Annotated in this window: 58 protein-coding genes and 1 pseudogene (2 of these 59 running past the window's edge); 25 read left to right on the top strand and 34 right to left on the bottom strand. The window is 71.1% G+C overall.

The window, feature by feature from the left end; genetic code table 11:
- Positions 1 to 56 carry the start of a B12-binding domain-containing protein gene (locus EAS64_RS09190; protein ID WP_145852524.1) on the bottom strand. 709 nt of this gene lie to the left of the window's left edge, so 56 of the gene's 765 nt are visible here — the first part of the coding sequence; it begins with the start codon at positions 54 to 56; its stop codon lies beyond the left edge, outside the window.
- Between the two features lie 77 nt (positions 57 to 133).
- Here EAS64_RS09190 and EAS64_RS09195 point away from each other — a divergent pair, with 77 nt between their 5' ends.
- The 8 genes from EAS64_RS09195 to EAS64_RS09230 all read left to right on the top strand — a co-directional run bounded on the left by EAS64_RS09195 (position 134) and on the right by EAS64_RS09230 (position 9421).
- Positions 134 to 1639 carry a TIGR01777 family oxidoreductase gene (locus EAS64_RS09195; protein WP_145852525.1) on the top strand — a complete coding sequence of 502 codons (1506 nt, stop codon included), beginning with the start codon at positions 134 to 136 and terminating at the stop codon, positions 1637 to 1639.
- Complete coding sequence (locus EAS64_RS09200; protein WP_145852526.1) at positions 1627 to 2913, top strand: NAD(P)/FAD-dependent oxidoreductase; 1287 nt, start codon at positions 1627 to 1629, stop codon at positions 2911 to 2913. Before EAS64_RS09195 ends, EAS64_RS09200 begins: the two co-directional genes overlap by 13 nt.
- Positions 2910 to 3713, top strand: a complete 804-nt coding sequence (locus EAS64_RS09205) for a DUF1365 domain-containing protein (protein ID WP_246115601.1) — start codon at positions 2910 to 2912, stop codon at positions 3711 to 3713. The genes EAS64_RS09200 and EAS64_RS09205 overlap by 4 nt, the downstream gene beginning before the upstream one ends.
- A complete protein-coding gene (locus EAS64_RS09210; protein WP_246115602.1) occupies positions 3710 to 4972 on the top strand; it encodes an SAM-dependent methyltransferase in 1263 nt (420 codons plus the stop codon). The genes EAS64_RS09205 and EAS64_RS09210 overlap by 4 nt, the downstream gene beginning before the upstream one ends.
- Complete coding sequence (locus EAS64_RS09215) at positions 4969 to 6243, top strand: SAM-dependent methyltransferase (RefSeq protein WP_145852527.1); 1275 nt, start codon at positions 4969 to 4971, stop codon at positions 6241 to 6243. Before EAS64_RS09210 ends, EAS64_RS09215 begins: the two co-directional genes overlap by 4 nt.
- Positions 6240 to 7046, top strand: a complete 807-nt coding sequence (locus EAS64_RS09220; protein WP_145852528.1) for a DUF1295 domain-containing protein — start codon at positions 6240 to 6242, stop codon at positions 7044 to 7046. The genes EAS64_RS09215 and EAS64_RS09220 overlap by 4 nt, the downstream gene beginning before the upstream one ends.
- Before the next feature lie 229 nt (positions 7047 to 7275).
- The gene (locus tag EAS64_RS09225) at positions 7276 to 8493 is read left to right on the top strand and encodes an SGNH/GDSL hydrolase family protein (RefSeq protein WP_145852529.1); all 1218 of its coding nucleotides are present in this window, start codon (positions 7276 to 7278) and stop codon (positions 8491 to 8493) included.
- Positions 8494 to 8545: 52 nt separating this feature from the next.
- Complete coding sequence (locus EAS64_RS09230) at positions 8546 to 9421, top strand: alpha/beta fold hydrolase (protein WP_145852530.1); 876 nt, start codon at positions 8546 to 8548, stop codon at positions 9419 to 9421.
- A 10-nt stretch (positions 9422 to 9431) separates the two neighbouring features.
- On the opposite strand, the gene EAS64_RS09235 is transcribed toward EAS64_RS09230, so the two are convergent.
- The 7 genes from EAS64_RS09235 to EAS64_RS45705 form a co-directional block, all read right to left on the bottom strand.
- The gene (locus tag EAS64_RS09235; RefSeq protein WP_145852531.1) at positions 9432 to 10625 is read right to left on the bottom strand and encodes a lactate 2-monooxygenase; all 1194 of its coding nucleotides are present in this window, start codon (positions 10623 to 10625) and stop codon (positions 9432 to 9434) included.
- A 32-nt stretch (positions 10626 to 10657) separates the two neighbouring features.
- The gene (locus tag EAS64_RS09240) at positions 10658 to 11125 is read right to left on the bottom strand and encodes a MarR family winged helix-turn-helix transcriptional regulator (protein ID WP_222849156.1); all 468 of its coding nucleotides are present in this window, start codon (positions 11123 to 11125) and stop codon (positions 10658 to 10660) included.
- On the bottom strand, positions 11103 to 12686 hold the full coding sequence (locus EAS64_RS09245) for an MFS transporter (RefSeq protein WP_145852532.1): 1584 nt from the start codon (positions 12684 to 12686) through the stop codon (positions 11103 to 11105). Before EAS64_RS09245 ends, EAS64_RS09240 begins: the two co-directional genes overlap by 23 nt.
- Positions 12687 to 12745: 59 nt before the next feature.
- The gene (locus EAS64_RS09250) at positions 12746 to 13327 is read right to left on the bottom strand and encodes a TMEM165/GDT1 family protein (protein ID WP_145852533.1); all 582 of its coding nucleotides are present in this window, start codon (positions 13325 to 13327) and stop codon (positions 12746 to 12748) included.
- A 210-nt stretch (positions 13328 to 13537) separates the two neighbouring features.
- Entirely contained in the window at positions 13538 to 14047 is a 510-nt protein-coding gene (locus EAS64_RS09255) for a nucleotidyltransferase domain-containing protein (protein WP_145852534.1), read from the bottom strand.
- Positions 14048 to 14111: 64 nt separating this feature from the next.
- Positions 14112 to 14948, bottom strand: coding sequence for an SAM-dependent methyltransferase (locus tag EAS64_RS44610; protein WP_246115603.1), 837 nt, complete (start codon positions 14946 to 14948; stop codon positions 14112 to 14114).
- A gap of 104 nt (positions 14949 to 15052) precedes the next feature.
- Positions 15053 to 15205 (bottom strand): hypothetical protein, encoded by a 153-nt coding sequence (locus EAS64_RS45705; protein ID WP_246115604.1) that lies wholly within the window; start codon positions 15203 to 15205, stop codon positions 15053 to 15055.
- Between the two features lie 253 nt (positions 15206 to 15458).
- Here EAS64_RS45705 and EAS64_RS09270 point away from each other — a divergent pair, with 253 nt between their 5' ends.
- Together EAS64_RS09270 and EAS64_RS09275 are read left to right on the top strand one after the other, a co-directional pair.
- Complete coding sequence (locus EAS64_RS09270; protein ID WP_145852535.1) at positions 15459 to 16262, top strand: alpha/beta fold hydrolase; 804 nt, start codon at positions 15459 to 15461, stop codon at positions 16260 to 16262.
- A gap of 297 nt (positions 16263 to 16559) precedes the next feature.
- On the top strand, positions 16560 to 17792 hold the full coding sequence (locus tag EAS64_RS09275) for an IS110 family RNA-guided transposase (protein ID WP_145850865.1): 1233 nt from the start codon (positions 16560 to 16562) through the stop codon (positions 17790 to 17792).
- On the opposite strand, the gene EAS64_RS09280 is transcribed toward EAS64_RS09275, so the two are convergent.
- A complete protein-coding gene (locus EAS64_RS09280) occupies positions 17683 to 18588 on the bottom strand; it encodes a thioesterase family protein (protein ID WP_145852536.1) in 906 nt (301 codons plus the stop codon). The two genes, EAS64_RS09275 and EAS64_RS09280, sit on opposite strands and share 110 nt — an antisense overlap.
- 73 nt (positions 18589 to 18661) lie before the next feature.
- Between EAS64_RS09280 and EAS64_RS09285 the strand changes: the two genes are divergently transcribed.
- Positions 18662 to 19624, top strand: a complete 963-nt coding sequence (locus tag EAS64_RS09285) for a proline iminopeptidase-family hydrolase (protein WP_222849157.1) — start codon at positions 18662 to 18664, stop codon at positions 19622 to 19624.
- Here the strand turns inward: EAS64_RS09285 and EAS64_RS09290 are convergent.
- Positions 19570 to 20301, bottom strand: coding sequence for a GNAT family N-acetyltransferase (locus EAS64_RS09290; protein ID WP_145852537.1), 732 nt, complete (start codon positions 20299 to 20301; stop codon positions 19570 to 19572). The two genes, EAS64_RS09285 and EAS64_RS09290, sit on opposite strands and share 55 nt — an antisense overlap.
- A 90-nt stretch (positions 20302 to 20391) precedes the next feature.
- Here EAS64_RS09290 and EAS64_RS09295 point away from each other — a divergent pair, with 90 nt between their 5' ends.
- Positions 20392 to 20835, top strand: a complete 444-nt coding sequence (locus EAS64_RS09295; protein WP_145852538.1) for a group II truncated hemoglobin — start codon at positions 20392 to 20394, stop codon at positions 20833 to 20835.
- A gap of 27 nt (positions 20836 to 20862) precedes the next feature.
- Here the strand turns inward: EAS64_RS09295 and EAS64_RS09300 are convergent, their stop codons facing one another.
- Together EAS64_RS09300 and EAS64_RS09305 are read right to left on the bottom strand one after the other, a co-directional pair.
- A complete protein-coding gene (locus EAS64_RS09300) occupies positions 20863 to 21627 on the bottom strand; it encodes a response regulator (RefSeq protein WP_145852539.1) in 765 nt (254 codons plus the stop codon).
- Positions 21624 to 23051, bottom strand: a complete 1428-nt coding sequence (locus tag EAS64_RS09305) for a sensor histidine kinase (RefSeq protein ID WP_145852540.1) — start codon at positions 23049 to 23051, stop codon at positions 21624 to 21626. The genes EAS64_RS09300 and EAS64_RS09305 overlap by 4 nt, the downstream gene beginning before the upstream one ends.
- Positions 23052 to 23213: 162 nt before the next feature.
- Between EAS64_RS09305 and EAS64_RS09310 the strand changes: the two genes are divergently transcribed.
- The 7 genes from EAS64_RS09310 to EAS64_RS09340 all read left to right on the top strand — a co-directional run bounded on the left by EAS64_RS09310 (position 23214) and on the right by EAS64_RS09340 (position 31330).
- On the top strand, positions 23214 to 23903 hold the full coding sequence (locus EAS64_RS09310; RefSeq protein ID WP_145852541.1) for an ABC transporter ATP-binding protein: 690 nt from the start codon (positions 23214 to 23216) through the stop codon (positions 23901 to 23903).
- Positions 23900 to 26365 carry an ABC transporter permease gene (locus tag EAS64_RS09315; protein ID WP_145852542.1) on the top strand — a complete coding sequence of 822 codons (2466 nt, stop codon included), beginning with the start codon at positions 23900 to 23902 and terminating at the stop codon, positions 26363 to 26365. Before EAS64_RS09310 ends, EAS64_RS09315 begins: the two co-directional genes overlap by 4 nt.
- 268 nt (positions 26366 to 26633) lie before the next feature.
- On the top strand, positions 26634 to 27359 hold the full coding sequence (locus tag EAS64_RS09320; RefSeq protein WP_145852543.1) for an SDR family NAD(P)-dependent oxidoreductase: 726 nt from the start codon (positions 26634 to 26636) through the stop codon (positions 27357 to 27359).
- Positions 27360 to 27416: 57 nt separating this feature from the next.
- Positions 27417 to 28220 (top strand): ArsR/SmtB family transcription factor, encoded by an 804-nt coding sequence (locus tag EAS64_RS09325; RefSeq protein ID WP_246115605.1) that lies wholly within the window; start codon positions 27417 to 27419, stop codon positions 28218 to 28220.
- Between the two features lie 11 nt (positions 28221 to 28231).
- Positions 28232 to 28756 (top strand): hypothetical protein, encoded by a 525-nt coding sequence (locus EAS64_RS09330; protein ID WP_222849158.1) that lies wholly within the window; start codon positions 28232 to 28234, stop codon positions 28754 to 28756.
- Between the two features lie 119 nt (positions 28757 to 28875).
- Complete coding sequence (locus EAS64_RS09335) at positions 28876 to 29811, top strand: SDR family NAD(P)-dependent oxidoreductase (protein ID WP_145852544.1); 936 nt, start codon at positions 28876 to 28878, stop codon at positions 29809 to 29811.
- Entirely contained in the window at positions 29804 to 31330 is a 1527-nt protein-coding gene (locus EAS64_RS09340) for a carboxylesterase/lipase family protein (RefSeq protein WP_246115606.1), read from the top strand. Before EAS64_RS09335 ends, EAS64_RS09340 begins: the two co-directional genes overlap by 8 nt.
- Positions 31331 to 31417: 87 nt before the next feature.
- On the opposite strand, the pseudogene EAS64_RS45710 reads toward EAS64_RS09340, so the two are convergent.
- Positions 31418 to 32362, bottom strand: a pseudogene (locus EAS64_RS45710) (FUSC family protein); the annotation flags it as partial.
- Between the two features lie 198 nt (positions 32363 to 32560).
- Here EAS64_RS45710 and EAS64_RS09350 point away from each other — a divergent pair.
- Positions 32561 to 33067, top strand: coding sequence for a MarR family winged helix-turn-helix transcriptional regulator (locus EAS64_RS09350; RefSeq protein ID WP_187365806.1), 507 nt, complete (start codon positions 32561 to 32563; stop codon positions 33065 to 33067).
- 51 nt (positions 33068 to 33118) lie between these two features.
- Here EAS64_RS09350 and EAS64_RS09355 read toward each other — a convergent pair whose 3' ends face one another.
- Both EAS64_RS09355 and EAS64_RS09360 read right to left on the bottom strand, forming a co-directional pair.
- Entirely contained in the window at positions 33119 to 33424 is a 306-nt protein-coding gene (locus tag EAS64_RS09355; RefSeq protein WP_145852547.1) for a Fe-S cluster assembly protein HesB, read from the bottom strand.
- Positions 33425 to 33481: 57 nt separating this feature from the next.
- Positions 33482 to 34021: an AAA family ATPase gene (locus EAS64_RS09360; protein WP_145852548.1), complete on the bottom strand. Its 540-nt coding sequence runs from the start codon at positions 34019 to 34021 to the stop codon at positions 33482 to 33484.
- A gap of 56 nt (positions 34022 to 34077) precedes the next feature.
- Between EAS64_RS09360 and EAS64_RS09365 the strand changes: the two genes are divergently transcribed.
- The 3 genes from EAS64_RS09365 (at position 34078) to EAS64_RS09375 (ending at position 38396) form a co-directional block, all read left to right on the top strand.
- The gene (locus tag EAS64_RS09365) at positions 34078 to 34596 is read left to right on the top strand and encodes a polyketide cyclase (RefSeq protein WP_145852549.1); all 519 of its coding nucleotides are present in this window, start codon (positions 34078 to 34080) and stop codon (positions 34594 to 34596) included.
- Between the two features lie 166 nt (positions 34597 to 34762).
- Positions 34763 to 36370, top strand: coding sequence for a methionine--tRNA ligase (gene metG, locus EAS64_RS09370; protein ID WP_145852550.1), 1608 nt, complete (start codon positions 34763 to 34765; stop codon positions 36368 to 36370).
- A 49-nt stretch (positions 36371 to 36419) separates the two neighbouring features.
- Positions 36420 to 38396 (top strand): 13E12 repeat family protein, encoded by a 1977-nt coding sequence (locus EAS64_RS09375; RefSeq protein ID WP_145852551.1) that lies wholly within the window; start codon positions 36420 to 36422, stop codon positions 38394 to 38396.
- Here EAS64_RS09375 and EAS64_RS09380 read toward each other — a convergent pair.
- The 3 genes from EAS64_RS09380 to EAS64_RS09390 form a co-directional block, all read right to left on the bottom strand.
- Positions 38393 to 38644: a hypothetical protein gene (locus tag EAS64_RS09380; protein WP_145852552.1), complete on the bottom strand. Its 252-nt coding sequence runs from the start codon at positions 38642 to 38644 to the stop codon at positions 38393 to 38395. The two genes, EAS64_RS09375 and EAS64_RS09380, sit on opposite strands and share 4 nt — an antisense overlap.
- 9 nt (positions 38645 to 38653) lie before the next feature.
- Complete coding sequence (locus EAS64_RS09385) at positions 38654 to 39403, bottom strand: hypothetical protein (protein WP_145852553.1); 750 nt, start codon at positions 39401 to 39403, stop codon at positions 38654 to 38656.
- A gap of 79 nt (positions 39404 to 39482) precedes the next feature.
- Positions 39483 to 39785: a hypothetical protein gene (locus EAS64_RS09390; RefSeq protein WP_187365807.1), complete on the bottom strand. Its 303-nt coding sequence runs from the start codon at positions 39783 to 39785 to the stop codon at positions 39483 to 39485.
- Positions 39786 to 39839: 54 nt separating this feature from the next.
- Between EAS64_RS09390 and EAS64_RS09395 the strand changes: the two genes are divergently transcribed.
- Positions 39840 to 40571 (top strand): MerR family transcriptional regulator, encoded by a 732-nt coding sequence (locus tag EAS64_RS09395; protein ID WP_145852554.1) that lies wholly within the window; start codon positions 39840 to 39842, stop codon positions 40569 to 40571.
- A 41-nt stretch (positions 40572 to 40612) separates the two neighbouring features.
- Here the strand turns inward: EAS64_RS09395 and EAS64_RS09400 are convergent, their stop codons facing one another.
- The 3 genes from EAS64_RS09400 to EAS64_RS09410 are packed head-to-tail and all read right to left on the bottom strand — an operon-like array spanning position 40613 to position 42014.
- A complete protein-coding gene (locus EAS64_RS09400) occupies positions 40613 to 41218 on the bottom strand; it encodes a response regulator transcription factor (RefSeq protein ID WP_145853470.1) in 606 nt (201 codons plus the stop codon).
- Positions 41215 to 41646, bottom strand: a complete 432-nt coding sequence (locus EAS64_RS09405; protein ID WP_145852555.1) for a sensor histidine kinase — start codon at positions 41644 to 41646, stop codon at positions 41215 to 41217. Before EAS64_RS09405 ends, EAS64_RS09400 begins: the two co-directional genes overlap by 4 nt.
- 47 nt (positions 41647 to 41693) lie before the next feature.
- Entirely contained in the window at positions 41694 to 42014 is a 321-nt protein-coding gene (locus tag EAS64_RS09410) for a DUF3759 domain-containing protein (protein WP_187365808.1), read from the bottom strand.
- Positions 42015 to 42260: 246 nt separating this feature from the next.
- Between EAS64_RS09410 and EAS64_RS09415 the strand changes: the two genes are divergently transcribed.
- Complete coding sequence (locus EAS64_RS09415; RefSeq protein ID WP_145852557.1) at positions 42261 to 43988, top strand: RelA/SpoT family protein; 1728 nt, start codon at positions 42261 to 42263, stop codon at positions 43986 to 43988.
- 50 nt (positions 43989 to 44038) lie between these two features.
- On the opposite strand, the gene EAS64_RS09420 is transcribed toward EAS64_RS09415, so the two are convergent.
- The 13 genes from EAS64_RS09420 to EAS64_RS09480 form a co-directional block, all read right to left on the bottom strand.
- The gene (locus tag EAS64_RS09420; RefSeq protein WP_145852558.1) at positions 44039 to 44779 is read right to left on the bottom strand and encodes a gamma-glutamyl-gamma-aminobutyrate hydrolase family protein; all 741 of its coding nucleotides are present in this window, start codon (positions 44777 to 44779) and stop codon (positions 44039 to 44041) included.
- A 13-nt stretch (positions 44780 to 44792) separates the two neighbouring features.
- Positions 44793 to 45500 (bottom strand): substrate-binding periplasmic protein, encoded by a 708-nt coding sequence (locus EAS64_RS09425; RefSeq protein WP_145852559.1) that lies wholly within the window; start codon positions 45498 to 45500, stop codon positions 44793 to 44795.
- A complete protein-coding gene (locus EAS64_RS09430) occupies positions 45497 to 46882 on the bottom strand; it encodes a glutamine synthetase family protein (RefSeq protein WP_145852560.1) in 1386 nt (461 codons plus the stop codon). The genes EAS64_RS09425 and EAS64_RS09430 overlap by 4 nt, the downstream gene beginning before the upstream one ends.
- On the bottom strand, positions 46879 to 47133 hold the full coding sequence (locus EAS64_RS09435) for an oxidoreductase C-terminal domain-containing protein (protein ID WP_145852561.1): 255 nt from the start codon (positions 47131 to 47133) through the stop codon (positions 46879 to 46881). Before EAS64_RS09435 ends, EAS64_RS09430 begins: the two co-directional genes overlap by 4 nt.
- A gap of 131 nt (positions 47134 to 47264) precedes the next feature.
- On the bottom strand, positions 47265 to 47453 hold the full coding sequence (locus EAS64_RS09440) for a ferredoxin (RefSeq protein ID WP_145852562.1): 189 nt from the start codon (positions 47451 to 47453) through the stop codon (positions 47265 to 47267).
- A 30-nt stretch (positions 47454 to 47483) separates the two neighbouring features.
- Positions 47484 to 48686: a cytochrome P450 gene (locus tag EAS64_RS09445; protein ID WP_246115607.1), complete on the bottom strand. Its 1203-nt coding sequence runs from the start codon at positions 48684 to 48686 to the stop codon at positions 47484 to 47486.
- Positions 48687 to 48772: 86 nt separating this feature from the next.
- A complete protein-coding gene (locus EAS64_RS09450; RefSeq protein WP_439333594.1) occupies positions 48773 to 49534 on the bottom strand; it encodes a PDC sensor domain-containing protein in 762 nt (253 codons plus the stop codon).
- Positions 49535 to 49536: 2 nt separating this feature from the next.
- Positions 49537 to 50325, bottom strand: a complete 789-nt coding sequence (locus EAS64_RS09455; RefSeq protein WP_145852565.1) for a FadR/GntR family transcriptional regulator — start codon at positions 50323 to 50325, stop codon at positions 49537 to 49539.
- Positions 50326 to 50334: 9 nt separating this feature from the next.
- Complete coding sequence (locus EAS64_RS09460; protein WP_187365809.1) at positions 50335 to 51402, bottom strand: COX15/CtaA family protein; 1068 nt, start codon at positions 51400 to 51402, stop codon at positions 50335 to 50337.
- 11 nt (positions 51403 to 51413) lie between these two features.
- Positions 51414 to 52481 (bottom strand): EamA family transporter, encoded by a 1068-nt coding sequence (locus EAS64_RS09465; protein ID WP_145852567.1) that lies wholly within the window; start codon positions 52479 to 52481, stop codon positions 51414 to 51416.
- On the bottom strand, positions 52472 to 53200 hold the full coding sequence (locus EAS64_RS09470; RefSeq protein WP_145853471.1) for an ABC transporter permease: 729 nt from the start codon (positions 53198 to 53200) through the stop codon (positions 52472 to 52474). Before EAS64_RS09470 ends, EAS64_RS09465 begins: the two co-directional genes overlap by 10 nt.
- An 89-nt stretch (positions 53201 to 53289) precedes the next feature.
- Positions 53290 to 54219 (bottom strand): ABC transporter ATP-binding protein, encoded by a 930-nt coding sequence (locus EAS64_RS09475; RefSeq protein ID WP_145852568.1) that lies wholly within the window; start codon positions 54217 to 54219, stop codon positions 53290 to 53292.
- A 72-nt stretch (positions 54220 to 54291) separates the two neighbouring features.
- Positions 54292 to 55118: the 3' portion of a metallophosphoesterase gene (locus tag EAS64_RS09480; protein ID WP_145852569.1), read on the bottom strand. It continues 517 nt past the right edge of the window; 827 of the gene's 1344 nt are visible here — the last part of the coding sequence; the start codon falls outside the window, past its right edge; the stop codon is at positions 54292 to 54294.

Below are 55118 nucleotides of genomic sequence, written 5' to 3' on the forward strand. Positions count from 1 at the left end.
CCGTAGGCGGTCTGGTAGTGCACGCCGAGCGTCTCGGCCGCATCACGTAGCTGCATGGCGTCCTTCCCAACTCCAGCTTTTAGTGTAGTTTAGTATTGATTAAATGTCGCGGACCGAAGGAGGCGGCACGGATATGGGACTCACGTACTCAAGTGTGGTGCTCGCGGAGCCCGCTGAGGTGTTCGCCTGGCACACCCGGCCGGGGGCCATCACGCGCCTGATGCCGCCATGGCAGCCGGCGCGCGTGGCGCGGGAGGCACCTTCGGTCCGCGATGGGCGGGCGGTGCTGATACTGCCAGGCGGCCTGCGCTGGGTGGCCGGCCACGACCCGGACGCCTACCAGGCCGGGCGCCAGTTCGCTGACGAGCTGCTGCCACCGCTCGGGACCGCGCTCCGCTGGCGGCACGCCCACCTGTTCGCGCCAGGAAGCGCCGGCGGCACCCTGATGACCGATGTCGTCTCCACGCCGGTTCCCGCGTGGGCGCTGCGGTCGATGTTCGGTTACCGGCACCGGCAGCTCGCGGCAGACCTGGCCGCGCACGCTCGGGCCGCCGCACTGTGCCCGCGGCCGCTGACGATCGCGCTGACCGGGTCGGGCGGTGTGGTCGGCACCGCGCTCGCCGCGCTGCTGACGACCGGAGGCCACCGGGTGATCCGGCTGGTCCGCCGGCCCGCCCGCGATGACGACGAGCGTGAGTGGCGGCCTGACGCTCCAAACCCGGGTCTGCTAGCCGGTGCGGACGCGGTAATCCACCTCGCGGGCGCCCCGATCGGCGGCCGCTTCACCCCGGAGCGCAAGAGCGAGATCTGGTCGAGCAGGATCGGCCCGACTCGTGCGCTCGCCGCGCTGGCGGCCAGGTCAACGGGAGGCATTGGCGCCTTCGTGACGGCGTCGGCGGCGGGGTTCTACGGCGCCGACCGCGGCGACGAGATCCTGACCGAGGACAGCGGCCGAGGCGAGGGGTTCCTGGCCGACGTAGCCGCCGCCTGGGAGGACGCGGCGACCCCCGCCGCGGCGGCGGGAATCAGATCCGTCCAGGTGCGCACCGGCATCGTGCAGACCCCGCGCGGCGGCATGCTGCGGCTGCTCCGCCCGCTGTTCGCCGCGGGGCTCGGCGGCCCGATCGGCGACGGCACAGGGTGGCTTCCCTGGATCGAGATCGACGACCTGCTGGACATCTACCTACGCGCGGTCACTGATCCCGCCATGGCCGGACCGGTGAACGCGGTGGCACCTGCGCAGGCACGGAACGCCGACTACGCGCGCACCCTGGGCCACGTGCTCGGCAGGCCGGCGCTGGTCCCGGTCCCCGCCACCGGGCCGCGGCTGATGCTCGGCGCCGAGGGAGCCAGGGAACTGGCGACGGCGAGCCAGCGCGTCCAGCCGGCGGTGCTGGCCGCTGCAGGCCACCCGTTCCGGTACCCGGGCCTTGAGGGTGCGCTGCGGCACGTCCTCGGCCGCGACCGCGACGGCGAGGTACCTCGCCGTCCGCCAGCCAGCGTGCCGGGCAACCGTCACGCCCGACTCAAGCAGCACCAATCTGAAGACCGGCGGCCATCGAATGAAGGCGCGTGGCTACCACGAGGAAGACGGGCGGGAGATCACATGACAGCTGGGGATGAGCGGTGGAAAGGGTGACCGGACGCAGGATCGCCGTCATCGGGGGCGGCATCAGCGGGCTCACGGCAGGCTACATCCTGTCGCGCACCGACGAGGTGACCCTTTTCGAGGCCGCCGTCCGGCTCGGCGGGCACGCCGACACGCATCTGGCCGCGCTGTCCGGCGGCCGGCGGGTACCCGTGGACACTGGGTTCATCGTTTACAACGAGCGGACGTACCCGCTGCTGACCCGGCTGTTCGCCGAGCTCGACGTGGCGACGCAGGCCGCGGAGATGAGCATGTCGGTCAGCTGCTCCGCCTGTGGCGTGCAGTACGCGGGCAAACGCGGCCTGGCCGGGGTCGGCGCGGGCCTGCCCGGGGGCGGCCAGCGGTACCTGCGGATGCTCGCCGACGTTCCGAGGTTCCACCGGGCTGGCCGCCGGCTGCTGGCGGCGGGTGCGGCTGGGCAAGTGCCGGCCGACGGCCCTTCGCTCGGCGATTTCCTGCGCGAAGGCGGCTTCTCTGCGTACTTCACGGAGCACTTCGCTGCGCCGCTCGTCGCGGCGGTGTGGTCGTGCCCGCAGGGCCTGGCCCTGGCATATCCGGCCGGGTACCTGTTCGCCTTCCTCGCCAACCACGGCATGCTGTCGGTCTCGGGGTCGCCGCAGTGGCGGACGGTGACCGGCGGGTCCCGGCGCTACGTCGAGCGGATCGCGGCCACGCTTGCGCGGGTGCGGCTGTCGTCCCCGGTGCTTTCGGTCCGCCGCCACCCCGACGGGGTCACGGTGCGGGACGCCTCAGGCGCCGAGCTCGACTTCGACGCGGTGGTCATCGCCACCCACCCCGATCAGGCGCTGCGGCTACTCGACCCGCCCACCGAGGCGGAACGGTCGGTGCTCGGCGCGTTCCGCTACACGCCCAACCAGGCGGTACTGCACACGGACGCCCGGCTGCTGCCGGCGCGTGCGGCGGTCCGCGCAGCCTGGAACTACACCCTCAGCTGCGATGACGGGCAAGCCTCGGTACCAGCCCGGGTCAGCTATTACCTGAATCGGCTGCAGGGCCTGCCGCCGGACCAGGACTATATCGTCACGCTTGGCGGCAGCCGGGACGTCGACCCGTCGCGCGTCATTGCCGTGATGGACTATGACCATCCGGCCTACACCGCCGAGTCGGTCGCCGCGCAGGCTCGGCTACCTGGCCTGAACACCTCGGTCACGGCGTTCGCTGGCGCCTACCACGGCTGGGGTTTCCACGAGGACGGCTGCCGGGCAGGCGCGGCCGCCGCGCTAGCCCTGGGCGGTGTCTGGTGACCAGCGCCGCCACTCCGTCCCTCGTCGGCCGTCGCCGCGGTGGCGGGCGCGCAGGCCGGGACCGGCCGCTTGCCGAGGGCGCGGTGCTCTACGAATGCCGGATCGTCCACGCCAGGCCCACGCCGCTGCGCAACGTGTTCAGCTACCGCACGTATGAGTGGCTCGTTGACATCGACAAGCTGCCGCGGCCCGGCGGCTGGCGGTCACTGCTCGCCGGATTCGGCGCTCCTGATCACCTCGGCGACCCGGGGCGCAGCATCCGGGAGAACGTCGACGAGTTCCTGCGCACCCGCGGCGTCGACCTGGATGGCGGCCAGGTGCTGATGCTCGCCCACGCCCGGGTGCTCGGCTACGTATTCAACCCGCTGTCCGTGTACTGGTGTCATCGGGCGGACGGCACGCTTGACTGCGTGATCGCGGAGGTGCACAACACCTACGGGCAGCTTCACGCCTACCTGCTGCACACCGACGGCCAGGGCCGCGCACGGGCCGGCAAGGAGCTCTACGTCTCCCCGTACCACCCGGTCGACGGCTGGTATCAGATGAGCCTGCCGCGGCCGGCGCAGCGGCTGGCGCTCAGCATCACCCTGCACCGGCCGAACGGGTACCTGTTCGCCGCCAGCGTGCGCGGCGCCGCCGTGCCGGCCACCCGGCTAGCACTGTTGCGAGCCACCGTGCGGCATCCCTGCTCCACCGTGATGGTGTCGGCGCGGATCAGGTGGCAGGGGATCAAGTTGTACGCGCGCGGGCTGCGGCCGGTGCCGCGACCTGCGCGCCATCCGCAAGAGGGAGTCCAGTGATAACCAGCATCAAGCAAGACGCCGACTGGGTCATCGACCCAGTCCGGTGGCCAGATGTCGCCGTGGCGCGCGGTTCCGCGATGCGCGGGCAGATCGCCCGCGCGCTGTTCTGCGCGGCGGCGGCCCGGCTTCCCATCCGCGTCCGGCTGTCCGGCAGCGGCCAGCTCGGCGCGGGGCCCGCCTCCGCGCCGCTCATGACGGTCCACGATCCCGGTGCCTTCTTCACTCGCCTCGGCGCGGGCGGCCTCATCGGATTCGGTGAGTCGTACCTGGCAGGCGAGTGGGACTGCGAGGACCTGACCGGCCTGCTGACCGTCTTCGCCTCGCACGTCGGCAATCTCGTGCCGTCACCGCTTGCGCGGCTGCGCCGCCTGGCGATGCGCGGGCAGCCGGCCGCGGACGAGCAGACCAGGAAGGGCGCGCGCCGCAACATCGGCCGCCACTACGACCTGTCTAACGAGTTCTTCGCCCTTTTCCTCGACGAGACGATGACGTATTCCTCGGCCCTGTTCGAGACCACTGCCGACGGGTCGCCAGTCGGCCGGATGCTCGGGCAGGCACAGCGCCGCAAGATCGGCCGGCTGCTCGACCAGGCGCGGGTGGTACCGGGCTGCCGGCTGCTTGAGATCGGCACCGGATGGGGCGGGCTGGCGATCCAGGCGGCACAGCGCGGTGCCGTGGTCCGCACGGTCACGATTTCCGAGCGGCAGCACGAGCACACGGCGCGGCTGGTGGCCGAGGCAGGGCTGTCCGGGCAGGTCAGCGTGGAGCTGCGCGATTACAGGGACGTGGAAGGCGAGTACGACGTCATCTGCTCGGTGGAGATGATCGAGGCGGTCGGCGAGCGTTACTGGGATACTTACTTCGCCCAGCTCGATCACCTGCTCGCACCGGGCGGCCGGGTCGCGCTGCAGGCGATCACGATGCCGCACGACGCGATGATGGCAAGCAGGGGCAGCTACACCTGGATTCAGAAGTACATCTTCCCAGGCGGCCTGATTCCCTCGGTCACTGCGATCGAGAACAGCCTGCGCCGCAGCACCCGGCTGCGGGTCGTACAGCGGCATGACTTCGGCGCCCACTACGCGCAGACGCTGCGGATCTGGCGGGATCGCTTCATCGCCCGCAGGGACGAGGTCGCCGCGCTCGACTTCGACGAGGTTTTCGCTCGCATGTGGCTGTTCTACCTGTGCTACGCCGAGGCCGGCTTCCGCGCCGGCTACCTGGACGTCAGCCAGCTCACCCTGGAGCGGCCATGAGCACGCGTGGCGCGACCAGGAAGCCCGGCGCCGCGACGACGATCGCCTGGGCGGCCGCCCAGGCCGGCGTGGACCTCCCGGTAAGGGTGCGTGCCTGGGACGAGAGCGAGGCCGGGCCGGCCGGCGCGCCCACCGTGGTGCTGCGCTCACCGCTCGCGTTGCGCCGCGCGCTATGGCGGCCAGGAGAGCTCGGGCTCGCGCGCGCCTACGTCAGCGGCGACCTCGATGTCGAAGGTGACCTCACTGACGGGCTCCGCCGAGCCTTGCGCGCGGCCGGGGCAGCGCGGTCCGGCCGTGCGGCCCGGGGAAGGTGGTCGGGCTGGAGCCCCGGCCGGTGGGCCGATGCCGCGGCGGCGGCGGCGCTCGCGGCAAGCCGACTCGGCGTACTCGGCCTCCCGCCCTCGCCGCCTGACTCCGAAATCAGACACTCGGGCCGCCCGCACAGCCAGGCAAGGGACCGGGCCGTGATCGCCGGTCATTACGACCTGCCCGTCTCGTTCTTCCAGCTGATTCTCGATCCCTCCATGGCCTACTCATCCGGGTACTGGACGAGCGACGACCCCAGCTACGGCCTCGCCGACGCCCAGCGCGACAAGCTAGACCTGATCTGCGGCAAGCTCAGGCTCGGCCCGGATGCCTCCCTGCTCGACATGGGCTGCGGCTGGGGGTCCCTCACCGTCCACGCCGCGTCGCGCCGGGCCCAGGTCACCGCGGTCACCCTCTCCGCCGAGCAGGGCGGGCATACCCGAGAGCGGCTGCTCGGGCTCGGCCTCGCCGACCGGGCCCGGGTGCTGATCCAGGACTACCGGGAAACCGCGGGCGGGCCGTACGACGCGATCGCGTCCGTTGAGATGGGCGAGCACGTGGGCGCCGACGGCTACCCCGCCTTCTGCGCGGCGCTGCACGGCCTGCTGCGCCCAGGCGGCCGGCTGCTCATCCAGCAGATGTCGCGAGGCAGGCGCGCCCCCGGCGGCGGCGCCTTCATCGAGTCGTACGTCGCCGCCGACATGCACATGCGGCCGGTTGGGGAGACGATCGGGCTGCTTGAGGATTCTGGGCTCGAGGTGCTCGGCGTCCAGGCGCTGCGGCCGCATTACGTGCGGACCATCAGGGCATGGCTTTACAACCTGGAACGGAATCTCCCCGCCGTCGAGGCCATCATCGGGCAGGAGCGCGCCCGGCTGTGGCGGCTCTACTTGGCGGGCGGTGCGCTGGCCTTCGAAGAGGGCCGGATGGGCGTCGACCAGATACTCGCGGCCAGGCGCGAATGACGGCGGGCTCGTTCGGCCTCACGGCCCTGATCACCGCCGGAGCGCTGCTCGTGCTGGTGGCGGTCACGTTCACTGTCGGCGCCAGGACCGGCAGGCACAGCGTGATGGACGTGTCCTGGGGCGCCGGTATCGCGGTGGCGGGCGCGGCCGGTTTCCTCGCCTCGGCCGGTCACGGTGATCCGGTCCGCCGCTTGCTGCTATTCGGCGCGGCGGTCATCTGGGGAATCCGGCTCGCGGTGCACGTGGCCGTGCGGGCGCGGGGCGCCGGGGAGGACCCACGATACCGAGAGCTGCTTGACCGCGCGCCAGGCAACCGGAACTCCTACGCGCTGCGCGTGGTCTACCTGCCGCAGCTGCTCAGCCTGTACCTGGCGTGCCTGCCGCTGCCCGCTGGCATGGTCCAGCGCGGCCCGGCCGGCGCGGTCACCGCGATCGGCAGCGTGCTCTGGCTCGTCGGGTTCTGTTTCGAGACGGTCGGCGACTGGCAGCTCGCGCGCTTCAGGGCGGATCCAGCCCACCGGGGGAAGATCATGGACCGCGGCCTGTGGCGGTACACCAGGCATCCGAACTACTTCGGCGACGCCTGCATGTGGTGGGGACTGTTCCTCATCAGCTACGCCGCCCCCATCCAGCTGCTGACCGTGATCTCACCGCTGCTGATGACCTTCGTGCTGACCCGGGGCACCGGCCAGCGGCTCACCGACAATCGGATGGCGCGATCCCGCCCGGACTACGCTGACTACGCCGCACGGACGAGCGGATTCATCCCGCTGCCCCGGCGCAGGTCGCGGGCATCACGCTGACAGCGACGCAGGCGCGGACCAGGCGCGGGCAGTGATGGAGACCGCGATCGTGCTCTTCACCCGCGACCTGGCGATCCGGCACCGCATGCCGACCTCGGCTGAACCTCGCTGGCCGTAAGACAACTATTTCTACCTGTTCTATAGGGTTCATCGGATCGTCGGCTGGGTATGCCTTTCCGCGCGGGGTGTCAGACAATCCGGGTAGACCGGCCGTGCCCATGGAGTGCGCATGACGACGCGACGGAGCTCGACTCAGGCCGCGCCGGCCGTGGCAAGCGGCGAGGGATGGCTTGGCACGTGGAGCTGCGCGCACGTGGTTCCAGCGCCGACCGGGCGGTCGCGGTCCGGGTTCCGCGACCAGACGATTAGGAACATCATCCATGCGGCCGTTGGCGGCAGCGCCGTCAGGATCCGGCTGTCGAATGTGTTCGGCGAGCGGCCGCTGCGGTTGGGCGGCGCGCATGTCGCGGTCCGCCTTGCCGGGGCGGCGACCGTCCCGGGCACGACGCGCGCCGTCACCTTCGGCGGCGACCAAGCCGTGACCATCCCCGTCGGCGAGCGCGTGTGGAGCGATCCGGTGACGCTGTCCGTTGACGACGGCGCCGACCTGGCGGTCTCCCTCTATTTCGCGGCCCCAACCGGCCCGGCGACCTGGCATCCCGCCGCGCTCAGCACCAGCTACCGTTCGGCCGCGGGCGACCACGGCGCCGACCAGGGCCGCGGGTCCTTCGGGCAGCAGAGCACGTCATGGTTTTTCCTCGACGGCGTCGACGTGCGCAACGCGACCGTGCGCGGCGCGGTGGTGGCATTCGGCCCGTCGACCACGGACGGCGTCGCCTCCACCCTGGACGCCAACGGGCGCTACCCGGACCTGCTCGCCCGCCGGCTGCGCCAGCTGCCGCCAGGCGAGCGCATGTCCGTGCTCAACGCGGGCATCGCCGGCAATAAGCTGCTCGCCGACGCGGGGACGTCGGGGCAGAGCGCGCTCGACCGGTTTCTCAGGGACGCAGCCGGGCAGTCGGGAGTACGCGCCGTCATCCTCTGGGAAGGCACGAACGACGTGGCCACCAGGCCTGACCTGCCGCTCGGCGAGGTCACCGGCGCCTACCAGCGGCTGATCGGCCTGGCGCACTCCCGCGGCCTGCGGATCGTCGGCGCGACCCTGCAGCCGCACGAGGGCGCCTGGTACTACAGCCACGCGGGCAACCGGCTGCGCGAGGCGGTCAACGACTGGATCAGGTGGAGCGGCGCGTTCGACGGCGTCGCCGACTTCGACCAGGTGCTGCGCGACCCCCGGCACCCGCGGCGGCTGCTGCCCGGCTACGACAGCGGCGACCACCTCCATCCCAACGACGACGGCTACCTCGCCATCGCCGCGTCGGTCGACCTCGCCGCGCTCACCGGGGCCGGGGGAGAAGAACGGGTGGCTTCAGGCCCCGCTGCGTAGGATGCGGCATAAGGCCGCGTGACCGGGCGCGGCGGTGCAGGGCGGAGGCGCGATGGAGCACGAGATCACCACGCCGGACGGGCGGACCCTCGCGGTCCAGGACCTCGGCGATCCGGCGGGCAAGCCGCTGCTGCTGCACATGGGAACGCCGAACTCGCGGCACCTGTACCCGCCGATCGTCGCCGACGCGGCCGCGCGGGGGCTGCGGCTGGTCTGCTGGGACCGGCCGGGCTACGGCGGCTCGACGCCGCAGCCAGAACGGACGATCGCCGACGTCGCGGCCGACGTGCGGACGATCTGCGCGGCGCTCGGTTTCGAGCGGATCGGGACCTGGGGCATCTCCGGCGGCGGCCCGCACGTGCTGGCGTGTGCGGCGCTGCTGCCTGACCTGGTCGCGGCCGCGGCATCGCTCGCCTCACCCGCGCCCTACCCGGCCGACGGCATCGGCGACTACTTCGCGGGGATGGGCGAGGACAACGTCGAGGACGTGCAGCTGATCATCTCCGACGAGGCGGCCGCCGTGGAAAAGCACAAGCGGGAGTGGGCGGAGATGCGGGAGGTGACCGGCAGCGACATCGCCGCGGCGATGGCGTCGCTGCTCACCCCGGTGGACGCCGCCGTGCTCACCGGGGACCTGGCCGAGTACCTCGCCTTCACGATGCGCGACGGCCTCGCGCCGGGTCCCGAGGGCTACTGGGCCGACAGCCTGGCGATGGTCAGGCCGTGGGGGTTCGAGCTGTCGGACATCGCCGTGCCCGTGCTGCTGCTGCACGGCCAGCACGACCAGTTCGTGCCGCAGTCGCACGGCGCCTGGCTCGCCGGGCAGATCCCCGGCGTGGACGCGCGGCTGCTTGACGATGACGGCCACCTGACCCTGCTGCAGAAGCACGTCGGCGACGTGCACGCCTGGCTGGCCGCGCACCTGTAGCGCGCGCCTCTCAGACTGCGGTGACCCTGCGCAGCGCGTCCTTGGTGAGGTCGGCGAGGGCGGGATACCCGTCCACGGCCATGATCAGGTCGGCCTCGGCGAGCAGGGTGCGCAGCACATGCTCGATGCCCCTGGCGCCACCGAGTGCGAGCCCGTAGGCGTAGGGGCGGCCGATGCCGACGGCGGTCGCGCCGAGTGCGAGCGCCTTGATGATGTCCGCACCGGAACGGACGCCCGAGTCGAACAGCACCGGGCGTCCCGCCGCGGCCTCGACGACGCCGGGCAGGCAGTCGAGGGCGGGCAGGCCGCCGTTGGCCTGGCGGCCGCCGTGGTTGGAGACGTAGACGGCGTCGGCGCCCGCGGCGATCGCGCGGCGCGCGTCATCGGGATGGCAGATTCCCTTGAGTATCAGCGGCAGCCGCGTCAGCGAGCGCAGCCAGGGTAGGTCGTCCCAGGTCAGCGGATTGCCGAACACGCCAGCCCAGTGCGCGACGGCGGCCATCGGGTTCTCTTCTGGCGTCTGGGCGAGCCGGGAGCGGAACACCGGGTCCGAGGTGTAGTTCGCCAGGCACATGCCGCGCAGCTGCGGGAAGTTGCTGGTGGCCAGGTCGCGGGGCCGCCAGCCGGTGATCCAGGTGTCCAGGGTGACCACGATGGCCGTGAAGCCCGCCCGCTCCGCGCGGTGCACCAGGCTCTCGGCGAGTTCGCGGTCGGTCGGCGTGTACAGCTGGAAGAAACCAGGGGTCTCGCCGAGCCGGGGCGCGACCTCCTCCATCGGGTCGGCGGACAGCGTGGAGGCGACCATCGGCACGCGCATCCTGGCCGCGGCCTCGGCGGTGGCCAGGTCACCGTGCCCGTCCTGGGCGCACAGGCCGATGACGCCGATCGGTGCGAGGAACACCGGCGACGGCAGCCGCAGGCCGAACAGGTCCACCGACAGGTCCCTGCGGGACGCGCCGACCAGCATCCGCGGCATCAGGCCCCACTGGCGGAACGCGGCCACGTTGGCGCGCTGGGTATGCTCGTCGCCCGCACCGCCCGCCACGTAGGACAGCACCGAGGGCGGCAGCGCCTGCGCGGCGCGCGACTCGAGCTCGGCGAAGGACACCGGCAGGGTGGGCACGGTCCCGCCAAGCCCGGCCAGGTAGATCTCGAGCTGGAAGTCGCCGTACGGCGCGGCGGGCTGCGCGGCAGGCTCGTTCATCCGGGATTCCTCATGCGCGCGATCGTAGCGCCCTACCCCGGCTCGCCATCGCCGGGCGCGGGCGCGCGCCAGGCCGCCACGCGGCGAAGCATTTCGTGGAGGGAGTCGAGTTCCTCGGCGCTCAGCGCGGCGAAGCCGGGCGGCGCCTGCCTGTCGATCTGGATCACCCGGATGACGGCCTCGGTGCCGGCCGGAGTGAGACTGACCAGCTTCCGTCGCCGGTCCTCCGGGTCGGGCTGCCGTTCTACCAGGCCGCGTTCCTCGAGGCTGTCCACGATGAGGGTGGCATACGGCGCGTCCACACCAATGGCCTCGGCAAGGCCGCTCAGCGACAGCGGCCCCTCGGACAGCCACATCAGCGACTTGACCCGGCCGCTACCGCGGCCAAGGTCAAGTGCGTGGCGGATCAGCTCTTTGCGCGGATGGCTCGCGACGAGGTTGCGCATGGCGGCCCAGACGCGTTCGGCCTTGTCGTCGTCACCGGTCGATTGCCGCGTCACGGTCGCGTTCCTTTCTGCCCCGGGCGGTGCCGGTGACCCTGCCCCGGGCGGTGCCGCTGGCCCGGCCCCGGGCGGTACCGGTGACCTTGCCCCGGCCGGTATCGGTGACCCCGCCCCGATCGGTGCCGATGGGCCTGTCCCCGGCTGGGCCGGCTGGCTCGTCATCGGACAGCATGGCACGGACCCGGTCCGCCGTGGCAAGCGCGCGCCGGCCCGTGGACACGTAGCCGAGCGCGGCGACCGCGAGCCCGCAGGCGGCGAACAGCGCCCATGCCGCGTGGCTGGCGGACGCGAGCCCGGAGCCGGACGCCCCGGCGATGATCGAGCCCGCCGCCGCCACGCCGAGCGCCGATCCCGTCTGCCTGCTCGAGGAGGCGACTGAGGCGGCCACCCCGGCCTGGCTGTTGGGCATGCCGGAGATTGCGGTGTTGGAGATCGGCGCGTTAACAAGGCCGAACGCGACGCCGAACAGCACATAGCAGCCAAGCAGGTAGCCGGTCGACGTGCCGCTGCCGAGCCGGAGCAGCAACACGGCGGCCAGCGTCATCAGCAGCCCGGCCGCGACGAGCGGCAGCCGCGGGCCCCTGCTGCCGACCAGGCGGCCGGAGACCGGGGCGAACACGATGATCATCACGGCCATGGGGAGCGTCAGCAGCCCGGCATGCAGCGCGCTGTAGCCGCGGCCGTCCTGGAGGTAGAGGGTGTTCAGGAACAGGAATCCGGCCAGCACGCCGAGGGAGAGCAGGGCCATCAGGCTGGCGCCGCTGAACGGCACGCTGCGGAAGAACCGCACCTCAAGCAGCGGCTGCCTGCGCCGGGACTCAACGAGGACGAGCGCGACCGCGGCGGCGACCGCGGTCGCGAACATCGCCACGATCACCGGCGAGTCCCAGCCATCCCCGGGTCCCTGGATGACGCCGTAGGTCAGCGTGCCGAGCAAGACGATGACAAGCAGCTGGCCCCAGGGGTCGAAGCGGCGCGCCGTGGCCGCCCTAGACTCGGGGACGAACAGCTGCGTCAAAATGATGGCGGCGATGCCGATGGGGATGTTGATCCAGAAGATCGCCCGCCAGGACAGGCTGGTGACGAGCAACCCGCCGAGCACGGGGCCGAGCGCCAGGCTGATGCCGAAGACCGCACCCCACACGCCAAGCGCCCTGGCCCGCGCCCGCCGCTCGGTGAATGTGTTGCTCACGATCGACAGCGCGACCGGGTTGAGCATCGAACCGCCGAGGGCCTGCACGCAGCGGAAGATGACGAGCGCCGTCACGCTTGGCGCCAGGCTGCACAGCAGGGAGCCGAGGGTGAACAGGGTCAGGCCGACCTGGAACACGCGTCGGCGACCGAAGCGGTCGGCCGTCGACCCCGCGGCCATCAGGAAGCTGCCGATCACCAGGGTGTACGCGTCAACGGACCACTGCAGGCCGCTCACCGAGGCGCCAAGCTCGCGCCTGATGGCGGGCAGCGCCACGTTGACGATCGTGACGTCGGTACCAACGATCAGCAGGCTCATGCAGCAGATGCACAGGATCAGCCACTGCCGCCGATTAGTTGTAGACATATATTCATTGTATCCCTACAAGCAAATCGCCTCGCGCCGCCCCGGTGGCGTCCAAAGGGTCAGGAGAAGGCGGCAGCCAGGCTGATGCCGGACATGGCGAGCATGATGACGGCGGCGATGCGGGTGATCCAGGTCAGCGGGACGACCTTCAGCAGGCCGCGGCCACCGACGATCGCGATGCCCGCAACCGCCCAGAGCGCAAGGGCGGAGCCGATGCCGACGGACAGCGGGTCGTGGTAGCGGGCGGCGAGACTGGCGATGGCGATCTGGGTGAGGTCGCCGAACTCGGCGACGAGGATGACCGCGAAGCCCGTCCATGCGACCCGCCAGAACGAGGGCTTGCCGTACAGTTCGACGTGCTCGTCGCCGCCTTCCTCGTGACGGCCGCGCAGCAGCAGGATCGCGCCAATGGCGAACGCTGCGGCGACCACGAACTCGACCGGACGGTGGGGCAGCAGTGCAAGCAGGCTGCCGGCCGCGATGGCCAGCCCGACGTGCACCGCGAACGCGGCCGCGACTCCGGTGAACACCCAGGTGGGCCGGTAACGACTGCCAAGGATCAGGCTTGCGAGTGCGGTCTTGTCTGGCAGCTCTGCCGTGAAGATGACGGCAAAGACGGTTGCGGCGATCGCCAGGCTCATCCGGACGGGCTCCTCATTCGGTCGTAACGCACCGTGCGAACCCCCGGGAGAAAAGCAGAAGGGGCACCCGGCGCGCGCATGCGGCATCGGCCTGAAGGTCTCGCTCAAGCCGCATGGGCTCCCGGGCGCCGGGCCCTGGTTAAAGGGCCAGCATGTCGACGGTCCGGCTGAAGAGCTACTCCCCTTCGCTTCGTCAAGGGTAACCGGTTCTCAGGATGAGAAATTCCCAGGTCCGGGATTGACGCCGGCCTCGAGCTGGTCCAACTGGGCCAGGTCGTGCACGTCCTGGGGGCGGTGCTCGTACCCGAGGTTGTGGAAGAGGCGCTGCTGCCGGGCCGACAGGCACCCGACGACGCGGCCGCCGATCAGCCCGCGGACGAGAACGCCGCGCGGATACTCGAAGAACCCGCCGTCCATGTCGTGCTGCCTGCCGTTGCCCGCTGAGTCGAAGGCGACCGGATGGACGTCAACCCAGCGGTCGCCCGGCGCCCGCAGTTCCACCCGGCTCGGCAGCCAGTCGGTCTCCGTGACGTAGCCGAGCAGGCCGAGCGCCGCGAGGCCGCGGTCGAGGTCTTCCGCGTCTACGTTCAGATCGAGATCGCGGTGCGCACGGGTCTGGCGGCCGGCCAGCGCGGCCACACCCCAGCCACCGCCCACCCAGTGCCGCACGCCGGCCGCGTCGAGCGCGTCGAGCACCTGGATCACGTCGCCGGCTTCCACGCCACCACGGTAGCGGCGTGGTACCGCCGGATCGCAACCTATTAACCGGCGAGCACGGTCGGTCCTACTTACGCCCGATGCCGCCCCAAAGCGTCGTTGGCCTCTCGGCCTCCTCGGCGGTTTCCGGCCGCCATTCGCTGACCCGCACCACGCCGGGTTCGAGCAGGGTCGTGTGCTCGAAGAACAGGGACACCTGGCCGCGCGGCCGTGCCACGTGCGTATCGCCCGGCAGGTGATCGTTGAGGTTCTTCTCGAAGGCCGCGATCTCGTCGGGGAACAGATCGCTGCCCGCGTGCGAGACCACCAGGAAGCTGTCGGCGGGCACGGCGGCGAGCAGCCGGGCGACGATGTCGCGCGCCTCACCCAGGTCCGGGATGTAGTGCAGGATCGCGATGAGCATGATCGCGACCGGCTGGCCGAAGTCCAGAACGCCCGCCGCCTGCTCAAGGATCTTGCGGGTGTCGCGCAGGTCCGCGTCGAGGTAGGCCGTGGCGCCCTGCGGGGTGCTCGTCAACAGCGCCCGCGCGTGGGCGAGCACGAGCGGGTCGTTGTCCACATAGACGATGCGGCTGTCCGGCGCGGCGGCCTGGGCGACCTCGTGCGTGTTGTTTGCGGTCGGCAGCCCGGTGCCGATGTCGAGGAACTGCCGGATGCCCTCGGTCTCGGCCAGGTAGCGCACGGCCCTGGCGAGGAACGCCCGGTTCGCCCTGGCGGACTGCTGGATGCCGGGATAGACGCCGATCGTGGCCTCGCCCGCTGCCCGGTCGGCCGCGAAATGGTCCTTGCCGCCAAGCCAGTAGTTGTAGACCCGCGCGATGTGCGCCACGCTGATATCAAGACGGCTGTCGGGACCCAGGTCCCAGGAAGCCGTCTCGGGCACGGGCCCGTCTGCAGCCGCCAACGTCGCATTCCTCGCTATTCGAATGTTGCCCCTGCGACAGCAATGTAGCGCACGAAGGCATCGGCTGCTGTCACGGAAACGCCCGCGGTCGCGGCGAAGGCCGCCTACCGCTCGAAGCTGCCGGTCAGGCGCCCGCGGGCGAGCACCGGGGCGCGCACCGCGTCGAGCATCGCGCGCGGATTGGCGCGCGCGGCCTGCGCTTCGTCGGTCACGGCGGGCGTGCCGAGCGCGAACAGACAGTGGCGGAGACACCTCACGTCCGCCTGCCCGCTTGGCCGCGTACTCCACGGGAATCGGCGTGCCGTCCGCGAACGCCTCGCTCGACAGGCCGAGCGTCTGCCGGCCGTCAAGCCCGGGGAGATTCCACGCCAGGTCGGCCTCTCCGGCCCGCCGGTTCTTCAGCATCGTGCCGAGAATGCTCATGCCGGAATCATTTCGGATTCCGGCTTGCCGGGCTAGCGTCGTCCCATAGCGGGCGGCAACGGTGCCGCCGTATCCGTGGAGGCGACGATGCCGTACGTCGAAGCGAACGATATCGAGGTCTATTACGAGGTGCAGGGCGAGGGCGAGCCGCTTGTGCTCATTCCGTACCTGGCCGCCGACCAGGCCTGCTACGCGTTCCAGGTGGCGGACTACGCCAAGCGGTTCACCTGCTACACCGTGGACCTGCGCGGCGCCGGCCTGTCGGGCAAGCCGGAGGGCCGCTACAGCACGGAACTGTTCGCCGACGACGTGGCGGCGTTCATGCGCGCCGCGGGGATCGGCCGTGCCCACGTCAGCGGTCTGTCCCTGGGCGCGGCGACCGGACTGTGGCTCGCGGCCAAGTACCCGGACCTGGTGAAAACGCTGTCGCTGCACAGCTGCTGGACCGCGTCGGATGAGTTCCTGCGGGTGGTCGTCCGCGGCTGGCAGACCGCGGCGACGGCTCTGGGCAACACCACCGACATGGTGATCCAGTCCATCTTCCCGTGGTGCTTCACCCCGGAGCTGTACGCGGCGAAACCGGAGTACATCGACGGGCTCGCCGACTTCGTGCGCGGCCGTCCGATGCCGCCCATCCCCGCCTTCCTGCGCCAGTCGGACGCCGTGATCGCGCACGACGCGACGGGGATACTCGGGCTCATCGAGGCGCCTGCGCAGATCACCTTCGGGCGGCATGACGCGGTGACCTCCACCCGGTTCGCGGGCCCGCTCACCGAGGCGATCAAGAACTCCGAACTCGTCGTGTTCGAGGACTGCTCGCACGCGCCGATCTACGAGAACGTGACGGAGTTCAACGCGAAGTCGCTGGACTTCCTAACCCGCCACTCCTAATGGGAGTTAGCCGGGTCAGTCCCGCGTAGAACACCAGCCCCGTGAGGAGCGGGAGTTCGCAGGGGTGCAGACTCGGTCCGGCAGCCGCTGGCGGGTGAGCACTGCACACCCCCAGGAGCACGTGAGTCCTAGGGTTAGACCGTGCCCCTGCCAGTGAGTCCGGGAGACATGACCGCTGTTGGGCTGTCGTGCCCGCCGTTCGCGGCGTGAGCACTGATCCATTAGGGTGCGAGCCGTTCTCCCGCAGGCTGCCGTGGCCGGTCGTTTCGTGGTCGTGATGCGAGGAGAACTGAGACGTTGCTGTTCGTCGGGGATGACTGGGCCGAGGATCACCACGATGTGGAGATCCAGGACGAGACGGGCCGCAAGCTGGCCGCCCGGCGGCTGCCGGAAGGCGCGGCCGGGATCGCCCGGCTGCATGAGCTGATCGCCGCGCACCTGGGCCAGGACGGCGATCCCGGCGAGGTGGTCGTGGCGATCGAGACCGACCGGGGACTGTGGGTGCAGGCACTGACCGCGGCCGGCTACCAGGTGTACGGGCTCAACCCCAAGCAGGTCGCGCGGTTCAAGGAACGCTACAACCTGTCCGGGGCCAAGAGCGATGCCGCCGACGCGCACGCCCTGGCCGACATGGTGCGCACTGAGCGGCACCAGCTGCGTGCCGTGGCTGCCGACACCGCCGCCGGGCAGGCGATCAAGGTGGTCGCCCGGGCGCACCAGACGCTGATCTGGGAACGCACCCGGCATACCCTGCGGCTGCGCTCGGCGCTGCTGGAGTTCTTCCCCGCCGCGCTGGCGGCCTTCGCCGGCCTGGGCCTGACCGGCGCTGACACCCTGGAGCTGCTGGCCCGGGCCCCTGATCCGGCGGCCGCGGCGAAGCTGACTCTCGCTCAGGTCAGCGCCGCGCTGAGACGGGCCCGCCGCCGCGACGTGCCCGCCAGGGCCGCCGCGATCAAGGACGCGCTGCGCGTCCCGCAGCTGGCCCAGCCCGCCCAGGTCACCGCCGCCTACGCCGCGGCCGTGCAGGCCGCCGTCGCCGTCCTGACCGTGCTCAACGAGCAGATCGCGCAGCTGGAAGCCCAGGTGGAGGCACATTTTCTGCAGCACCCGGACGCTGAGGTCTACCTGTCCCAGCCCGGCATCGGTACCGTCAACGGCTCCCGGGTGCTCGCCGAGTTCGGGGACGCGCCCGGCCGCTACGCCTCCGCCAAGGCCCGCAAGAACTACGCCGGCTCCAGCCCCATCACCCGCGCATCCGGGCGCAGCAAGGTCGTCCTGGCACGGTTCATCCGCAACGACCGGCCAGCCGACGCCCTGCAGTCCCAGGCCCTCTCCGCGCTGAGCGCATCACCAGGAGCCCGCGCCTACTACGACAAGCAGCGCGCCCGCGGCCTCGGCTACAACTCCGCACTCCGCCAGCTCAGCAACCGCCTCGTCGGCATCCTGCACGGCTGCCTGAAGACCGGTACCCGCTACGACGAGGCAACCGCCTGGCCAGGCGCCGCAAACACCGAACCCCTCGCAGCTTGACATCTAAGCCCTTGGGATGTCTAACCCGGGGCGCGACGAGCAGGCTCTGCGCGCCGATGCCGACCGGGCCGTCGAAGTCGGAGAGCACCGAGTTGGCGAGCCCGGCGCCGCCGGGGGAAACCGCGGTCTGCGCATCCAGGCAGATCCACTCGCCGACCGCCTCCCTGTGCAGGTGCACGGTCAGCTCCGGGTTGATGAAGTGCCAGCGCTTCATGTCGAGTTCCCACGAGATGCCGTTGCCGTTGTCGGCGACGATGAGCACCCGTTCCAGCGGGCTCGGCTCTTCGTCGGGGACCAGAGGATAGCGCATCCGGGCCCAGACGGTGGCGGGGCCCGGCTCGCGGAAGCTGCCGCGCACCGCCCGCCACTCCATGGCCGACAGGAATCCGTCCTTCACGGCGCCGAAGGCGGGAATCGTCGGCTGCTCGGGCAGTTCGCTTGTCACGGGGAGCCGGGAGGGGACCGAGGCGCCGTCGGCCCGCAGCACCCGCCAGGCGCTGGCCCGGGCGACGTCGCGCCCGCCCGCGTGCAGGGCCGCCTCGAGCAGTTCGACGCTGCGCCCCTGACGGGCCACCCGGGCACTGACGGTTAGCTCGCCGACTGGGATCGGCCCGAGGATCTCGCAGGTGAACCGGGCGACGATCATGTCCGCCCGCGGCTCGCAGCGCTGCATCGCACGGCCGAGCAGTGCGCTCGGCGGCCCACCGTGCTGCGCGCCCGGATCCCACGGTCCCCTGGTGCGGGCCGTCGCCAGCCACTTGTCATCGCCGAGAGGCACGAAAAAGCTGTCCGTCACGCCTGAATGCTACGGTGGCGATGGAGTTCCCGGCTGGCCAGATGGGCGGCCGGGGCGGAGAGCGGGGCTGAGCGTGAGCGATCGTTACCTGGACTATTCGGGACGCGCCGACCGGATCAGCGGCGGCGCGCGCCGCATCCCCGTGCAGACGCCGCGCGGCGAGTTCACCGTGTGGACCAAGCGGGTGGGCAACAACCCGGACCTGAAGGTGCTGCTGCTGCACGGCGGCCCCGGGGCCACGCACGAGTACCTGGAGGCGGTCGACAGCTTCCTGCCGGGCGCGGGCATCGAGTACTACCACTACGACCTGCTCGGCTCCGGATTCAGCGACCAGCCGGACGAGCCTTCGCTGTGGGAGCTCGACCGGTTCGTCGACGAGGTGGAGCAGGTGCGCCAGGCGCTCGGCCTGGCCCGCGAGAACTTCGTCCTTTACGGGCAGTCGTGGGGCGGCATCCTGGCGATGGAGTACGCACTCGCGCACCAGGAGCACCTGCGCGGACTGGTGATCTCCAACATGATGGCGAGCGCGCCTGACTACACCGCCTACGCCGAGCAGGTGCTGATGCCCGAGATGGACCAGGGCGTGCTCGCGGAGATCAAGGCGCTTGAGGCGACGGGCGACATCGAGAATCCGCGCTACATGGAGCTGCTCGTCCCGCACCATTACGAGCTGCACACGCTGCGGATGCCGGCCAAGGACTGGCCCGAGCCCGTGGTGCGCGGCTTCGCGCACATCAACCAGAAGATCTACGTGCCGATGCAGGGCCCGAGCGAGCTTGGCATGAGCGCGGACGCGAAGCTCGCGCGCTGGGACCGGGTCGCCGACCTGCATACGATCGAGGTGCCGACGCTGGTCATCGGCGCCCGCTACGACACGATGGACCCGGCGCACATGGAGATGATGGCGGGCCAGCTGCCGGCCGGCCGGTACCTGTACTGCCCCGAGGGCAGCCACCTGGCAATGTACGACGACCAGGAGACCTACTTCGATGGCCTGATCGCGTTCCTGCGTGACCTGCCCGCGCGTAACGCGTAACGCGTAAACGCGGTCGGCTCCTCGGCGGGGGCATCCAGGCCGATCGACCGCCGGAACTCAGGAACGCCCTGCACGGTCAGTTCGTGCTCATAACGGACGAGACCGCCGCGCTCCAGCACGATGCGGTGCAGGTACGCGGGCTTGCCGAGCCGGTTCACCCGCTCCGTGCCGTTGTCGACATAGCCGGTCTTCCTGCTGACGGCGAGCGAGGCGGGATTGTCCTGGAATGCGCTGGAGGTGATGTACTCCGCGTCCAGGTGATCGAAGATGAACGCGCAGATCACCTGCCGCATCGCCGTGCCGATGCCGCGCCCCTGGAACCGGCGGCTCAGCCAGGAGCCGGTCTCGCCGCCGCGCACGATGAGGTAATCCTTCGTGCTGAATCCCTGGGCGCCCACGAGCTCACCGTCGTAGCAGACCGCGAAGTCGGCGGTCCACGCGGCGGGGGAGAAGCTGGCCCGCTTGCCCCAGTGGTACTGCGCGACGTTGCGCGGCATGTCCGGAGCCTCGGTCAGCGACCAGGGGAAGGTGAACGGCATGAAGTCCGGGTCGTGGATGCCGTCGATCGCCAGCTGGGCGAGCGGTCCGAGCAGGTCGTCGGTGATGCCCCGCAGTTCGACAGGACCCGCCGTGATCCGCAGCCCGAGCAGCGGCAGCACCGTCGCGGCCGTGTTCATCGCCTCGTTCCCCTTCCATGTGTGCCCGAGCGCCATCTGACCACAGGGGCCCGCGGGCCCGCCAGCCGATTTCCCGCCTACGATGAGGGCATGCCTACGGAGAGCCTGTATGAGCATGCTGGCGGTGACGAGGCACTGCACCGCCTCGAGGAGCTGTTCTACGACAAGGCGCTGGCCGATCCGGTGCTGCGCACGCTGTTCACCGAGCGGGTGCCCACCCACGTCGACCACCTGACCTGGTTCACCGCCGAGTCGTTCGGCGGCCCGGACCGCTTCTCCCGCGAACTCGGCTTCCAGTACATCATTGACGTCCACCGGAACCTGAACATCACTGATGAGCAGCGGGAACGGTTCGTCTCGCTGTACCTGGATGCCCTGGACGAGGCGGGCCTGCCGGACGACGCGCCGTTCCGGCAGGCGGTCCGCGGGCACGTGCAGTTCGGCGCCCAGGTGGCGCAGCGGAACTCGCGGGCACGCAGCGACGACGAATTGCACCCCATCCGCGCCGTCCCCGCCTGGGTCTGGCCCGAGTAATAATTCGGGCGAAACGTCTTGAGCGTGCTAGCCGCCGGGGCAGATGAGGCCGGTCTCGTAGGCGAGCACGACGGCCTGGACGCGGTCGCGCAGGGCGAGCTTGGTGAGGATGCGGGCGACGTGCGTCTTCACCGTCGCCTCGGACAGGATCAGCTCCGCCGCGATCTCGGCGTTGGACATGCCGCGGGCGACGAGGCCGAGCACCTCGAGCTCGCGCGGGGTGAGCGCGGACAGGTCGCAGCCGGAACCGGCGGCGGTGCCCGGCTTGCCGGTTCCGCGGCTGGCCGTGCCGGGCACCGCCTCGTCCGCGGCCGGCCCCCCGGGAGAGGCGGCGAAACGCTCGACAAGGCGGCGGGTGATCGACGGGGCGAGCAGGGCGTCGCCGGTGCGGACCAGTCGCACGGCGGCCACCAGGTGCTCCGGCGTCACGTCCTTGAGCAGGAAGCCGCTCGCCCCCGCGGCGAGCGCCGCGTACACGTACTCGTCGAGGTCGAACGTGGTCAGGATGATGATCCGGGTCGGCCCGCCGCCACCGGACGCGAGGATGCGCCGTGTCGCCTCGATGCCATCCATCACCGGCATCCTGACGTCCATCAGCACCACGTCCGGCTGGTGCTCGAGGACAGCAGCCACCGCCTGCTCGCCGTCGGCCGCCTCCGCGAGCACCTCGATCCCCGCCGCCTTGAGTATCAGCCGGAATCCGCCGCGCACCAGGGCCTGGTCGTCGGCGATCACCACCGTCGGCGGCCCTGCGTCCTGCGGCTCGCTGAAGATGCTGTATTCGCTGCTCATTGGCCGGCCACAGGAATGCCGGCCAGCGGCAGCACCGCGCGGACCTGCCAGCCGCCCGCCGGCCGCGGCCCCGCCGTCAGCTCACCGCCGTACAGGGCTAGCCGTTCCCGCAGCCCGAGCAGGCCGCGCCCGGGCACCGCGCCCGGGGCCGCGCCGTCCACGGCGGCACCGCGCCCGTCATCGGCGACCGTGATCGACAGGTTCTCGCCCCAGTCGACGGTCACCGTCGCGGTCGCCGCGCCGGCGTGCCGCAGCACGTTGGTCAGCCCCTCCTGCATCACCCGGTAGGCGGCCAGGTCCTCGCCGGGCGGTATCGGCCGCGGCTCTCCGCTGACGGAGAGCGTGACCGCGAGCCCCGCGGCGGACACCCGGCCGATTAGCGCGTCGAGCTCGCCGAGCCGCGGCTGCGGACGCAGCGCGGCCGGAGCCGGCGCGGCGGAAGACGCCGCACCCGGGCGTAGGGGCGATGCCGCGCGGGAGCCGGCAACAGGGGAGCCGGCAACATGAGCGCCGGCAACGGGGGAGTCGATCGCGTCGGCGCCGTCCGCCGCCGGGCTGAGCAGGCCGAGCAGGTTGCGAAGCTCCGTCATCGCCTCACGCCCTGTCGCCTCGACGGCGAGCAGCGCGTCCTCGGCCTCCGCTTGAGAGGAGGCCATGATCTTCCGCGCCGCGCCCGCCTGGACGATCATCACCGACACGTTGTGCGTGACGACGTCGTGCAGTTCTGCGGCGATCCTCGACCGCTCGGCCGTCAGCGCTCGCTCGGTCGCGGCCCGGGCCTCGGCGTCGGCGCGGTCGAGCCGTGCGGTGGAGTCGGCGAGGCGGCGGCGCAGCACCCGGATGCCAAGCCCCGCCGCGGCGGCGGGCAGGATCGCGAAGATCGCGGTGAGCCGCCCGGGGAACCGCGGCAGCGTGTTGCCGAGCGCGGCCGCGACGGCGATGGTTGCCACGGCCACCACCGCGATCGCCAGGTTCCGGTACTTGCTGTGCGTGATCGCGCTGTAGGCGGCGTACACGGCGGTGCCGAGCGCGACCGGCGGCACGTAGGCGGCGTGCACGATGAGGATCGCGGCGATGATGGCCAGCCACGCCGTGATGGGGTACAGCCGCCGCCCGGCCAGCGGCAGCGCCGTCATCGCGGCGGCGAGGATCATGACGGCCGAGGCGTGCGTCCCCGGTGGCGGCAACAGCATCTTGACAGGCACCAGCATCCGGGCGCCGAACGGGCTCACCAGCTCGATCGCGCCGGGGCCCGGCTTGATCACCGCCTGCGTCAGCGAACGTTCCGCCATCTCATAGACAGCGCCGACCGCCGCGCCCACGGCGACCGCGGCGTCAAACGCGAGCGCCCAGCCCGACGGCTCGGGCTCGCGTGCTTCCGCCCTGCCGAAGAAGGCGAGCAGCCTGCGGATACGTCCTGTCACCTCATCATTGTGGCCGCTAATCCCGCCAACAGCATCCACCGATGTGCGTATACCCGGCTACATCCGGAGGATGACGGGCGGACGGGAGTCAGCCGAATCCGTTAGAAATGATCAGTACTCAGAGTGACGCGCACCACAGCAAGGCGCCGCTAGCTTCGCCTCATGGACACCCTCGTTCAGCTAGAGAACGTCACCAAGCGCTACGACGGCGCCGCCGCGGCCGCCGTCGACGACGTAAGCATGCGGATTGACGCCGGCGAGGCGGTCGCCATCATGGGGCCGTCCGGCAGCGGCAAGTCGACGCTGCTCAACGTCATCGCCGGACTGGACCGGCCCACCAGCGGTGCGGTCAGAGTCGGCGACGAACGGGTCGACATGCTCAGCGAGGCCGGTGCCGCCCGGTTCCGCCGCAAGCAGGTCGGGATGATCTTCCAGTTCTTCAACCTGCTCGACGACATGACGGTGAGCGACAACGTGCTGCTGCCCGCGCAGCTAGCTGGGGTGAAGGCGCGTGAGGCGCGGCTGCGGGCCGACCAGCTGCTCGGCACGCTCAAGATCGGACACCGCCGCGACGCCTACCCGGCCCGGCTGTCCGGCGGCGAGCGGCAGCGGGTGGCGATCGCCCGTGCGCTGATCAACCGCCCGTCGCTGCTGCTCGCCGACGAGCCGACCGGCGCGGTCGACTCCGCCACCGGAGACGAGATCGGCGCGCTGCTCCTCGAGCTGAACGCGGCCGGGCAGACGCTTGTGGTCGTGACGCACAGTCCCGAGCTCGCCAGGCGGTATGCCAGGCGGGTCATCCACATCGCGGACGGCAGGGTCGCCTCGGACACGGCGGTCGCGGCGTCATGAACGCGGTGATCCGCGCCGCCCGCGGCGGGCTTGGCGGCCGAAGGCTCCAGACCATCATTATCGGCCTCGTCGTCCTCGTCGCCACCGCCGCGTCCACGCTCGCCCTCGGCATGCTCGTGGACGCGCACAGCCCTTTCGACAACGCGTTCGCGGCGCAGCGCGGCGCGGACGTGGCCGTCACCGTGGACACTTCCGCCGCCTCGGCCGCGCAGCTGGCGAACGCCGCGCACGTGCGGGGCGTCACCGCCGTCGCCGGGCCGTTCCCGAGCCAGAGCGTCACCGCGCAGGTCAGCATTCCCCAGGTCAACGGCACGATCGGGGTCCCCTATACCTTCGTCGGCCGCTCTTCGCCCAGCGGTCCCGTCGACGACCTCACCCTGCAGCAGGGCCACTGGCCGACGAACGATAACCAGGTCGTGCTCTCGGTGAACGCGGGCGGACCCGGCCAGGTCGGCTCCTCGATGACCGTCGGCGGCCAGACGCTGACCGTCGTTGGCATCGCGAACTCGGTGACCAACACCGCCGACGGCTGGGTGCTGCCGTCCGAGATGGGCGTCCTTGCCAAGAGCGGCAGCGCCGTCGGCCAGGCGGAGCTGCTTTACCGCTTCGCGTCAAGCGCGAGCAGCGCCGACATCGCCGCCGACATCGGCGCCGTCACAGCCGCACTGCCCAAGGGCGCGGTCCTCGGCACGGTCTCCTACCTGGCCGTCCGCCAGTCCGAGCAGTCCAACGTGGCGCCGTGGGTGCCGTTCATCATCGCGTTCGGCGTGATCGCGCTGGTCATCTCGGTGCTGATCGTCGTCAACGTGGTCGGCGGCGCGGTGGTCGCGGGCACCACGCGGATCGGCGTGCTCAAGTCGATCGGCTTCACCCCGGCCCAGGTGGTCGGCTGCTACGTGCTGCTCGTCGCGGTTCCCGCCGTCATCGGCGCGATCGCCGGGGTGGTCTGCGGTAACTTGCTCGCGACGCCGCTGTACCGGCAGAACGCGCAGGTGTACCAGGTCGGTGTGCTCGGCGTGCCGTTCTGGGTTGACGTCGCGGTGCCGCTTATCGTCATGCTGCTCACCGTCGCCGCGGCGGTCGGCCCGGCGTCACGGGCCGGGGCGATGTCCGCCGTGCAGGCGATCGCGACGGGCCGCGCGCCGCGGCCGCGGCACGGGTTCCTCGCCCAGCGGGCGCTCGCCCGGCTGACCGGCGTACCGCGCCCGGTCACCCTGGGCCTGGCGACACCCGCCGCCCGGCCGGGCCGCACGCTGGTGACGGTGGTTGCGGTGCTGTTCGGCGCGGCGGCGGTGACGTTCGGCGTGGGCCTCGCGTCGTCGCTGAACCGCGTCTACAGCGACCTGTCGGACGGGGTGCGGCTGCCGGTGCAGGTCAACGCGGTGCCGCCCGGCGGAACCGCCGATCAGGGCGGGCAGGGCGGCCAAGGCGGCCAGGGCGGGAAGCCAAGCCAGACCCCGCCGCGCGTATCCGGCAAGCCGCCGGGCGGCAAGAAGATCACCATCGTCGGCCAGCAGCAGCTGACTGCGGCGCAGCGGCACGCCATCGTCACGGCGATCGACGCCCAGCCCGGCACGCTGCACTACCTGACCGAGCTTGACGACAACCTGAACCTTCCCGGCCTCACCAACTCAAGCAACGGCGTGTCGGTCACCGCCTACGGCGACGCCGACCCGGCCCGGTCCGGCCTGCAGCTGATCTCGGGGCGGTGGTACTCGCAGTCGCCTGGCGTCCGGGAGGTGGACGTCAACACGCTGTTCCTCACCGACACCTCGCTGGCTGTGGGCGACACCTACACGATGATCAGTGACGGCCAGAAGGTCACCGCCATGATCGTCGGCGAGGTTTTCGCGGCGGGCAACGACGTGAACATGTTCATGTCGCCTGCTACGCTCGCCGCGATAGACCCGGCGGCCAGCGGCACCGGCTCGTACCGTGTCTCGCTCAAGCCCGGCGTCAGCGCCGACAGTTACGCGAGCAGCCTCGGCGCGGCGCTCGGCGACGGGTACAACGTCGGCACGCACGGCGGCGACAGGGCGCTGATCGCGATCACCACCCTGATCGCCATGCTCACCCTGCTGATCATCGCGGTGGCCGGGCTCGGCGTGCTGAACACGGTCGCCCTGCAGATCCGCGAGCGCGCCCACGACATCGGCGTATTCAAGGCCCTCGGCATGACGCCGGCGCAGGCACTCACCATGGTGGTCTGCTCGGTCGCCGTCACGGGCCTTGTCGCGGGCATCGTCGCGGTCCCGGCCGGCATCCTGCTGCACCACAACGTGCTCCCGGCGATGGCCCACGCGGCCAACTCCGACCTCCCGGGATCCGTCATGTCGGTGTTCTCGCTGCCGGAGATGATCGGCCTGGCCTTGGCGGGGCTGGTCATCGCGGTCGCCGGCGCCCTGGCGCCCGCCTCATGGGCCGCCCGTTCCCGCACCGCCGCGGCCTTGCGCACCGAATAAACACCCGCACACCGAATAACAACCCGCTCATCCCGAACGGCGAACAAAAAAGAGAGTTCGTTCATGCTCCGCCCGGTCCCGCGCCCCTACCCTCCCCCGGCGCGGGGCCGGGCGGTCGCGGTTCACGGACCGATATGCAGGTACGGAGCCCAGAGGTCTTAACCCGGAAAGCGGGTGGGGAAGACCTGCCCGCGGTGGGCATGCTGCACCGTGACGACGCGAGCGGCGCAGTGGGGAAGCCGCTCACCGCCCGAACGGAGGACTGTCAATGACACCGGACCTGGCCGGACAGACCGTGGTGCTGATCGGCGGCAGCGCGGGCATCGGGCTTGAAACGGCCCGCCGCGCCCGCGCCGAGGGTGCCGACGTCATCCTCACCGGCCGCGATCCCGGCCGGCTCGAGGAGGCGGCGGCATCGGTCGGCGCGGCGCGGACCGCGGCGTTCGACGCCACTGACTCGGCGGCGCTTGCGGCCTTCTTCAAGAGCCTGGACGCGCCGATCGGCCACGTGCTCGTCACCGCCGCGGGCCCGCGCTACGCGCCGCTGCTCGAGATGGACCCGGACCAGGTGCGCGACCTGCTCAGCGACCACGTGGCGCTCGGGCTCGACGTCGCGCGCAACGCCGTCGCCAAGATGCGGCCAGGCGGCACGCTGCTGTTCATGGGCGGCACCGGCGGCCGGCGGGTCGGTCACGGCCTCGGCATCGTTTCCGCCGCGACCGCCGCGCTGCCGCCGTTCGTCGCGGCGCTCGCGCTCGAGATCGCGCCGGTGCGGGCCAACCTGATCGCGGCCGGCTTCGTCGACACGCCACTGTCGGCGACGCTGCTCGGCGACAAGCTCGAGGAGCGCAGGGAGGAGCTGCGGCGCACGCTGCCGATCGGCCGGGTGGTGACCCCCGCGGACGTGGCCGCGCTCGCGGTTCACCTGATGACCAACACCGCCCTCACCGGCGCGACCTACGACATCGACGGCGGGCAGCAGTTCGTCTGGTGAGCCAGCGGGCCGCGCCGCGCTTGACATTATGCAGGTAATTACCTGCATAATGAAGGCGTGAGTTCCGAAGCGACTGCGCTGGACCAGGTCTTCAAGGCGCTGGCCGACCCGACAAGGCGGCTGCTGCTCGACCGGCTGCGTGAGCGCAACGGCCAGACCCTCGGCGAGCTATGCGAGCGCCTCGAGATGGCCCGCCAGTCGGCGACGCAGCATCTCGAGGTCCTCGTCCAGGCCGGCCTCGTCACCGTCGTGCGGCGCGGCCGGGAGCGGCTGCATTACCTGAACCCGGCGCCCATCCACGAGATCGGGGAGCGCTGGATCTCCGCGTTCGACGAGCCCCGGCTGCGTGCGCTCAGCGCGATCAAGAACCAGGCAGAGGAGTACGGCATGACCAGCACGACCGTTCCCATCTACGTGTACGTCACCTACATCCGCGCGACGGCGGAACAGGTCTGGGAGGCGCTCACCGACGCGGACCTGACGGCGCGGTACTGGGGGCACGCCAACGTCTCCGACTGGCAGCCGGGCTCGCCGTGGGAGCACCGGCGCACCGACGGTTCCGGCGCCGTCGACGTCGTCGGCAAGGTGATCGCGACCGAGCGGCCGACGCGGCTCGTCATCACCTTCGACGACGCCCCAGACAGCGAGCCGTCCAGGGAGCCGTCGGTTGTCACCTTCCTCGTCGAGCCGCACCAGGACATCGTCCGGCTCACCGTCACCCACGAGAACCTGCCCGACCAGGAGATGCTCGGCGGCATCTCGCGCGGCTGGCCGGCGGTGCTCGCGAACCTCAAGTCACTGCTTGAGACCGGCGACGTGCTGCCGCAGGCGCCGTGGGAGATGTCTCCCGCCCATATCTGACAGGAGAACCGATGGACACCACCCCGCTGCGGGACGCCTACGACGCGTTCCTCGACGCGGCCGCCCTCGTGACACGCTCAGGCGCCGTGAGCGACGGGCCGCCGTCCGGCGAATGGGACGCCGCGCAGATTGTGGCGCACGTCTCGCTGATCAGCGCCGCCACCATCGCCGCCGCCTCCGCGGTCGCATCCGGCGTCCTGGCCACCTACGACAACCGCACGGCGCTCGATCCGTGGCGCATCGACCGCGTCATCTCGCTCGCCGGAGGCAGTGCCGGGCTCGCCGATCGCATCCGCAGCCAGGGCGACGCGCTGTGCGCGCACGGCGGGCCGATCCTGACGGAGCCCGAGCTCGACACGCTGCTGCCCACCCTGCTGCTATCCAACGCCAGGTCCTGCTCGACCAGCCAGTGCCGCTGCGGGACATCTTCACGGGCCTGGCCAGCGTCGAGCTGCCCGGGCACACCAAGCAGCTGCTCGCCCTGCTGTGAGGGCACCGCCTGGAGCCACGGCCGCGATCCCTGCGGGCGGAGCTGAGGGGCACGGGGGAGCCGCGAACCCGTTCTGGATCATGCCGATGGTGACCGGCAGTAACGCGAAGCGACGGATTCCCGTGCGGGACCGGCGTTGTTACGCTTGCTGCGGGAGGCGGTCGCATGGACACGTTCGCAGGCAAGTTCGCCGTGGTGACCGGAGGCGGCTCCGGCATGGGCAGGGAACTCGTCATCCAGCTCGCGGCGGAAGGGTGCGCCGTCGCGGCGTGCGACGTGCGCGAGGACACCGCGCGAGAGACGGTGGCCCTCGCCCGCGCGGGCGCGCCTGACGGCACCAATGTCACCGCGCACGCGTGCGACGTGGCCGACGCGGCGCAGGTGGCGCGGTTCCGTGACGACGCGCTCGCCGCGCACGGGGCCGATCACGTGGACCTGGTGTTCAGCAACGCCGGGCTCGGCGGCGGCGGCAGCTTCATCAACGACCCGCCGGAGATGTGGGAGCGGGTGTTCGCGGTCGACTTCTGGGGCGTGTACCACTGCGCCCGCGTCTTCCTGCCGCTGCTCATGCGCAGCCCCGAGGGCGTCCTGGTCAACACGAGCAGCGTCAACGGCTTCTGGGCGTCGCTCGGCGCGGGCGTGCCGCACACGGCGTACTCCACCGCCAAGTTCGCCGTGAAGGGGTTCTCCGAGGCGCTCATCGAAGACCTGCGGATCAGCGCGCCGAACGTACGCGTGGCGCTCGTCATGCCCGGCCACATCGCCACCAACATCGTGGGGAACTCGATGATGGCCTTCGGCGTGCCAGAGGCAGACGCCAAGGAAGCGAACCAGGGCTTCTACGACAGCGCGCCGCTGTCCGCGGCGGGCGCTGCGACGATCATCCTCGACGGCGTGCGCTCCGGGGCCTGGCGGATCCTGGTCGGCGAGGACGCGCACCGCCTCGACCAGTACGTCCGCGCTCGCCCCGAGGACGCCTACGACTACGAAAAACTGGCCGCGGCGACGAGCGGCGCCGACGGAGAAGACATGTCGAGGGCGGCCGCCGAGTGGTTCGCCGACGTGGACCTGCCGCGGGCTCTAGGCACGCCGGATGAGTGAGATGACGCGGCCGGTGGTCCGGGTCAACGACGGTATCGTGCGCGGCAAGGCGGAGCGGAACGTGTGCGCGTTCCTCGGCATCCCCTACGCGGCGCCTCCGTTCGGGGTCAACCGGATGCGGCCGCCCCAGCCGGTCACGCCGTGGCAGGGCGAGCGCGACGCGACGGCGTACGGGCCGACGGTGCCCAAGGGGGACTACCCGCCGCAGTACGAGCGGCTGTTCCCCGAGGTGGTGATCGGCGGGGACGAGTGCCTGAACCTGAACGTGTGGACGCCGGACCCAGGCGCGGCGGGGCTGCCCGTACTCGTCTGGATTCACGGCGGGTCGTTCATGAACGGGTCGGGCTCCGTCCCCGAGTACGACGGCACGGCCTTCGCCAGGGACGGCGTGGTGTGCGTGACCATTAACTACCGGCTGGCCGCCGAGGGCTTCCTGTTCCTCGACGACCCCCTTGGCGAAAACACCGCCAATCTCGGCCTGCTCGACCAGCTCGCGGCGCTGCGCTGGGTGCGGCACAACATCGCGGCGTTCGGCGGCGATCCTGCCCGGGTGACGGTCGCAGGGGAGTCGGCCGGGGCGATGAGCGTGACGACACTGCTGTCGATGCCGCTCGCCGATGGCCTGTTCGCGCAGGCCATCGCGCAGAGCGGGGCCGGCGCGCACACGCTCACCACCCAGCAGGCGCGCACGGTCGCCGGCTACCTGGCCGACGCGCTCGGCGTCCCCGTGGACCGGGAGTCGGTCAAGGCCGTGCCGCTCGACAAGCTGGTGCGCGCCGCGTCTGACCTGGTGGTCGAGGTACAGACGGCCCCGGACCCGGCCAAGTGGGGGCAACTGGCGCTCAGCCTGCTGCCGTTCGCGCCCACCGTCGACGGCGCGGTGCTGCCCGACGCCCCGCTCGCCGGTTTCGCCGCGGGCCGCGGTTCAAGCGTTCCGCTGCTGATCGGGTCGAACGTTGAGGAGGCGCGGCTGTTCTTCGTCGCGCCAGGCACGATCGATCTCATCGACGAACCGACTCTGGCCGCGGGCGCGGGCGCGTATGGCCTTTCCGCGTCCGGTGTGGACACGTACCTCGCTAACCGGCCGGGCGCCAGCCCCGGTGACGTGCTGGCCGCGGTGATCAGCGACTGGTTCTTCCGCGTGCCCGCGATCCGGGTGGCCGAGGCTCGTGCTCGTGCTCGCGCCGCCGTTTCGACGGGGGCGGGAACCTGGATGTACCGGTTCGACTGGCCCGCGCCGCAGGCCAACGGCGGACTCGGCGCCTGCCACGCGGTCGAGATCCCCTACGTCTTCGGCACCATCGACCGGCCGACGGCACGCGGCCTGGTCGGTGACGCGCCCTCAGCAGCGGTCGCGGACCGGGTGCACCGGGTCTGGGTCGACTTCATCGCGCACGGAGACCCCGGCTGGGCGCCCTACGACACCGACCGCCGCACCACCGGCCTGCTCGCCGAGACGGTCAACGCGGTCGACGACCCGGCCGGAGACGAGCGAGCGCTCTGGGACGGCATCCGCTGACCGTCCCGCTTGATCGGGGTGAGCGCGGTCGGGGTGAGCGTGACCGGGCGGGCGGACGTGCGCAGCGAGGACTATCGCCGCGCCGATGACCGCGCCGAGGACGGTCTCGATCGCGCGGTCGTGCAGCAGCGTCCAGGTGCCGACCGGCTGCGCCAGGGTGCCCATCGCCAGGGCGAGCGGGGTCAGGAAGATCACCGCGAGCGCGTAGTTGCGCCCGACGCACAGTTCCGTCGCGGCCTGCAGGACCGCGATGACCGCGATGAGCATGGGAACCGGCAGGTGCGGGGCGAGGATCGCCGCGGCGGCGAGGACTCCGGCGAGCGTGCCGGCCACCCGTTGCACGGCACGGGTGATTCGTGCCGTGGTGTCCGCACCGGTCACCGCCGCCACGGCGGCGACCATCGACCAGTACGGGTGGCCGATGCCGGCCGCGGTGGCGGCGGCGCCCGCGAGCAGCACTGCCACGGCGTAACGGGCAGCGTGCCGCCACTGCCAGCGGGGCTGGGCTGATGCCGGCTCGGCTGGCACTGGACGGGCGGTTATTAGCTGGGCTGTCGCATGCCGGGCTATCGCTTGCGGGGCGCTCCCTTGCCGGGCTGTCGTTTGGCGGGTACCCGGGCGGAACCGTCCTGCCGTGCCGATCGCCGCCGCGAGCAGGGCCGCGCCCGCCGCGACGGCGAAAGCGACCGAGATGTCGCCGGAGGACATGGCGCGGGTCGCCAGGGCCGCCGAGCCGAAGACGATGAAGAGCGGGCCCACGGGATGCCAGCGCAGCCGGACCGCGTCGCCGGCCAGCGAGCCGGCCGCTGCACAGCAAGCGACAACGATGACCGCCAGCCAGCGACGACCGGGGGAGCAGCCCACGACGGTGCCGATGGTGACCGCCAGGGTGAGCGCCGCGCCAGCCTGGAGCTGCATCCGCAGCCGCGCCCGATGACCCAGGTCGCGGCCGTAAAGGCTGGCGAACGACCCGAAGGCGGCGTACGGAGACCAGGCGAGACGGCCGACGAGCCACAGCACGAGCAGCGGCATGGCCACGGAAATCCCGGCGCGGACCGCGACCCGGTGCGCGCCGGCTGACGAGTTGGCCCGGACCAGATGACGCGCGCCGGGCAGCGCCGCCCGCAGGCCTGCGGCGGGAAAGGGCAGTGTCGTCACGCAATTTAGTTTACCAGTGTACTAAGTATTTTACTAGTGAACTAAATGCTTCACAGGTGTATCATCCCGGCCATGGCGCGAGAAGGCGATGCGGTGGACGCGATCACCCGGCAGTGGCAGGCGCTGCGTCCCGGTCTTGACCTGAGCACGCTGGAGCTCGCCGCCCGGCTGCTGCGGGCAGCCGCGCTCATCGACAGGGAGACCGGAACATTCCTTGGCGAACTGGGCCTGAGCCGGGGAGAGTTCGACGTCCTCGCCGCACTGCGCCGGGCCGGCACGCCGCAGACGCCGGGGTCGCTGCGCACGGTCACCCTCGTCAGCGCGGCCGCCGTAACCAAGCGCATCGCCGCGCTGCAGAGGTCGGGCCTGGTCGAGCGCTCGCCGAACCCGGCCGACGGCCGCGGCGCGCTCATCTCCCTCACGCCAGCGGGTGAGCGGGTCATCGACGACGCGTTCCCCCATGTCCTGGCGATCGAGCGGCGCCTGCTCGGCGGCCTCTCGCCTGCTCAGCACGCGCGGGCGGTGGTGGCCCTGCGGCAGATCCTCGCCAGCGCGGAAGGCATCCCGCAGGGCGGGTAGCGGCACCGCCGGCGGCTGTACGGTATGTCGCCGACGGTACCGCGCAGGGACTTAGACCTCTCCAGGCTCCTGCACGCCAAGCGAGAACCTGGCGTTTCCCGTCTCGTCGACCTGGGCGTCGAGGATCTTGTCATCGAGGTAGCGAGCGGCTTGCGGCGCCACGAAGACGCGCGCCCCGGCCGCCTCGAGAACCTGGTCTTCCGCGTCAGGTCCTGGCACAGCCTCGACCTGGAGCGAGCTCGCGTCCTCCGGTCCCGCCACAGACGAGGAAATGCGCAGGCCGGCCGCCTGAGGAAGCTGCGGGGCGGACGTTACGGACTTGACGACCTCAGCGGCCGCTTGAGTCAGGACCAGCATGTGTTGGTCACCTCTCGTTGATCGTCCAGCAGAGGTCTGCGAGGCTAGCCGGCCAGATCACGAAATGAAAACGACGCGCTTCTCCGCCTCCGCCGCGATCCGTTCGGCAACGTCGGTGACGGGCAGGTTCGTGCCGTCGACAACGAGGTCAGCCGCCGACTCCAGCCACGGGCGCGACTTCTCGTAGTCGCTGATGTGGTCCAGGCGCCACTGACACGCCTTCGCGTCAACTTGGTCCGCCTTGATGCGCTCGGCCAGGACGTCCGAGTCGACGTGCAGCAGCACATGGAAGATGTCGAGCGCGGTCCGCTCGAAGCCCTGCGTCAGCTCGTGCCAGTAGTCCTCGCGGAGCACGGTCTGCACGGCGATCAGGTGCTGGCCGGTGAAGCTCGCGATCCTCTCGGTGAAGACCGGGACAAGTTCGCGCCACGGAGGCAGGTCCTGGAAGTCCTTGAATTCGTGATCATCGAGCGCTGTGACCAGGAGGTAGCCCACTTGTTCCGGGTCGAAATGCCTGGCGTTGGGCAGCCGGCGAACCAATTGCCTGGCCGTCGTGGTCTTTCCCGCACCGAAGGTTCCGTTGAGCCAGATGATCACGCATCGATCCTTTCGCGGCATGTCCATGCGCGGCATGTGATTAGCAGAATGGGTTCATGATCGGCGATCGATGGGGCGTGACCGAGAGCGAGGTCAACCGCTCCTACCCGTGCGACGAGTTCGTCGCCACGCCCGCGGTGCGCGCCTGGCGCGGGGTGAGGGTGGCGGCGCCCGCCGAGGCGGTCTGGCCGTGGGTGGCGCAGGTGCGGATAGCGCCCTACTCCTACGACTGGATCGACAACCGCGGCCGGCGCTCGCCACGGGAACTCGCCGGCCTTGCGGAGCCGCGCGCGGGGGAGCAGTTCACCACCGTCGGCGGGCGCCCACTGGGCCGGATCCTGTCGGTCGAGACCGGGAGGCAGCTGACCGGGACCATCATGGGCGCCTACATGTCCTACGTCCTCGTGCCCCAGGATCGCGGCGGGACGCGCCTGCTGCTCAAGGTGGTGATGGAGACAAGCCGGCCGAGAGCCTTCGGCCTGACACTCGGCGACCTGATCATGGCGCGCAGGCAGCTGCTGAACCTGAAGCGACTGGCGGAACGCCACCCTCGCCTAAATGGTTCGGCAGGCTAGGAACCGCACGGGTACCGTAAAGGCATGGACGCGTTCAGCCGCATGATGCCCCGCTCGCGGGGCCACTGACGCTGCACGCATGTCCGTTTCCGAGGCCCTGATCACGGGGCCTCGATTCATTTTCCGCCGTCGCGGCGGTCGGAGCCCCGTCTACCTGGAGGTTCCGATGACCACCGTCTACATCACCACCACCATTCCCTACGTCAACGCGCGCCCGCATCTGGGCTTCGCGCTTGAACTGGTGCAGGCCGACGTGCTCGCCCGCCATCACCGGGGCGCCGGCCGGCAGGTCAGGTTCCAGTCGGGCACCGACGACAACTCGCTGAAGAACGTGCTCGCCGCGCAGGCGGCGGGGATCGGTGTGCAGGAGTTCGTCGACGCCAACGCGGCCACCTTCACCGGGCTGGCCGCGCCGCTGCGGCTCAGCGTCGACGATGTCATCCGGACGAGCAGCGATCCGCGCCACGCGGCGGGTGTCGAGCGCCTGTGGCGGGCCTGCGCCGCCAGCGGCGACCTGTACCGCAGGTCCTACGAGGGCCTGTACTGCATCGGCTGCGAGCAGTTCTACACGGCGGCCGAACTGGCCGGCGGCCGCTGTCCCGACCACGGCACCGTGCCGGATCTCGTGTCCGAGGAGAACTGGTTCTTTCGCCTGTCGCGGTATGCCGGCCAACTGCGCGGCCTCATCGCCGACGGCACGATCCGCATCGAGCCGGCCGAGCGCCGCAATGAGGTCCTGGCGCTCATCGACGCAGGACTTCAGGACTTCTCCGTCTCGCGCAGCACCGAACGCGCGCGCGGCTGGGGCATTCCGGTCCCCGGTGACCCTGCCCAGGTGATCTACGTCTGGTGGGACGCGCTCGGTAACTACCTGACGGCACTGGATTACGCCGACGACGGCGAGAACTTCGGCCGCTGGTGGACCGGCGCGTCGCGTCGCGTCCACCTGCTCGGCAAGGGAGTGCTCAGGTTCCACGCGGTCTACTGGCCGGGGATGCTGCTATCCGCCGGCGAGGCCCTTCCCACGGACATCGTCATCCACGGCTACCTCACAGAACACGGACGGAAGATCAGCAAGTCAAGCGGCGCCACCGTCGACCCGTACGATCTCGTCGCCCGCTTCGGCACGGACCCAGTGCGCTGGTGGCTGCTGCGCGAGGTCCCCAGGGGCGGCGACGCCGACTTCACGATCGACCGCCTCGTGAGCCGTGCCAACGACGAACTCGCGAACGGGTTCGGCAACCTCGTCAGTCGCGTGGTCGCACTGATCCACCGCTACTGCGGTGGTCAGGTACCGGCCGGTTCTGCTTCGGGTTCGGGTTCGGCTTGGGCTTCGGGTTCGGGTTCGGGTTCGGGTTCGGTGAGCGTGCCGGGCGATTCCCCCCTCGCCCGTGCCGTGGCGGACGCCGCGGCATCGATCGCCGAAGCGCTAGAGGTCTTCGACTTCCGCCGCGCCACCGAGGCGGTCTGGCAGATCGCCGATCAGGCCAACCGCTACGTCAACCGCGCACGCCCGTGGGAGTTGGCAAGGACCGGAGCATCGACGGAGCTCGACGCCGTGCTGTCCGCGCTCCTTTCCGCCTGCCAGGCCATCGGCAATTACCTGGCACCGTTCCTCCCCGACACCGCGGCGCGCATTTCCCGCCAGTGCACGCCAGACGAAGATGGGCTCCTCCCGCCCCCCGCACCGATCCTGCCCAGGATCACCCCGCCCATTGCGGCGTCAGGGCCACCGCCCGGTGCGTCGCGCCGGAATGTCAGACCCTCGCAGTAGTATTCGATTAGTAACTGAAAGATGATCTTTCCTTCGAACGGGGGCGGTCATGGACTGGCAGGCAAGCGGTGATTGGCAGGGCGGCACGCCCGGCCATGACCCCAGCCTGCCCGAGGTGCTCGCCGCGTTCGAACACGGCGGGGCCTGGGAGAGGACCGCCCCGTCCGCGGCGCTCGCCGCCGTCCTTGAGCGGGTCGCCGGGCCAGGCGGCTTGTACGAGAGTGCCGGCACTGACGCGCTGACCGGGATCGCACGCCAGTGGGCTGCGGTCGAATCATGGGCGGCCGCGGGCCTGATGGGCGCGCTGGCCGCGATGATGCACGACGACGACGCCGGCACCCCAGTGCTGAGCCGCCGCACCGGCATGGCTCAAGGGTGGGACGACTCCCTCAACTACGAGATCGCCGCCGCCCTGGCCATGGGGCCGATGTCGGCGCAGAACCTCGCCGGCCTGGCCTGGACGCTCAGGGTGCGGCTGCCGGGCATCGGACGGCTGCTCGCCGACGGCATCCTCACCCGGTCGAAGGCCCGGCTGGTCGCGCAGGTCTTCGACCCCCTGGACGAAGGCGAGGCGGCCCGCGCGGAGGCGCTGATCGCAGGGGACCTGGACGGCAAGACCTACCCGCAGGTCGAGCGCCTCGCCTGGCGAGCCGCCCTCGCCGTGGCCCCCGACGTGGCCGAGCGACGGCGGTCGAAGGCCGAGCGCCAGGCGCGGGTCACGGTGTTCCGCGAGGAGGCCGGCACGGCCGGCCTGTCCGGCCGTGACCTGCCGGCCGCCGAGGCGCTGGCCGGGCACGCGAACGTCACGGCCCGGGCCGCCGTGTACGCGGCGTCGGGGGCGTTCCCGGGCCAGGACACCAGCCGCCTGCAGGCGCAGGCGTATCTGGACCTGCTCGGCCAGATCCCGGCCGCCGACCGGATCGCGTTCGCCGCCGCCGGCCAGGAGCCGCCCGGCCCGCACGGTGCGGGCCGGGGAAGCCCCCAGCCGTCCGGTGGGCCCGGCCCGGACACCGCAGGCGACGACGGTGATGAGGATTGGTTCGGCGGGGACGACGGCGATTGCCCCGGACTGCCTCCCACTGACGGCGGAGGAGACGGCGATGGTCCCGGTGACAGTGGCGGCGGCAGCCCGGCTCCCGTCGCCGGCACCGGCACCGGCACCGGCGGCGACATTCCCGGTCCCGGCGGCGATGATGATGACGACATCCCGGATCTAGGCGGCGATGGCGGCGGCGGTCCGGACGGGCAGGAAGTTCCCGAACCGCCGTCCCCGCCGCTGGCCGAGGTGACGGTCCCGCTGGCCACCCTCCAGCACCGGGCCGAACGCGCCGGCGACAACCGGCTGCTCGGCCCACTCGACCCAGCACTTACCCGGCAGCTGACCGCCGCAGCCGCCCGCTGCCCGAACTCCCGCTGGGAAATCACCGTCGTGGACGGGAGCGGCTACGCGACCGGGCACGGCATCGCACGTCCAGCCCGCGGCGCCAACCCACAAACGCACCCGCCGGGCCCGACGCTGGCCGCACTGCCCGCACGTGTCAACATCACCATCGCCGAGACGCTCCTGCGCGAGCTAGCGCAGACCAGCCAGCCAAGGTCCGGCGCGCCGCCGGGTGACTGGGAACTCATGCCGAGGAAACCGGGGACCTGGACACTGATCCTGCCCGGCGGGCGGCACCTCACCGTGCGGTTCGACCTCGTGCCTACCCATGACTGCGACCACCGGTATCAGACCAGCGCCTACCAGCCGGGCGACCGGCTGCGCCGTCTCGTCCAGGTCCGCGACCACCAGTGCACCTTCCCGACCTGCTCCCGCGCCGCCCGCGAGTCCGACTTCGAGCACGCAATCCCGTACGACAAGGGCGGCACGACCGACGCCTGCAACGCCGGCGCCCGCAGCAGACGCTGCCACCAGGTCAAGCAAACCGCAGGCTGGACCGTCACCCAGCCCAAGCCCGGCTGGCACCAGTGGACGACCCCGACCGGCCGCACCTACACCCAGGAACCCTGGCGCTACACAGCCTAACCAGTTACGGAGCGCCGGATGCGATCGACAATCCGGTTCGCCTCGTCCTCGGTGATCTCATAGAACTGACTGTCCCCGTTGCCCCGCTCATAGGAGTAGAGCAGCCAACTCCGAGTCCACGCCAAATCGCTCCCGAACTCCTCGTCGTACTCTCCGTCGTCCTGTTCGACGCGCCTCAAGACTCCTCCGGGCGCTTCTCGGCTGCTGTACGCATCAACGATCGCGAAGTACGTGATCCTGGTTGGCATTGCTGACTCCTAGGAAATCGAAATGTCCAGTGCCCCAGGTGGCATGGGGATCTTCGCAGTGACCTCTCGCTGGTAGGCGCGCAGGTCGCGAACCTCCGCGTGATCTGGCGGTAGCTTCCGCAGCCGCTCGTAGGCGGCATGCGTCTCCTCTTTAGCATCAAGGCTCGCCTGTGTGTGGAACTGAACCTCAAACAATTGGCCATTCTCTGGGACCCGCCACCAGGAGTTGAAACCTTTGTACTCGTCATGTGGCCACCAGTTTCGAGAATCCACGTGTTCGAAGCCCGCTGCCTTGAGCCGCTCACAGTCGGCTGGAACGCCGTCCGCATAGTGGTCGTCGGGATAGCAGTAGGTGTAACGAATCGCATCCTTCATCGTGGCGAATGCGTCTGATGCTGAGACACCGCGCTTCTCGATGTCGTGAGTAACCTTTTCCTCGATGCGGTATCGCTCCTTCAGCCGGTGTTCCAGGCCCGCCAGGTGCCGCTCGGGATCCTCGGCCTCGATCCGCCGCATGGCGGGCGTAACCATCTCCCGCTCGATCTTCTCCACTCGCGCGCAGCCCTGGTCGATGGCGTACGTGCGGTAAGCCGCGTCCACCCTGGCCCGATGCTCAAGCGTCCGTTCCGTCCGGCCCGCGACGTCTGGAGGATCCGCGGCGTCGGGCTTGGGTGCCTCTCGCACATCGGGCACGCCGACGGCCGCCAGGTCGACACTGGCCGGAGCGTCGTCGCGGTCCTCCGGCTGGTCGATCCGCACCGCCACCGCCCAAGGTACGCACCCAATGTCGGCCCCTCACCCAATGCCAACGGGTCCCGCAGAGATTCGGTTCACCGGGTCATGGGTCGGCTGTTCGACCCTCCTGGCCGTCGGGTTGTCCCTTTAGCAATCTGTTGAGCTCGTTTTCTGCCTCCTCATATCCGGCATCGGCGATCCGCTGCAGCTCGCGCAGATCGCCGGCGGCGAGTGCGCGTCGGGTCAACAGGCAGCCCGCGTGCATGGACCCCTCGTCCAGCAACTCGCTCAGCTCCTGGAGGTTCCCGGCTGCGTCGGCGAGATCGGCAAGCCGGTCGAGAGCGGTCTCGTTCCCTGCGTCAGCCAGCGCGCGCAGGGTCTCCCGATCGAAGTTCATGTTCGCCATGACGCCAGGATGCAGCCCTGCCCCAGGGGCAAGGTCAAGTGACACGATGGGAAGGTGATCACCATCGGGCAGCTCGCCAGGTGTGTCGGTGTGTCAGTCAAGACCATCCGCGTCTACCACGACAAGGGGCTGCTCCCCGAGCCCGGCCGTGACGCCTCCGGCTACCGGCGCTATGGCGCGGAGGACGTCGTCGCTCTGATCAAGATCCGAACACTCAGCGAAGCCGGTGTCCCGTTGGCCCGCATCCGCGAGCTGAGATCAGCGAACGAGAAAGACTTCCGCCTGGCGCTGCACGCCATCGACGAGGAACTAGCCATGAGGATCCGTGGACTGCAGGCAACCCAGGGGCGCCTGCGTGAGCTTGCTTCCGGACAGTCGCCAGCGCTGCCCGACGGGATCGGCGCTCACCTGGAGAATCTGGCGAGGTGGGGATTCACCTCCCGGTGGGTGGATCTCCAGCGTGACCTGTGGATCCTCGTCTTCGCCACCCACCCCGACCAGGCTGCCGCCGTGTTCAGAGACCAGAGCGAGACCTTGTCCGATCCTGAGCTGCGGCAGCTCTTTCTCGACTACGACGGCGCGTATGACCTCGATCCTGGCGATCCCCGGATTGACGACCTCGCCCGGCGGATCGTCGAGGCGACACGGAGTCGCTACGGATCGGGCGAACTGCCTCAGGCGGATCCGGTCTCCGAGATTCCCGCCCTTATCCAAGACGCGGTCAACGCCGCGTCGCCGGCCTGGCGACGACTGGATACGCTGATTCGCACGCGGCTGGGCGCATGACACGAGGCCAGCACATAGGCAGTCGTCCGCCTGTCAGAGCACTAGAGCCAGCCGTTGCTGCGGGCGGTCTCCGCGGCTTCGATGCGGTTGCGCGCGTGCGTCTTGCCGATGGCGGAAGAAAGGTAGTTCCGCACCGTGCTCTCGGACAGGAACAGCCGCGCGGCGATGTCGGCGACGGTCGTCCCGCCGTCCGCCGCCAGCAGCACGTCGCGTTCGCGGTCGGTGAGCGGGCTGGGCCCGGCGGACAGGGCCGCTGCAGCGAGGGCGGGGTCCACGATACGGTGCCCGTCGCGGACCTTGCGGATCGCCTCGGCCAGCTCCTCGACCGGGGCGTCCTTGATCAGGAACCCGCTGGCGCCCGACTCCATCGCTCGCCGGAGATAGCCGGGGCGGCCGAAGGTGGTCACGATGAGCACCTTGCAGCCGGGCAGCCGCGCCCGCAGGTCGGCGGCCACGTCGATGCCGTTGCGGCCGGGCATCTCGATGTCGAGCAGTGCCACGTCCGGCCTTGTGTCGAGCGCGGCCGCGAGCACCCGGTCTCCCGTCTCGACCTGGGCGACTACCTCGATGTCATCCTCCATGCCGAGCAGCAGCGCGAGCGCGCTGCGCATCATCCCCTGGTCCTCGGCGAGCAGCACGCGGATCACGGGCACGCCCCGTCCAGACCGTGCCCGCCGGACGTCAGGGCCGCGGACGCCGACGATGACGGCCCGTCGTCCCGGATCGTCACGGTCACGCTTCCGCCGCAATCGCGCACGTCGATCTCGCACCGCCGCCCGCCGCTGTGCCTGATCACGTTCGTGATGCCCTCGCGGACCACCCAGCCCAGCAGGGCGTCCGCGCCGGGGGGAACGGGCGGGCCGTCCTGCCGCACCTCCGTGGCGATGCCGGCGTCGGCCAGCGCGGCGCGGGCGGCCTCGAGTTCGCGCGCCAGGCCCCTGCCGCGGTAGCCGGCGACGGCCTGGCGCACCTCGCCGAGCGCCACGCGGCCGATCTCCTCGATGTCCGCGGCCTGCTGCTGCGCCTGCGCCGGGTTGGTTGTCCCGCGCGGGGAAGGGGGCCACGACGCGGCCATCCGGCGGCATCGATGTCGGTGCCGAACTCGGCAGCGGGGCGTGCTCGTTACCGCCCGTGGCGCTCCTGCCAGAGATACTCGGCCTGCTGCTCGGCGAGCCGCCTGGCGTCGCGGTGATTCAGGTGGCCGTAGCGGTTGTTCTCGAAGTGCTTCTCGATCTCCGCGGCAGCGAAGCCGGCCAGGAGTTCCTTGGCGAGCTCGTGGTGCTCGGGAATGCCCTGGCGCTCGCGGTGGTGCTCGTACATGCGCATGGCCTCGAACGCGGCCGCGCCCGCGAGCAGTTCGTGGGTGACCTCGTGCGGCGGCCGGCCGCCGCCGTACACCTGGTCGTAAGCGTCCCGCGCGTGGTGATGCGAGAAAAGTCCCATAGGCCCGAACTTAATCCATTGTGCGCGTGCTCCATACCGAGATAACAGCAAGAAGCGCGTAGCGCCAGTATGCGGGCACCAAGGCGATGCCAACATCCCGCAAAGCAATCGCGGCAGGTCCGCGGCACCGCGTCCGGGTAATGATGACACGTCACACGTGTCTCGGAAGGAGACTGCGCGCTGGCCGCTCACCGGCTAGTGTCTGTCGCAGCGGGTGAAAACCCAGCGTGACGATGGGACAAGGACGTGCCTGACGCCCGGCGGTTCGGCGGCTTCGCGAGCGGCGGCGCTCCCGAGGCCGACACGACGGCCGAGGCGGCCGCGCCGCTGATCGCCGCGCACCGGCGCGTCTTCCCGCTGGCCGACGCCGGCCTGCTCAGGCACGCCTACGCGGTCGCCGACCACTGGCATGCCGGGCAGATGCGCAAGTCAGGCGCGCCGTACATCACCCACCCGCTCGCGGTGGCGATCCTGCTGGCCGACATCGGGATGGACACCACCACGCTGGTCGCCGCGCTGCTGCACGACACCGTGGAGGACACTGGGCTGACCATCGGCCAGGTGAAGGCGGAATTCGGCGCGGAGGTCGCGGTCCTCGTCGACGGTGTCACCAAGCTCGACGGTTCCAAGTGGGGCGACCACGCGGAGGGCGAGACGTTCCGCAAGATGATCCTCGCCGCCTCGATCGACCTGCGGGTCCTGGTCATCAAGCTGGCCGACCGCGTGCACAACCTGCGCACCCTCGGCCACCACCCCAAACGGGAGAAGCGGGAGCGGATCGCGCGGGCGTCGATGGAGTTGCTGGTGCCGTTCGCCCAGCGGCTCGGGCTGTATGACTTCCAGCGGGAGATGGAGGACCTGGCGTTCGCCACCCTCGCTCCCGAGGCGCACGAACGGGTCCGCACGCTGCTGCGGGAAGCCGAGGACGAGCGTCGCGCCGCGCTCGGCGAACTGATCACCGGGATGCGCGCCGAACTTGCCGCCACCGGGGTGCGCGCACAGGTGCAGGCCCGCCCGCGGCACCTGTACTCCATCCACCGGGCCCTGCCGGCGGAAGCCTCAGAATCGGGCGGGCGGCTGCGGCCGGCCGAGACGGCCCGCGTCGTGGTCGTCGTCGAGGGGACCGAGGCCGACTGCTACGTCGCGCTCGGCGCGCTGCACGGCCGCTGGGCGCCGGTCGACGACAGTTTCCGCGACTACATCAGCATGCCCAAGTACAACATGTACCGCTCGCTGCACACCGCCGTGCTGATCGGCGGCGAGCCCGCGGGCGTGCTGATCAGGACCCGAGCGATGGACGCGGTGGCCACCTACGGCGTGGCGGCGCGCATCCGCGAGGCGGGCGGCAGGGACGGCAAGGTCAGCGCGGACCTGGCCCGCCAGGCGGACCTCGACTGGCTGAACCGGCTGCTCGCCTGGCAGCCGCTCGCCGCGCCTGGGGACTTCCTTGACGGGCTGCGCGCGGACCTGAGCGGCGGCGGCATCGTCGTGTTCACCCCGGCGGGGGTGCCGGTGAAGCTGCCCGAGGGCTCCACCGCTGTCGACTTCGCCTACACCGTGTCGTCTGCCACCGCGGGCAGCGCGGTCGGCGTACTAGTCAACGGGATGCGCAAGTCGATGGAGAACCGGCTGGCGCACGGCCAGGTCGTCGACCTGATCACCGGACCCTACGCCGACCCGCCAGACTCCTGGCTGGCCGCCGCGCGCAGCGGTCACGCGCGGACGCACCTGAAGGCGGCCATCGCGAGCCGGATGGCTGACGAGGCCTCCGTGCTCGGCCGCGCCGCGGCGGCGAAGCAGGCCGCCGCCCTCGGCGGCGACCTGCGCGAGCACGAGGACAACGGCACCGCGTTCAGCGTCGCCCGTCGCCTTGGCTTCGCCGACCTTGACGCACTCTACGAGGCGGTCGGCCGGGACCAGCTGCCCGTCGTGGAGTTCCTCGGGCACCTGGGAATCGCGGTGTCCCAGGCGTGAGGCCACGCAACCGTTCGGTGCGATCCCTGTCTTTCTAGGGGACGGCGACTCTAGCCGATGGCGGCCGACACCCGGTCGCGGGCGCGCGCCACCAGATCGTCGAACAGCGCCTGGTCGCACGGGCCTGCCTGGTCCTCGGGGTGCCACTGCACGGCCAGCACGCCGGCCGCGCCGTGCTCGACCGCCTCGACGCATCCGTCGGGCGCGCAGGCGATCGCGCGCAAGCCGGCGCCGAGCCGGTCGATGGCCTGGTGGTGGTAGGAGGACACGGTGATCGTGTCGGCGCCCGCCAGCTGCCGCAGCCGGGTGCCGCGGGCGATGGTGACCTCGTGCAGGCTGCCGAGGTGCGGCACCGGACCGTCGGGCAGGTGCTGGCGGAGCGTGCCGCCGCAGGCCACGTTGAGCACCTGCAGGCCGCGGCAGATCGCCAGCGCGGGGACCGCGTCGTCGAGACCGGAAGCGCCAGGGCCGGCGCCGCGCAGGACCGAGCGGATGACCGCGAGGTCGAACTCGTCCTGCAGTTCGTCGGGCGCCGCACAGCGCACGTCAGCCGCCTGCGCGTACCTGGCGGGACTGAGGTCGCCGCCGCCCGGCAGCACCACCGCGTCGAAGCTGGACAGCCGGGCCGGCGCCTCGGCGATGGCCTCGCGGTCGCCGCCGTGCCAGATGACCGGCTCGCCGCCGGCCCGCAGCACCGCGTCGCAGACCGCCTCGGCGGCGATGGTGCCGGAAAACCGCAGCACGCAGGACTTCGAGGCACGGCGGCCGACCACCGCGATCAGGGGACGCATGAGTGACAGGACCTCAGTTCGCGGTGAAGGGGAAGGGGTAGTCGAGGGTGGGCAGGATTTCCCGCCACGCGGCGGCGAGCCGGCCGTCGGCCTTCACCGCCGCGAGGGCCTCGTCGAGCGCGTCGAGCAGCGACGGGCGGTTCTTGCTGACAGCCAGGCCCCAGCGGTTGCCCGTCGGCACGGTGAACGCCAGGTCGAACTCCGCGGAGCCGGCCAGCGGCACGAACACCACGTCGTCGTCGACCACCGCGTCCACAGCGCCCGAGCGGAGCGCGTCGAGCATTTCGCCGAACACGTCGTCAGAATCACCGCCGAACGGCACCGTCACCGCGCCGTCGAACATCTGCGCGAGCGCCATGTTGGTGGACCCGGCGATCGCGGCGACCTTCCTGCCGCGCAGGTGGCCGGGCGTGGTCGCCTGGTCGCCCGCCCGGACGAGGACCGACTCGTGGAACACCGCGTACGGCTTGGTGAAGTCGGCGACCGCCTGCCTGGCCGGGATGATGCCCTGCCCGCACAGCACGGCGTCGGCGCGCCCGTCGTCGAGCGACGGCAGCATCTCCGACCAGGGCAGGAACACCCAGGAAAGCTCCCAGCCGAGCGTCTCGGCGATCAGCGCGCCGACCGCGGGCTCGTATCCCAGGCGTTCCCCGTCGGCCTCCGCCAGGCCGAACAGCGGCGGCGCGTCGGCGTTGATGCAGGCGAGACGCAGATCAGTCACGGTGCCGCCTCGGCGTACATCTGGAATTCCCAGTCGGTGACCGTGCCGCAGAACCGCGCCCACTCGTCCGCCTTGTAGGCGGCGTACAGGTCGGCGAGCTCCGCGCCGAGCGCTTCCCGGACCACCTCGTCGGCGGCGAACGCGTCGAGCGCCTCGCCGAGGGTCAGCGGTATCCGCGCGAACTTCGACGTGCCGCCGTAGGAGGAGCCGACCTGCGGCTCGCCCGGGTCGATACGGGTGGCCAGGCCGTCCTCGATGGACTTGATGAGCACCGCGTGCGACAGGTACGGGTTGACCATCGCGTCGGGCAGCTTGAACTCCAGGCGCCCGACCGCCGACAGCCGCACGGTGCACGTCTTGTTGTCCATGCCCCAGTTGATCTGCGACGGCGCGAACTGCCCGGCGTCCCAGTACCGCTTGTAGGAGTTGACCGTCGAGCCGAACACGGCCATGCCGCCCGCCGCGTGCGCCAGGATGCCGCCGAGCGCGTGCCCGCCAGCCTCGGTGAGGTGCAGCTCGCGACGTCCGGGCTCCTCGAGGATGTTCGCGCCGGTGGCAACGTCCCACAGCGATACGTTGTGGTGGCAGCCGTTGCCCATCATCCCGGTGGCGGGCTTGGGCATGAACGACGGCGTGACGCCCAGCTCGCGGCCCACCTGGCGGCAGATCTGCCGGTAGGCGATGAGCCGGTCGGCGGTCGCGTTGGCGTGGTCGAACAGCCAGTTCAGCTCCAGCTGCCCTGGGTCCTCGTAGTCGCCCTCGATCATGTCGAGGCCGAGCGCCTGGGCGTAGCCGATCACCTTCTGATAGATCGGCCGGTACCGCTCCAGGTGCTCCACGTGGTAGGCGGGGCTCGACCCGGGCCGGAACTTCGCCTCGAGGCCAGGCCCGGTCCAGGTCATCTCGGGCTCGCAGCCGGAGCGCAGCTCGAGGCCGGTCTTGGCGGTGAACGCCTCATGCACCCGGATCAGGTTGCCGCGCACGTCGCCCGCGTACGGGGCGCCGCCGCCCTCGGGCAGGTGCTCGGGCTCGTACAGGCGGCAGAAGAACCGGCCCACCCGCGTGTCCCAGGGCAGCACCGCGAACGTGTCCAGGTCCGGCAGCATGGTGAACTCCGCCGCCTCGACGCCGCCGCCAAGCAGCTGGCCGTCCCGCGTGGTCTGCAGGTCAGCGGCGGCGGTGCGGTGCAACTGCACGCCCTTGCCCGCGTTGCGCGCCAGGTGCCTGGCGGGCACCACCTTGCCGATGACCCGGCCGGTGATGGTCACGCCCTGGTAGTAGATGAACTCGACACCGGACGCCTCGATCCGCTCCCGGATGGCGGCGAGCGCGCCGGCGTCGGAGTTGGCCTCGCGGTGCTGCTCAAGCGGGGTGCTTGTCATCGCTTACTCATTTCCGCTCTGAGGTGCTTGCTTGGTGGCAGGTTGACCGCGACGCTGCCGACAAGCCGGCCGCCGCGGTGGTAGGTGGCGAGCAGGCCGCGGCCTGGCGCGCGCGGATCGCCCTCGGCGATCCGGACGTCATCGGCGAGTCCCAGGCAGCCGAAGGACTGCTGCCGCAGGTCTCCCTGGTCGCTCCAGAACGAGGGCAACGGCCCGAACGGCTGGGGGTCCACCGGGTCGCCCGACAGCATCGCGTGCAGCGTGGCGGCGGCGCGCAGGGCCCCGCGGCCACCGGCCCGGTGTGGCCCGCGGCGCGCAGCTGCTCGGCGGCGCGCATCCCCCCGAGTCCCGCGCCCACGACGGCGACGTGCTTGACCATCGGCTAGTCGATGATGGTGATGGCCTGCTCGGGGCAGGCGTCGGCAGCGTCCTCCGCATCCGGGCGGAGCGTGTCGTCCGGTTTCGCGTCGAACACCAGGTGGCCCTCGTCGTCAACGCGGAAGATGTCCGGCGCGGCGATCGCGCACTGACCGTGGTCGGCGCAGATACTGAAATCAACTTCGATGCGCATCGAGCTGTCTCCGTTACGGGGCGGCTATGCCTACGGGGCTGGGGTAAATTCGATCGGCAGGCTGACCGGGCCGGTGTTGCCCGAGTCGGGCAGCCATTGCGCCTGGCCGCCCGGACGCGGGTCGGTGAGCCGCCTGGCGAGCAGCGGCAGCGCCTCGCTCATGTCGCTGCGCGCGACGAAGTGGCCGAGGCAGTGGTGGGCGCCGCCGCCGAAGCCGAAGTGCGGCTTGCGCTCGGCCCTGATGTCGAACCCGCGGTCGGGGAAGGCCCGCGGGTCCGTCCCTGCCGCCTGCGAGAACAGGTGCACCGTGGTGCCCGCGGCGATGTCCAGGCCCTCGAAGGTGAAGTCCTCGAGTGCCTCCCTCGTCACCCAGGTGACGGTCGGGTTGACCCGCATGACCTCCTCGACGGCCTGCTTGCCGAGTTCCGGGTGGGCGGCGAGCAGGCGCCACTGGTCCTGGTTCGCCATGAACGTCTGCATGGCGAGGCCGAGCTGGTTGCGCGTGGTGTCGAAGCCGCCGAAGATCAGCAGCACCAGGCCGTCGCGCAGCTCGTCGTCGCTGAGTTTCCCGCCCGCCCCGCCCGGCCCGCCCTCGTCGTGCGCCCGCACCAGGGCGGTCACGAAGTCCTCCCTGGGCTCGCGGCGGCGGGCCGCGATCAGGTCGTCGGCGTAGGCGTAGAGCCTGGCAAGGGCCTGCTCGATGCGGGGCAGTTCGGTGCGCAGCGTGATGCCCATGGCCAGGCCGATCGCGGCCGACTCGGCGGCGATCACCGGCCACTCCTCCTCCGGCAGGCCCAGCATGATGGCGATGACCCGCGCGGCGTAGGGCGCGGCGAACTCCGCCATGAACTCGCAGCGGCCAGGCTCGGCGAAGCCGTCGATCAGCTCGTTGGCCAGCGCCTGGAAGCGGGGAACGAGGCCGCCGATGAGGCGCGGTGAGAACGCCGGGTTCATCAGCCTGCGCAGCCGGTGGTGCTCCTCGCCCTCCTTGTTCAGCACCCAGCTGGCCCACCAGCCGGCGAACGGCCCCTCGATGACGCCGTTGTGCGCGGGCCAGGACACGGAGCCCTGGCGCAGCTTCGGGTGCTTGAGCAGGCGGCTCGTCTCGTCATAGCGGAGCACCGCGAGCCCGTAGTTGGTCCGCGCGTACCAGGATTGCTCGCGGGCGGCGTAGACCTGCTCGGACTTGATGGCGAAGTCCGGGCTCTCGATGTCGAAGTACGGTGGCGCCATGGCTAAATCCTCTAACATTAGAGTTTGGATGTCAAGAATGGACCACCGTCGAAGACTGGTCCTGGATAACAGCAAGAAGCGGCGGCCTAGCCGGACGCGGCGGCCGCGAGGAGCCAGCCGCTGTCGGCGCCGACGACGGTGATCGCGTCGAAGGCCCTGTCGTCGAAGGCGCGGTCACCGGGGGCGGGGAGCCGGTCGAGCCGGGTGCCGGAGATCCAGCGCGGCGTGTTGGCGGCGACCACCCGGCGCTCGGCGGTCACCAGCACGGCGGGCGCGGTGACGGCGCGCAGCACCGCGAGGAGTTCCGGCTCCAGGTGCGACATCCGCAGGTCCACGCCGGCTACGCCGAGGAACTCGGTGCCGTCGGCGACCGGCACGGTCATGGTGAGCACGTACCGGTCGGCGCCGGAAAAGTCGACATAGGGACCGTAGACGTAGCGGCGCCGCTCCCGGCCTGGCACGGTGAACCAGTCCATGTCGAGGTAGTCGTACAGGTCGATGGACTCGGGATCCAAGTTGAGCCGGATCCGCGCGAAGCCCTCGCCGTCGCCCTCGCCTGACATGGTGCGCTGCCACCACTCCAGGTGCCGGTGCTTGCCCGCGACCACGTCCGGCGCGGCCACGATGCCGGCGCCGTCCGCGGCGGGCAGCAGGTGCAGCTGGTGCCAGATGACCTCGCGCATGACCGCCAGGCGCTCGGGCGACAGCGGCGCGCCCGCGGCGCGGCACTGCTGCCACTGCCCGAGGAAGGCGGCGCCGATCGCCTCGACCGGCCCGAACTCGCCCTCGAGTAGCGTGCGCACGCGTGCGGCCGCCGCGTCTAGGTCAGCCAGCGTCTCGTTCCTCATGGTCACGCCCGCGTTTCCGGCATGTACTGTGCCATGGCGAGCCGCAGCGCGGTCAGCCGGCGCAGGTTCCGTTCCACGTGCCGTTCGGCGAGGGCCCGCGCGGTGTCGCCGTCCTCCGCCGCGATCGCCTCGGCGATGGCGGCGTGCTCGGCCGCGGTGACCACCGGGTCGAGCAGTTCGGCGGCCTCGCCGGTCGCCGGCGGCACCTCGGTCTCCGGCGGCAGCCACAGCAGCTCCGCGAGCTGGGTCTGCAGCCCTACCTCGAGCCGGGTGAGCCGCTCGGACTGCGACGCGATCGCGACCTCGATGTGAAACCGGCTGTCGGCCCTGATGCGCGGCCCGAGCGCGGAGGCCTCCGATAGCTGGCCGACCAGGGTGCGCAGCCGCCGCACGCTGGTTCCTGACGCGCGCGCGGCGGCCAGCTTGGCGGCGGCGCCTGCCACCGCGAACTGCTCGTCGATGAGGTCGCGCAGCGCGCTTGTCGACATGGCGCGCAGCCGGGCGCGCAGCACGTCGACCGGCGGCGTGAGCGGGCGCCTGACGAAGGTGCCGCCGGTCCTGCCGCGCCTTGTCTCGACCAGACCCTGCTGGCGCAGCGTGGCGAGCGCCTCCCGCAGGGTCATCGCGGACACGCCGAGCTGCGCGGCGAATTCGGTTTCCGGCGGTAGCTGCTCGCCGTTGATGAACAGGCCGAGCTGGATCGCCTGGCTCACCCGCTGCACCACCTCATCCGCCCGTCCCGCCGCGGCGAGGGGCGAGATCAGCGACACGGAGTGCCGGCCATCCGTCATGCGGCAAGACTATAAGATTGTGGTTTTAATCGGGGAAGGTGCGGCGGCCGGCTCGCCGGCGGTGTTTTGGCCAGCGCCGCCGGCCCCTGCGCTCGACCGCGGCGTGTTGGTCCCGGTGGACAGGAACAGCTGGAGCACGAAGATCCAGATCGTCACCGACCCGGCCACGTGCACCCAGACAAGCCCGGCGGGCAGGTGATTGAAGTACTGGACGTAGCCGATGACGCCCTGCGCGCCAAGGCCGGCCAGCACGAAGTAGGCCAGGCGCATCGTCCGCCGCGACCCGCCGGCGTACCGCAGGCCGATCACCAGCGCCACCGTCAGCGCGGCGATGAACCAGCCGATGTCGGCGTGCAGCTGGGTGACGGACTCGAGCGAGAAGTGGAACCGGGGCACGGTGGTGCGGTGCCCGTGGGAGTCGATCGTGGTTCCCGCCAGCGGCCCCGTCCCGGTGACCACGGTGCCCGCGGCGAGCATCAGCGCGGTGATCCCGGTCAGCAGTCCGGCAAGAACGCGCAGGTCCCTGCGGGGCTGCGGGCCGTCAGCGGCGGTGGAACCAGCCGCGGGCCCGGCGAGCGCGGCGGCCCGCGCGTGCAGCACCACGGCGGCGGTGAGGATGATCGCCGTCGACAGCAGGAAGTGCGCGGCGACCAGGGCCGGGTTCAGCTTGGTCAGCACGACGATGCCGCCGACGACGGCCTGGGCGATGACACCGCCGGGCAGGATCGCCGACAGCCAGACGAGGTCCTTGCGGGTCCTGCCGGTTGCCCGGTAGTAGCGCAGGCAGGCGATGAACGTCAGCCCCGCGATGACCACCAGCGGGAAGTTGAGTAGCCGGTTGCCGAACTCGATCCAGGTGTTCAGCGTGGTCTGCCCGGCCGACTGCGCGGCCACGGCGCTGCTGCCCGTGCACTTGGGCCAGTCCGGGCAGCCGAGGCCGGAGGAGGACAGGCGTACCGCCGCGCCGGTGGAGATGATCACCGCGTTGGCGATCACCGAGGCCAGGGCGAAGCCGCGCAGGGACACCGGCGTCGGCTGCCAGACCGGGCGGATGAGGCGGGAAAGCACGGGCACCATGGTAATCCTCCTCATCCGGCCCGGGTGGGTTCATGAACAGCCGATTCGAGGTCTGCCGCACCAGGTTCCGCCGCGTTCGCCGCCGCCGCGGGGCGAGCTGCTGCCGCGGCGCCGGCCGAGGCCGCGACCACGCACGCGATGCCGGCCCATTCGGCGGGCGACAGCCGCTGGCCGAGGATCGCCAGGCCGATCAGCGCGGCCACCGCGGGCTGCACCGACATCCAGACGCCGAACAGCCGGGCCGGGATCCTGCGCAGCGTCTCGAGCTCAAGCCAGTAGGGGACGACCGAGGACAGCAGCCCGATCCCCGCTCCGATGGCGAGGAACCGCGGGCGGAACATCGCCGTCCCTCCGGCGGCCAGGCCGGGCGCGGTGACCGCGACGGCGGCCACGCACATCGCGATCACCAGGCCGGATGCGCCGGGCAGTCGCTGCCCCGCGGCCTTGCTGCCGACGATGTACCCGGCCCAGGCGGCGCCCGCCGCGGCCGCCCAGGCGACGCCGGCCCAGTTCAGGCCGGTGGTGCCGACGCCGCCCGCGAGCAGCACGACCCCGGCCGCGGCCAGCGTCGCGTAGCCGAGGCCGGCGAGCAGCATCGCGCGCGCTCCGCTGACTGCCCCGCCGCCGGCACTGGCCCGGCTGGCACTGGCCCGCCTGGCGTCGGTCAGCGTCCCCGCGACAGTCACCGACAGCGGCCCGAGGAATTCGATGGTGACCGCGATGCCCAGCGGAATGCGCGCGAACGCCTGGTAGATCGCGAAGTTCATGAAACCGAGAGTCAGGCCGAACGCGAGCGTGATGACTCCGTCGGCCCAGGCGCGCCTGGCGGCGAGGCCGGCCACCGCGCGGGCCGCGGCCCGGCCCGCGATCAGCAGCATCACCAGGGCGGCGGCCCACAGCCGCAGCGTGGTGACCGCCGCGGGCGGCAGTTCGCTGAACAGCCTGGCGGCGAGGCCCGCACCCGACTGCACGGACACCGCGCCGACGAGCACAAGCGTCGCGGGCAGCGCGACCGGCGCACGGGCGGTCTGGGCACTGCCGGCGCGGGTGCCGGTAACGCCCGTGGCCCTTACTCCCACCGGAAGAAGCGGGCAGCGAGCCCGATGCTGAGGACCGCCCAGACCGCGAGGACGAGCACGTCCTTGACCGGGAAGGCGACCGCGTTGGCCAGCACGTCGCGCAGGCCGGTGGACAGCGCGCCGGTCGGCAGCAGCTCAAGCAGCGGGCGCGCGCCGCGCGGGAACTTGGTGAGCGGGAAAACAACTCCGCCGATGCCGAGCAGCACGACGTAGATCAGGTTGGCCGCGGCGAGCGTCGCCTCGGCGCGCAGCGTGCCCGCCAGCAGCAGCGCGAATCCGCTGAACGCGGCGGTGCCGAGCAGCACGAGCAGCGGAACCGTGACGATCGCGGCGGCGCTCGCGTTCGGCGACCAGCCGATCGCGAGGGCGATGAGCAGGATGATCGCCGCCTGGAGCAGTTCGACCGCGATCACCGTGACGGTCTTGGCGGCGATCAGGCCTTGCCGTGACAGCGGGGTCGCGCCAAGCCGCTTGAGCACCCCGTACCTGCGCTCGAACCCGGTGGCGATCGCCTGGCTGGTGAAGGCCGTGGACATCACGGCGAGCGCGATCACGCCGGGGGTGAGGAAGTCGATCCTGGTGTAGCCGCCGCCGAAGTCGATCAGCGGCTCCAGGCTGAAGGCGATGAGCAGCAGCAGCGGGATGATCAGCGTGAGCGTGAGCTGCTCGCCGTTGCGCAGCAGCTGCCTGGTCTCCTGGACCGCCTGGGCGGCAATCATCCGCCGCAGCGGCGCCGCGCCTGGCGCGGGAGCGAAACGGCCGGCGGGGTGCGGGGCGGCGCCTGCATCAGGGGCCACAGGCGAGGCGGTCAACCTCTCAGATCCCTTCCTGTCAGCTCGAGGAACACGTCCTCGAGTGTGCGCGACTCGATGCGCAGGCTGCTCGGCAGCACGGCGCGGTCGGCGCACCAGGCGGTGACCGCGGCGAGCAGCGCGGGCTGGACCGCGCCGCCTGGCACCTCGATCAGGTAGTGGCCGGCCGGCGACTCCTTCGCGGCGCTGCCCGTCGGCAGCGCGGCGAGCAGGCTGTCGGTGTCAAGCCCCGGCTCGGCGCGGAACCGCAGTTGCCCGGCGGAGCCGGTGAGCGCGGCGGGCGTGCCGTCGGCGACCGTCTGGCCGTGATCGATGATGACCACGTGATCGGCAAGCCGTTCGGCTTCCTCCATGAAGTGCGTGGTGAGGATCACGGCGACACCGTCGGCCCTGAGTGCCGTCACCAGGTCCCAGGTCGCATGCCTGGCCTGCGGGTCCATGCCGGCCGTCGGCTCGTCGAGAAAGACCAGCTCGGGGCGGCCGAGGACGGCGGCCGCCAGCGAAAGCCGCTGCTGCTGCCCGCCCGACAGGCGCTTGTAAGGGGTCTTCGTGTGACTCGTCAGCCCCACGATGTCAAGCAGCCACGCCGTGTCGTGTGGTTTCACATGGAACCGACTGAGTGTTCTCAGGTACTCCCCGGCGGGGACGGCGGGCGGGATGCCGCCGTCCTGGAGCATCACGCCGACGCGCGGCTTGAGCTTCACCGCGTCCTGGATCGGGTCGAGGCCGAGCACCCGCACCGTCCCCGCGTCCGCGGCGCGGTAGCCCTCGCAGATCTCGACGGTGGTGGTCTTGCCCGCGCCGTTCGGCCCGAGGATGGCGGTGACCTCGCCTGCGGCGGCGGTGAGGGTCAGCCCGTCGACGGCGGTCGCGGGCCCGTACCGCTTAACCAAGCCGGAGACCTCGACGGCGGGGAGTTTGCTCACGCACGAAGTCTAAAGGGCGCGACCCGTTGCGGCACCGCTCGGGTCCGACAATCTGTAGTAGTTCGGTCCGCGCTAGCGGGGTCCCGGGTAGTCACGCATGGCTTCCGCGGCCTTGCGGGCCTTCCGCTTCGAGCTCGGACGCTTGCGGCGCACGTGCCTGCCCTCGTGCGGCCACTCGGGGCCCTCCGGCCAGGCCGCCACCGCGAGCGGGGCGGCGGCGTGCGGGTTGCGGGCCCGGGCGAGGAACCGCTCGAACCGGGTCGCGCCTGGCAGTTCAACCCGGGCGGACTTGAGCTGGGCGTGGCAGGCCACGCCCGGCGCGGCGGCGATCTCCAGCCAGGACAGCTGCTGGGTCCGCAGGTAGACGGGCGGCATGCCGTAGATCGTGTCGATCGCCTCGACCACCGAGGTGCACGAGCCGGTGTTGCCGTAGAAGCCGTCGCCGTGCGCGTGCAGTTCCGGGTGGTGAGTGTGACCGGACAGGTACCCGGTGTAGCCCTGGCCGATGAGCTCGTCGGCGCGTTCCCGCGCGGCGGAGTTCTGGCTGTAGCCGCGGCCGGCGAGCGCCAGGGCGCTGAGGTTGGTCCACGCCCGGCGGGACACGATCGCGATGATCAGCGCCATGATCGCGATGTCCACCAGCGCGCCGTACCCGAGGATCTCGCCGTCGTGCAGCCACCGGCCGGTGTCGGGGTAACGGTTGCCGATACGGCCGACCTGCGGCAGCACCAGGGCGAACAGCACGATCGGCGCCAGGATGACCCACCACAGGTGGCGGACGAGCTTGCGGTAGACGAGCCGGGAGGCGAGGAACGACGGGAAGTCCGCGGGGTCGGCCATCTCGTGGGCGCCGGTCAGCCAGTCACGGCCGAGCCACTCGACCTTCGGCATCACCTCGC

It is taken from the genome of Trebonia kvetii, from assembly GCF_007827045.1.
Taxonomy (GTDB): domain Bacteria; phylum Actinomycetota; class Actinomycetes; order Streptosporangiales; family Streptosporangiaceae; genus Trebonia; species Trebonia kvetii.

Excerpts from the sequence above, each read along its gene's own strand:
- EAS64_RS09355 (WP_145852547.1), bottom strand. The coding sequence starts at position 33,424 with ATGCTGGTCCTGACTCAAGCGGCCGCTGAGGTCGTCAAGTCCGTAACG.
- EAS64_RS09350 (WP_187365806.1), top strand. The coding sequence starts at position 32,561 with ATGGCGCGAGAAGGCGATGCGGTGGACGCGATCACCCGGCAGTGGCAG.
- EAS64_RS09450 (WP_439333594.1), bottom strand. The coding sequence starts at position 49,534 with ATGAGGAACGAGACGCTGGCTGACCTAGACGCGGCGGCCGCACGCGTG.
- EAS64_RS09390 (WP_187365807.1), bottom strand. The coding sequence starts at position 39,785 with ATGGCGAACATGAACTTCGATCGGGAGACCCTGCGCGCGCTGGCTGAC.
- EAS64_RS09380 (WP_145852552.1), bottom strand. The coding sequence starts at position 38,644 with ATGCCAACCAGGATCACGTACTTCGCGATCGTTGATGCGTACAGCAGC.
- EAS64_RS09195 (WP_145852525.1), top strand. The coding sequence starts at position 134 with ATGGGACTCACGTACTCAAGTGTGGTGCTCGCGGAGCCCGCTGAGGTG.
- EAS64_RS09300 (WP_145852539.1), bottom strand. The coding sequence starts at position 21,627 with ATGAGCAGCGAATACAGCATCTTCAGCGAGCCGCAGGACGCAGGGCCG.
- EAS64_RS09455 (WP_145852565.1), bottom strand. The coding sequence starts at position 50,325 with ATGACGGATGGCCGGCACTCCGTGTCGCTGATCTCGCCCCTCGCCGCG.
- EAS64_RS09470 (WP_145853471.1), bottom strand. The coding sequence starts at position 53,200 with ATGATTGCCGCCCAGGCGGTCCAGGAGACCAGGCAGCTGCTGCGCAAC.
- EAS64_RS09420 (WP_145852558.1), bottom strand. The coding sequence starts at position 44,779 with ATGCGTCCCCTGATCGCGGTGGTCGGCCGCCGTGCCTCGAAGTCCTGC.
- EAS64_RS09340 (WP_246115606.1), top strand. The coding sequence starts at position 29,804 with ATGAGTGAGATGACGCGGCCGGTGGTCCGGGTCAACGACGGTATCGTG.
- EAS64_RS09365 (WP_145852549.1), top strand. The coding sequence starts at position 34,078 with ATGATCGGCGATCGATGGGGCGTGACCGAGAGCGAGGTCAACCGCTCC.
- EAS64_RS09335 (WP_145852544.1), top strand. The coding sequence starts at position 28,876 with ATGGACACGTTCGCAGGCAAGTTCGCCGTGGTGACCGGAGGCGGCTCC.
- EAS64_RS09320 (WP_145852543.1), top strand. The coding sequence starts at position 26,634 with ATGACACCGGACCTGGCCGGACAGACCGTGGTGCTGATCGGCGGCAGC.
- EAS64_RS09250 (WP_145852533.1), bottom strand. The coding sequence starts at position 13,327 with ATGAGCCTGGCGATCGCCGCAACCGTCTTTGCCGTCATCTTCACGGCA.
- EAS64_RS09310 (WP_145852541.1), top strand. The coding sequence starts at position 23,214 with ATGGACACCCTCGTTCAGCTAGAGAACGTCACCAAGCGCTACGACGGC.
- EAS64_RS09435 (WP_145852561.1), bottom strand. The coding sequence starts at position 47,133 with ATGCTGTCGGGCGACCCGGTGGACCCCCAGCCGTTCGGGCCGTTGCCC.
- EAS64_RS09225 (WP_145852529.1), top strand. The coding sequence starts at position 7,276 with ATGACGACGCGACGGAGCTCGACTCAGGCCGCGCCGGCCGTGGCAAGC.
- EAS64_RS09215 (WP_145852527.1), top strand. The coding sequence starts at position 4,969 with ATGAGCACGCGTGGCGCGACCAGGAAGCCCGGCGCCGCGACGACGATC.
- EAS64_RS09270 (WP_145852535.1), top strand. The coding sequence starts at position 15,459 with ATGCCGTACGTCGAAGCGAACGATATCGAGGTCTATTACGAGGTGCAG.
- EAS64_RS09445 (WP_246115607.1), bottom strand. The coding sequence starts at position 48,686 with ATGGCGCCACCGTACTTCGACATCGAGAGCCCGGACTTCGCCATCAAG.
- EAS64_RS09220 (WP_145852528.1), top strand. The coding sequence starts at position 6,240 with ATGACGGCGGGCTCGTTCGGCCTCACGGCCCTGATCACCGCCGGAGCG.
- metG (WP_145852550.1), top strand. The coding sequence starts at position 34,763 with ATGACCACCGTCTACATCACCACCACCATTCCCTACGTCAACGCGCGC.
- EAS64_RS09230 (WP_145852530.1), top strand. The coding sequence starts at position 8,546 with ATGGAGCACGAGATCACCACGCCGGACGGGCGGACCCTCGCGGTCCAG.
- EAS64_RS09245 (WP_145852532.1), bottom strand. The coding sequence starts at position 12,686 with ATGTCTACAACTAATCGGCGGCAGTGGCTGATCCTGTGCATCTGCTGC.
- EAS64_RS09330 (WP_222849158.1), top strand. The coding sequence starts at position 28,232 with ATGGACACCACCCCGCTGCGGGACGCCTACGACGCGTTCCTCGACGCG.
- EAS64_RS09405 (WP_145852555.1), bottom strand. The coding sequence starts at position 41,646 with ATGGCCGCGTCGTGGCCCCCTTCCCCGCGCGGGACAACCAACCCGGCG.
- EAS64_RS09460 (WP_187365809.1), bottom strand. The coding sequence starts at position 51,402 with ATGGTGCCCGTGCTTTCCCGCCTCATCCGCCCGGTCTGGCAGCCGACG.
- EAS64_RS09315 (WP_145852542.1), top strand. The coding sequence starts at position 23,900 with ATGAACGCGGTGATCCGCGCCGCCCGCGGCGGGCTTGGCGGCCGAAGG.
- EAS64_RS09430 (WP_145852560.1), bottom strand. The coding sequence starts at position 46,882 with ATGACAAGCACCCCGCTTGAGCAGCACCGCGAGGCCAACTCCGACGCC.
- EAS64_RS09295 (WP_145852538.1), top strand. The coding sequence starts at position 20,392 with ATGCCTACGGAGAGCCTGTATGAGCATGCTGGCGGTGACGAGGCACTG.
- EAS64_RS09235 (WP_145852531.1), bottom strand. The coding sequence starts at position 10,625 with ATGAACGAGCCTGCCGCGCAGCCCGCCGCGCCGTACGGCGACTTCCAG.
- EAS64_RS09375 (WP_145852551.1), top strand. The coding sequence starts at position 36,420 with ATGGACTGGCAGGCAAGCGGTGATTGGCAGGGCGGCACGCCCGGCCAT.
- EAS64_RS09410 (WP_187365808.1), bottom strand. The coding sequence starts at position 42,014 with ATGGGACTTTTCTCGCATCACCACGCGCGGGACGCTTACGACCAGGTG.
- EAS64_RS09440 (WP_145852562.1), bottom strand. The coding sequence starts at position 47,453 with ATGCGCATCGAAGTTGATTTCAGTATCTGCGCCGACCACGGTCAGTGC.
- EAS64_RS09290 (WP_145852537.1), bottom strand. The coding sequence starts at position 20,301 with ATGAACACGGCCGCGACGGTGCTGCCGCTGCTCGGGCTGCGGATCACG.